At 50.9% G+C, this 57,671-nt stretch carries 43 protein-coding genes and 3 pseudogenes (2 of these 46 running past the window's edge); 31 read left to right on the forward strand and 15 right to left on the reverse strand.

Annotation, left to right across the window (positions count from 1 at the left end; genetic code table 11):
* The 11 genes and pseudogenes from AC06G8_RS07505 to AC06G8_RS07555 all read right to left on the reverse strand — a co-directional run.
* Positions 1-1,746, reverse strand: the 5' portion of a protein-coding gene (locus tag AC06G8_RS07505; RefSeq protein WP_480284895.1) for an AAA family ATPase. The gene continues 210 nt to the left of window position 1, outside the view; the window shows 1,746 of its 1,956 coding nt (coding positions 1-1,746); the start codon lies at positions 1,744-1,746; its stop codon lies off the left edge, out of view.
* Between the two features lie 509 nt (positions 1,747-2,255).
* Positions 2,256-3,113: an HNH endonuclease gene (locus tag AC06G8_RS07510; protein ID WP_480284896.1), complete on the reverse strand. Its 858-nt coding sequence runs from the start codon at positions 3,111-3,113 to the stop codon at positions 2,256-2,258.
* Positions 3,114-3,892: 779 nt separating this feature from the next.
* On the reverse strand, positions 3,893-4,414 hold the full coding sequence (locus AC06G8_RS07515) for a GNAT family N-acetyltransferase (protein WP_480284897.1): 522 nt from the start codon (positions 4,412-4,414) through the stop codon (positions 3,893-3,895).
* A gap of 271 nt (positions 4,415-4,685) precedes the next feature.
* Positions 4,686-5,237 (reverse strand): DJ-1/PfpI family protein, encoded by a 552-nt coding sequence (locus AC06G8_RS07520; protein WP_447662262.1) that lies wholly within the window; start codon positions 5,235-5,237, stop codon positions 4,686-4,688.
* Between the two features lie 605 nt (positions 5,238-5,842).
* The gene (locus AC06G8_RS07525; protein WP_480284898.1) at positions 5,843-6,277 is read right to left on the reverse strand and encodes a GNAT family N-acetyltransferase; all 435 of its coding nucleotides are present in this window, start codon (positions 6,275-6,277) and stop codon (positions 5,843-5,845) included.
* Positions 6,278-7,452: 1,175 nt separating this feature from the next.
* Positions 7,453-7,911: a GNAT family N-acetyltransferase gene (locus tag AC06G8_RS07530; protein ID WP_480284899.1), complete on the reverse strand. Its 459-nt coding sequence runs from the start codon at positions 7,909-7,911 to the stop codon at positions 7,453-7,455.
* A gap of 353 nt (positions 7,912-8,264) precedes the next feature.
* A complete protein-coding gene (locus tag AC06G8_RS07535) occupies positions 8,265-8,882 on the reverse strand; it encodes a histidine phosphatase family protein (RefSeq protein WP_480284900.1) in 618 nt (205 codons plus the stop codon).
* Positions 8,883-9,582: 700 nt separating this feature from the next.
* Positions 9,583-11,118: an ATP-dependent nuclease gene (locus tag AC06G8_RS07540; protein WP_480284901.1), complete on the reverse strand. Its 1,536-nt coding sequence runs from the start codon at positions 11,116-11,118 to the stop codon at positions 9,583-9,585.
* 108 nt (positions 11,119-11,226) lie between these two features.
* Positions 11,227-12,096 (reverse strand): annotated as a pseudogene (locus AC06G8_RS07545) (tyrosine-type recombinase/integrase).
* A gap of 607 nt (positions 12,097-12,703) precedes the next feature.
* Positions 12,704-13,723: a beta-ketoacyl-ACP synthase 3 gene (locus tag AC06G8_RS07550; RefSeq protein WP_480284902.1), complete on the reverse strand. Its 1,020-nt coding sequence runs from the start codon at positions 13,721-13,723 to the stop codon at positions 12,704-12,706.
* A 642-nt stretch (positions 13,724-14,365) separates the two neighbouring features.
* Positions 14,366-14,929 carry an MOSC domain-containing protein gene (locus AC06G8_RS07555; RefSeq protein ID WP_480284903.1) on the reverse strand — a complete coding sequence of 188 codons (564 nt, stop codon included), beginning with the start codon at positions 14,927-14,929 and terminating at the stop codon, positions 14,366-14,368.
* Between the two features lie 92 nt (positions 14,930-15,021).
* Between AC06G8_RS07555 and AC06G8_RS07560 the strand changes: the two genes are divergently transcribed.
* Complete coding sequence (locus AC06G8_RS07560; RefSeq protein WP_480284904.1) at positions 15,022-16,845, forward strand: Bcr/CflA family multidrug efflux MFS transporter; 1,824 nt, start codon at positions 15,022-15,024, stop codon at positions 16,843-16,845.
* An 848-nt stretch (positions 16,846-17,693) separates the two neighbouring features.
* Here the strand turns inward: AC06G8_RS07560 and AC06G8_RS07565 are convergent.
* Positions 17,694-18,428, reverse strand: a complete 735-nt coding sequence (locus AC06G8_RS07565) for a hypothetical protein (protein WP_480284905.1) — start codon at positions 18,426-18,428, stop codon at positions 17,694-17,696.
* Positions 18,429-18,849: 421 nt separating this feature from the next.
* Here AC06G8_RS07565 and AC06G8_RS07570 point away from each other — a divergent pair, with 421 nt between their 5' ends.
* From AC06G8_RS07570 to AC06G8_RS07685, 24 genes and pseudogenes are all read left to right on the forward strand, one after another.
* A complete protein-coding gene (locus tag AC06G8_RS07570; protein WP_480284906.1) occupies positions 18,850-20,472 on the forward strand; it encodes a sensor domain-containing diguanylate cyclase in 1,623 nt (540 codons plus the stop codon).
* A gap of 161 nt (positions 20,473-20,633) precedes the next feature.
* Entirely contained in the window at positions 20,634-21,602 is a 969-nt protein-coding gene (locus AC06G8_RS07575; RefSeq protein WP_480284907.1) for a LacI family DNA-binding transcriptional regulator, read from the forward strand.
* A gap of 76 nt (positions 21,603-21,678) precedes the next feature.
* The gene (locus AC06G8_RS07580; RefSeq protein ID WP_447662137.1) at positions 21,679-22,626 is read left to right on the forward strand and encodes an ABC transporter permease; all 948 of its coding nucleotides are present in this window, start codon (positions 21,679-21,681) and stop codon (positions 22,624-22,626) included.
* Between the two features lie 15 nt (positions 22,627-22,641).
* A complete protein-coding gene (locus AC06G8_RS07585; RefSeq protein ID WP_480284908.1) occupies positions 22,642-23,535 on the forward strand; it encodes a carbohydrate ABC transporter permease in 894 nt (297 codons plus the stop codon).
* Positions 23,536-23,673: 138 nt separating this feature from the next.
* On the forward strand, positions 23,674-25,257 hold the full coding sequence (locus tag AC06G8_RS07590) for an ABC transporter substrate-binding protein (RefSeq protein WP_447662260.1): 1,584 nt from the start codon (positions 23,674-23,676) through the stop codon (positions 25,255-25,257).
* 100 nt (positions 25,258-25,357) lie between these two features.
* Positions 25,358-26,839, forward strand: a complete 1,482-nt coding sequence (locus AC06G8_RS07595; RefSeq protein WP_480284909.1) for a glycoside hydrolase family 32 protein — start codon at positions 25,358-25,360, stop codon at positions 26,837-26,839.
* A 77-nt stretch (positions 26,840-26,916) separates the two neighbouring features.
* Complete coding sequence (locus AC06G8_RS07600) at positions 26,917-29,175, forward strand: GH32 C-terminal domain-containing protein (RefSeq protein ID WP_480284910.1); 2,259 nt, start codon at positions 26,917-26,919, stop codon at positions 29,173-29,175.
* 17 nt (positions 29,176-29,192) lie between these two features.
* Positions 29,193-30,086 (forward strand): ROK family protein, encoded by an 894-nt coding sequence (locus tag AC06G8_RS07605; protein ID WP_480284911.1) that lies wholly within the window; start codon positions 29,193-29,195, stop codon positions 30,084-30,086.
* 427 nt (positions 30,087-30,513) lie between these two features.
* The gene (locus AC06G8_RS07610; protein ID WP_447662132.1) at positions 30,514-31,728 is read left to right on the forward strand and encodes a GTP-binding protein; all 1,215 of its coding nucleotides are present in this window, start codon (positions 30,514-30,516) and stop codon (positions 31,726-31,728) included.
* A gap of 25 nt (positions 31,729-31,753) precedes the next feature.
* Positions 31,754-32,611: an AAA family ATPase gene (locus AC06G8_RS07615; RefSeq protein ID WP_480284912.1), complete on the forward strand. Its 858-nt coding sequence runs from the start codon at positions 31,754-31,756 to the stop codon at positions 32,609-32,611.
* A 119-nt stretch (positions 32,612-32,730) separates the two neighbouring features.
* Positions 32,731-33,000, forward strand: a complete 270-nt coding sequence (gene rpsN / locus AC06G8_RS07620) for a 30S ribosomal protein S14 (RefSeq protein ID WP_447662130.1) — start codon at positions 32,731-32,733, stop codon at positions 32,998-33,000.
* A gap of 9 nt (positions 33,001-33,009) precedes the next feature.
* Positions 33,010-33,354 (forward strand): DUF3024 domain-containing protein, encoded by a 345-nt coding sequence (locus tag AC06G8_RS07625; protein ID WP_447662129.1) that lies wholly within the window; start codon positions 33,010-33,012, stop codon positions 33,352-33,354.
* A 104-nt stretch (positions 33,355-33,458) separates the two neighbouring features.
* A complete protein-coding gene (gene rpmG, locus AC06G8_RS07630) occupies positions 33,459-33,608 on the forward strand; it encodes a 50S ribosomal protein L33 (RefSeq protein ID WP_021879594.1) in 150 nt (49 codons plus the stop codon).
* A 197-nt stretch (positions 33,609-33,805) separates the two neighbouring features.
* Entirely contained in the window at positions 33,806-35,113 is a 1,308-nt protein-coding gene (locus AC06G8_RS07635) for a glycosyl hydrolase family 18 protein (protein ID WP_480284913.1), read from the forward strand.
* A 242-nt stretch (positions 35,114-35,355) separates the two neighbouring features.
* A pseudogene (locus tag AC06G8_RS07640) lies at positions 35,356-35,454 on the forward strand (TetR family transcriptional regulator); the annotation flags it as partial.
* A 183-nt stretch (positions 35,455-35,637) separates the two neighbouring features.
* Positions 35,638-36,783 carry a YhcN/YlaJ family sporulation lipoprotein gene (locus AC06G8_RS07645; protein ID WP_480284914.1) on the forward strand — a complete coding sequence of 382 codons (1,146 nt, stop codon included), beginning with the start codon at positions 35,638-35,640 and terminating at the stop codon, positions 36,781-36,783.
* Between the two features lie 153 nt (positions 36,784-36,936).
* The gene (locus tag AC06G8_RS07650; RefSeq protein ID WP_480284915.1) at positions 36,937-38,550 is read left to right on the forward strand and encodes a response regulator; all 1,614 of its coding nucleotides are present in this window, start codon (positions 36,937-36,939) and stop codon (positions 38,548-38,550) included.
* Positions 38,547-40,313: a cache domain-containing sensor histidine kinase gene (locus AC06G8_RS07655; protein WP_480284916.1), complete on the forward strand. Its 1,767-nt coding sequence runs from the start codon at positions 38,547-38,549 to the stop codon at positions 40,311-40,313. Before AC06G8_RS07650 ends, AC06G8_RS07655 begins: the two co-directional genes overlap by 4 nt.
* A gap of 13 nt (positions 40,314-40,326) precedes the next feature.
* Complete coding sequence (locus tag AC06G8_RS07660) at positions 40,327-41,292, forward strand: substrate-binding domain-containing protein (protein ID WP_480284917.1); 966 nt, start codon at positions 40,327-40,329, stop codon at positions 41,290-41,292.
* A gap of 27 nt (positions 41,293-41,319) precedes the next feature.
* Positions 41,320-42,609 (forward strand): extracellular solute-binding protein, encoded by a 1,290-nt coding sequence (locus tag AC06G8_RS07665; protein WP_480284918.1) that lies wholly within the window; start codon positions 41,320-41,322, stop codon positions 42,607-42,609.
* Between the two features lie 402 nt (positions 42,610-43,011).
* Complete coding sequence (locus tag AC06G8_RS07670; RefSeq protein ID WP_480284919.1) at positions 43,012-44,409, forward strand: ABC transporter substrate-binding protein; 1,398 nt, start codon at positions 43,012-43,014, stop codon at positions 44,407-44,409.
* A 290-nt stretch (positions 44,410-44,699) separates the two neighbouring features.
* Positions 44,700-45,602: a carbohydrate ABC transporter permease gene (locus AC06G8_RS07675; protein ID WP_480284920.1), complete on the forward strand. Its 903-nt coding sequence runs from the start codon at positions 44,700-44,702 to the stop codon at positions 45,600-45,602.
* Positions 45,603-45,632: 30 nt separating this feature from the next.
* Complete coding sequence (locus AC06G8_RS07680; RefSeq protein WP_480284921.1) at positions 45,633-46,478, forward strand: carbohydrate ABC transporter permease; 846 nt, start codon at positions 45,633-45,635, stop codon at positions 46,476-46,478.
* A gap of 232 nt (positions 46,479-46,710) precedes the next feature.
* Positions 46,711-46,905: a hypothetical protein gene (locus AC06G8_RS07685; protein WP_447662118.1), complete on the forward strand. Its 195-nt coding sequence runs from the start codon at positions 46,711-46,713 to the stop codon at positions 46,903-46,905.
* Positions 46,906-47,106: 201 nt separating this feature from the next.
* Here AC06G8_RS07685 and AC06G8_RS07690 read toward each other — a convergent pair.
* The 3 genes and pseudogenes from AC06G8_RS07690 to AC06G8_RS07700 form a co-directional block, all read right to left on the reverse strand.
* Positions 47,107-47,199 (reverse strand): annotated as a pseudogene (locus AC06G8_RS07690) (LuxR C-terminal-related transcriptional regulator); the annotation flags it as partial.
* A gap of 255 nt (positions 47,200-47,454) precedes the next feature.
* Positions 47,455-47,811: a hypothetical protein gene (locus AC06G8_RS07695; protein ID WP_480284922.1), complete on the reverse strand. Its 357-nt coding sequence runs from the start codon at positions 47,809-47,811 to the stop codon at positions 47,455-47,457.
* 1,606 nt (positions 47,812-49,417) lie between these two features.
* A complete protein-coding gene (locus AC06G8_RS07700; RefSeq protein WP_049869505.1) occupies positions 49,418-49,642 on the reverse strand; it encodes a helix-turn-helix domain-containing protein in 225 nt (74 codons plus the stop codon).
* Positions 49,643-49,893: 251 nt separating this feature from the next.
* On the opposite strand from AC06G8_RS07700, the gene AC06G8_RS07705 reads away from it, so the two are divergent.
* The 6 genes from AC06G8_RS07705 to AC06G8_RS07730 all read left to right on the forward strand — a co-directional run.
* A complete protein-coding gene (locus AC06G8_RS07705) occupies positions 49,894-50,574 on the forward strand; it encodes a tetratricopeptide repeat protein (RefSeq protein ID WP_480284923.1) in 681 nt (226 codons plus the stop codon).
* A 122-nt stretch (positions 50,575-50,696) separates the two neighbouring features.
* Entirely contained in the window at positions 50,697-52,370 is a 1,674-nt protein-coding gene (locus tag AC06G8_RS07710; protein ID WP_480284924.1) for an SWIM zinc finger family protein, read from the forward strand.
* Complete coding sequence (locus tag AC06G8_RS07715) at positions 52,367-55,252, forward strand: DEAD/DEAH box helicase (protein WP_480284925.1); 2,886 nt, start codon at positions 52,367-52,369, stop codon at positions 55,250-55,252. The genes AC06G8_RS07710 and AC06G8_RS07715 overlap by 4 nt, the downstream gene beginning before the upstream one ends.
* A gap of 47 nt (positions 55,253-55,299) precedes the next feature.
* Entirely contained in the window at positions 55,300-55,473 is a 174-nt protein-coding gene (locus AC06G8_RS07720; RefSeq protein WP_480284926.1) for a hypothetical protein, read from the forward strand.
* A 282-nt stretch (positions 55,474-55,755) separates the two neighbouring features.
* Complete coding sequence (locus tag AC06G8_RS07725; RefSeq protein WP_480284927.1) at positions 55,756-57,096, forward strand: ABC transporter substrate-binding protein; 1,341 nt, start codon at positions 55,756-55,758, stop codon at positions 57,094-57,096.
* A gap of 60 nt (positions 57,097-57,156) precedes the next feature.
* Positions 57,157-57,671 carry the start of a cache domain-containing sensor histidine kinase gene (locus tag AC06G8_RS07730; protein ID WP_447662110.1) on the forward strand. The gene runs 1,282 nt beyond the window's last position, so 515 of the gene's 1,797 nt are visible here — the first part of the coding sequence; its start codon is at positions 57,157-57,159; the stop codon falls past the right edge of the window.

The raw sequence follows: 57,671 nt of genomic DNA on the forward strand, positions 1-57,671 counted from the left end.
AGATTTAGCAATTCCAACACAATAGTCCTTAGTTCTTAAAATCCTCTTATTCCCAAGCGTATGAACTAAGTTTTCTTGCTGAGCTGCTTGGTCACCAGCTGTATCAGAATCTAGAAGAGCAGCAACTTTTAATTTATGCGCGTGCAAAATTGTTGCATAATAAACTACTTTTCCTGCTGAGTTTGCGAATACCAAAGCAATTTTATCACTGAGGTCGACAACATCACCTGAACGTAATAGTTCTGCCGTAGCTTCTATATACCAATAATCTGTAATTCCCTCTAATATTAGATTTCGTTGTTGAGAGAACAAGCTTTGAGCTAAATCATAGCCTAATGCCTCTTGTAAAGGTAAAAGACCTGCTGGATCACTTGAAGAAATAGTTGTATGTACCGTTGTCCCTTCTTTACGATTTTTTAATTCAACAACTCTTACAATATCTAATTCATCAGGACCTACAAGAAATGGTGAATGAGTTGTAAAGATTGTTTGGTTTGTCTCTGCAAGTCTTGAGATGGTTTCTCTCAAGTCTCGTTGCTTCAGTCCATGCAAACTCATTCCAGGCTCATCAAGCAAGAGAATTGCGTTTTCATGTTTATCTATAGCTTCAGAGAAAAAAACAACAAAAAATGAAACAAGCCATTGAAATCCTTCTGATCTTTGATCAAGTTCAATATCAACCCCAATATCATCTTCTACAACTACCTTTAAGTACTGGGCGTCAGCAGTAACCTTTAATTTATCTGCTTCTGGTCTATCTGGATTTGGCATCCATACTTTTCTAATCTCATCTGTAAGTCTTACACTGGCAGAGTTTAACTGATAGCTTCTCGAATCTAATTTATCTCTATATTCCCTTAATCCATCAGGATCATTTCGTGTAGGACTAGGTGTATTTCCAATATCAGCAAGTTGTCTTGGTGTAAATCCAAGTAGCTTTAATAAACAGAGATTTCCGTAATCATAATATTCGTCATCTAGAATGTTCTGTTCAACCCTTTGAGCCAGGTGTTCCAAATGTATTATAGGTTTAACTTTGAAATAATTATTAAACAAGATGAATATTGGTGTTTGTGTATCGAGAACCTTCAGCACTTCATCTATTTTAGAATTAAACTCTATTTTTTCAATTAAGTTTGTATATCGGTTTTCTTCTTTTTCATTATCCTCTTCAACGAACTGATAGTATTTCTCAAGCCATGATTTAAGTAATTTTGATGTTTCGCCTGAAATTAGTTTATCTTCCGACCATACATTCGTTAATTCCTTAAATGATTCACTTGGGTTTATACCTTCCACTTCGTTGTATTGTTTATCCATGTGAGAAGTCATTCTAATGAAGTCTTTCTTTATGTCCTTATAGTAGATCTTCTCTGGACTTCCTTCTAAATTACGATATACCTTATTATCCAATTTCTTATAAATTTTGTACTGACAATGATGAAATTCAGAAGGAATAAGTTTTTTATCCTCAATCTCTAATTCAAAATACCCAGTGACTACAGTAATTTCGCTAGGTTTAATTTTCCCCGTTTGGATATCATTCAAACGGGAACGAGGATAATCGCGCAAGTAATCAAACCCCGGAATTTCCTCAGGTTTGTTGAGTTGTTGAATAGCCTTTAACAATACAGTTTTACCTGCTTCATTAGGCCCGACCAATATTGTTTTTAGCTTTTCAACATCTATGTCCCCTGAATCTATTATGCTTCTGTAATTCTGAACTCTTGCTTTTACTAATCTCATATTTTATTTCTCCTTTTATTCTCATTTGTAATACGCAATGTTTTTTTAAAAATTTTATCCTGCGTTCAAATCTTCACACGAGTTATCTTGTGCTCATATTCAGGTGCTTAGTGGGCCATTTTTACGGGGATTTCTTACAACGTCTATTGTATTCACGAACCCTAGAGGCTTAAGTGACTGTAGGGAATGGGGCGTCAGCCTTAGCCTCGCAGGTGTTGTCTGGCTGAACCCTGCTTCCTAGTTTCTTCGCTTCGGACCAGACAAAGGGCGTCAGCCCGCGTGATTGCGGTGTTAGGCGAAGTACATCACTTCAATGAAAAGCTGCCGGTCAATTAAGCGTAGCGTTCGACAAGCCGGGTCCGTAGGAGTTAGCCTCGCAGATGTGTCTGGACTGGTGAGTCTGCCAGCTCCGGCCAGACCAAGGGCGAATGCCCACAGCATGAATACAGTGTTATAGAATGTCAGCGCCTTCTTCGAAGTATTATAAAATATATTTGGCGCAGTCTTTCTTACTTTTCGTACCAACCTTGATACCTACGGGCTGGAAGGCTTTGGTTGCCACTCTTTTCAGAGTTACATGCTCTACATAATAACTGTATATTTGAAACGTCATTGAATCCATATAGATTTAAAGGAACTATATGATCATAATTTTCTTTGTTATCCAAGGATAAGTATCCACTCAAATCTTTCCCGCACTGTACACACATTCCTCTATCTCTAAAATAAACAGCTCTTCGTACCCACTCAGGAATGTTGACTCTATTCAATTTATAATTATCTCTAACAATTTCTTGTAAACCACTTGAACTTAAAATTTGCTTCGCTTCTTCATCTCCATGACACATTTCTAAATACGATGCAAATAACTTATTTAAATCTTGAAGTAGTTCTCTATTTAAAAATATTATATAAAATACATCTTCGCTGAGTAATTCAATAATTTTATAATATTCATCTAACTCGAACAGATACTGGTAATATTCGTAAAAACGATCTTCCATTAAAATTTTATCATCAATGTCTTCTAACCAATCCATAAATGTTATATATTCCATTTTGTATTCAAGAAATACATACTCAAGTGGTGTAATATAAGAAGGAATATCAAGATTAAAGTTTGTTCTATCAAGACAATTTGACATTGTTAAATTATTAGACTCTTCATTAAATAATGCGTCTACTACAAACTCTATAAACCTATGGAGATTACTTTTTTTTCTGAATGGATATACGAAATCAAAAACTCCATTATTAGAAAATATTTCTTCAAAATTCCTTAAGTATTCAAAGGGATTTTGAAGAACGCCTTGTATAATGCTTGCATAATGATATGTACCAAGATATTTCATATCAATGTATGACATTTAACTTACGCACCTTTTACATTGCATATTTTTATATTTAAAACTTATGTCTGATTTATTCAATCTTCAGTTACAAAAAAACCGTGCATTATGTACTTCAATTATTTTTTGCGCTGATTTCTTATAACGTCTCTTGTATCCCTGAACCCGAGAGGCTTAAGCTGCATGTACGAGTAGAGCGAAGCGACTTGTACGCCGGGTCGAAGACTTAGCCTCACAGGGTTTTCTGGCTGGAACTACTTCCATGATTTTACTACGGCCAGACCGATGGCGAAAGCCCGAGGCAGGGATATAGTGTTATCCGTCGCCTTTAACTTCCTGAGTTCCTTACATCAAATCCTTATTGTGTTTGAAGTTTTAAAGTGTTTTAAATCTTCGTTCCATAAGGGCTTAATTTTGGTGTTGCATTCTAGAATCTTAGGTCTATAAGTGATTTCATATAGTCTTTATCTCCACGAATTTGTTATCGTGTCAAGAAGTTGAAGTGACAAAAAGGGGGAGGACCGCGATGGGGAAGAGGTGGGCTTGCTGGCTGGTTATCGCGGCTAATAGCTCTAGGTGTATAATCTTTATATTGTCTTTTAAGGTCTTATCAAAGGTGTCGGATAACGTTCCTCGTATTCACGAACCCGAGAACCTTAAGCCCCAACGGGGCGGCCGCGACGCGGTTAGGTTCGCAGGGTTGTCCGCCTGATCCCACTTCTTCGAAATGTCTGGGGCGGACCAAGGAGCCGTAAGGCTCCACCGTGTGAACATGTGAAGTTAATGCCTCCCTCGCGTTACTCAAAAAATGCCCTTGGATACTTAAGTTCGCCTTTAATATCGTTTAGCGCATTCTCCTTTACCTCACAAACCATAAACACTTCATCCGGAACATCAAATTGCTTTAATTCCAATCCGAATGCCCGAGCTGGTTTGAATCCAAACTTAGGATAGTAAGTTGGGTGCCCGATCAACATTACAATATAATAACCAAGCTCGTTACATCTCCTTAAGCCTTCTGCAATTAAGTGTTTACCAATTCCTTGTTTTTGATGATCTGGTTTAACAGCAATTGGTGCTAATACAATCACCGTTTGCTTTTTTTCTTCGTTTCTTACTTCTGCCTTGCTCATTAATAGATGTCCCACTATTTCTTTTTCAAGCTCTGCAACAATTGAGAGTTGTGGTACAAAATATTCGGACTTTCTGATTCGTCCTACTAAGCTTGCTTCATCTTCTCGATTTCCAAAAGCTTGAAAATTAACTTCTCTGACTTGATCGTAATCATCTTCGGTTTCGGTTCGAATGATAATTGACATGAATGACACCCCTGTTGTTGATGTTTTTTACAGCATTAATTTCACCTAACGTTCTTGTGTTCACGACGTCCAACTCCCTTAAGCCCAAAGGGCGGACGCGATGCGGTTAGGGAGTTGGATGTGTCCGGCTGAATCTACTTCCCTGCTAATGCCAATTATTTCTCCGAATCCTCATCTAACTCCTGCCGGATCGAGGGTCGAATGGCCCGAAGCGTGAGCATGGTGTTATGCGTAGTTTACTGTCTTCTCTGAAATACAAATTTTAAATTATTTATTGATTTCCTTTATACCAATTGGGATCAAAATCTAAATTTAATAATTTCCCAAGTCTATTTCCAAATTCAATAAATCCTCTTCCTCGTGCAGTCAATATATTCCCATCCTGTACTACTAAATCAGTAGAATAATTCTCTTCATTGAATATTCCTGTTTGTTTCCGATCTTCTTCATACATTCCAATGGTATACTTTCGATTCTTTAACAGCCCTGCCCTTGCCAATAAATATGGAGAACTTGAAATTGCTGCAATTATGAGCTCTTTATTACTATCTGCACATCTTCTAATAAAATCTATTAAATCATTATTATCGTACAGAGTTGTTATATCCATACAACCAGGTAACAAAATGCTATCCAATGCTTCAATATCTACATCATAGATTGTGCTATCAGTAATACACTTCAAATCAGATTCACCGATAATGGGATCAGAAGTTATTCCTATTGTAATTATCGGGTGGTTTCCTTGCTTTAAAATGGATAATGCAACTGTTAATTCATACTCACTAAATAAAGGGAATATAATTACTCCTGTTTTTTTCATATTCTTCACTGAATAATCATCCTTAATGATATTAATATTTATAGTAATTTCACCTAACGTCTCTTGTATCCCTGAACCCGAGAGGCTTAAGTTGCATGTACGAGTAGAGCGAAGCGACTTGTACGCCGGGTCGAAGACTTAGCCTCACAGGGTTTTCTGGCTGGAACTACTTCCATGATTTTACTACGGCCAGACCGAGGGCGAAAGCCCGAAGCCGGGATATAGTGTTATCCATCGCCTTTAACTTCCTGAGTTTCTTACATCAAATCCTTATGTCTTATCGCGTTTGAAGTTTCATAGTGTTTTAATTTTTCGTTCAATAAGGGCTTAATTCGGGTGTTGCATTCTAGAATCATAGGTCTATAAGTGATTTCGTTGTTATCGTGTCAAGAAGTTGAAGTGACAGAAGGGGAAGGACCGAGATAGTGATAGGGAAGAGGGGGCTTACTGGCTGGTTATCGTGGCTAATCTCTAAGTGTATAGTCTTTATATGGTCTTATACGCTCTCATCAAGGTGTCGGGTAACGTCATCACATTCACGAACCCCCACCGACTTAGATAGTTCTTATCTTAGTCGTAGAATGATTTCATCCCTCTTTTGTCTATTAATACTCCAGTTTATAAACGACTTCCCCATCTATCACTCTGCCCTCTACTTCAAATCCTAATTTTTCATATAATTGTTTTGCCCAAACATTCTCTGGTTCAAAGCTTATGTATATGACCCGATGTTGTGTATCTTCTTTAATCCTTTCAATGAGCATCTCCATAGCAACCTTCCCATAGCCTCTTGACTGATGCTTAGTATCTATCATTAACCGATAAATCCAATATTCATGATCCTCTTCATCTATACAATACATCGTAAATCCCACTAGAACATCATCGTGATAAATTGCCAAGCAAACACACTCTGGGAATGCCTTAGCCTGTGCCAACGAAAATAAATTTGTTGCTACAAACTCACTTTGTTCGTGAGCTACTCTCAGCTTAATGACATCAAAAAAATTGTTTCTATCTATTTCCTTAAGTTCGATCATAAATACTCCCCCTATCTTCATATACCAATCTTGGCTAATGAACTCTCCTTCGGCTTCTAGAAGGTACTCCCCTTATTTCTAAGTTACCTCTATCTCTCAGCAATTTCCGATAACGTCTTGTGTGTTCACGGCGTCCAATTTCCGAACCGTCCGATAGGGGAGAGGTAGAGGAGGGGCTGCAGCTCACACTTCTCCGAATTGCCTCTGCGTTGTATTCACGAACCCGAGAAGGCTTAACTGACCGAAGGGAACGGGTCGCAGAATTAGCCTCGCAGGTGTTATCCGGCTGAGTTTACCCTCGGCACTTTTACATCGATCCGGACCAAGGGAGTGAGCCCGCAGCGTGAATACGGTGTTATGCGTTACTTCCGGCTTCCTGATTTACCCTCGCTTTTCTATATAGCTCTTTAGTCTGTTTGGCTCTTTAATCTATATAGCTCATTAATATTATAGTTCTTCGGTTTATAGTGCTTATAGAGTCGTTGGAGTTAAACATAACGTGGAGCATATGCTCTATACATGAATTAGTAAAATGTGCTTTTCCTGCCTTTCTGAAATACTATCCGATCTTTCTATATTTCTTTTTCATATTTTATTTCTCAATTATTACTAAAGATAACGAGGCGTTATGTCCATTGCTCATTGGGTTTTGACTTACGACTTTCCATCCTTCTGTTAGCAGCTGATTTAGTTCATCAAGATTGTTTTTCTTTTCAGTAAAAAAATATATGATGATTGCCTTTTGCATTTATTCCATCTCCATTTCATTATTTTACGGTGTTATGCGTTTATTCTGGCCTCCTGATTTATCCTCACTCTTGTATCTGTATAACCCTTTGATCTGTATAGCTCTTCGGATTTTATATAGTCTCATAGATCCTTGGAAGTTACGCATAACGTTCATGTGTTCACGACGTTCCACCGACTTAAGGCGACGAAGTCGCCGGGCGCGATGCGCTTTGTGGGTGCGGATGTGTCCGGCTGACTCTGTTTCCCTGCTACTGCCAATTGCTTCCTCGAATCCTCAGCTACCTCTTGCCGGACCGAGAGGCGAATGCCCCGAAGCGTGAACATAGTGTTAGCTGATGTCCTGGCTTCGATGAGTTGTTTACACAATATTATCTCTTCTTGTGTCTTATGAGATCTTCTATTGAATACGCCATAATGTACATCTATTAAATATTTTTAGACATATAGCCCTTTCCAACTTCAAATCCAAGATTTTCATACAATGGTTTTCCCATATCAGAAGAATTAAGTATAATCTTGCCGATTCCTTTTGTTCTTAAATCATTTAATGCCCTGCTAATTAGCGTTGATGCAATTCCACGTCTGCGATAATCTGGAGCTGTATAGACATTAGTCATGTATGCCATGGTCCCAGAGGGGTTATCAAATCGTGGAATTAACTTACTTAAGCAAAAGCAAACGCAAGAGACTATTTTTCCGGTGTCATCCGCAACCCATGTAACGAGAGACCCATTTGAAATTGAAGTATTAAAATATTCTTCAAAGACAGTATCCATGCTTCTATCAGTTTCTCGTTTTAATAATATTCGGCGAAATTCTATTAACGTTGGTATATCCTCAGATGTGGCTCTACGAAATAGTATAAAGACTCCTCCCAATAACACGCAGTATATAGATTTTCTACATTTATAATTTTTGTTTTTTAAGTTCCAGAACGTAAATAAACGTTACAAAAAAGTAAGAGAATTTTAGTTTTCTGCTCTTCCAGGATTTCAGCTAACGTCTCTCGCATTCAAGAACCCGAGAACCTTAAGCCCCAACGGGGCGGCCGCGACGCGGTTAGGTTCGCAGGGTTGTCCGCCTGATTCTGCTTCCTCGAAATGCCTCGGGCGAACCAAGGAGCCGTAAGGCTCCTAAGCGTGAATACGGTTTTAACTGAAGTCTCCGACTTCTTCGGCAATACTTACAATTCAGTTCCTCTTCTCTAATCTGATCTTCAAATCCAATTTTTCTATACTTAACATTTTGAAATTAAGTGTTCTACTGATGCAAAGTCTTCAATTTTGAAATTCCCGCTTTCTCTTTCATAAATAAGCTTTGTAATGGAACACTCAGAAACGAGTTCACTTTGTGCTGCCACAAAATTTGAATGCCAAATATTTAGTTGGCTCTCGGGAAATGTGCTTACCAAAAAGTCAGTTATTAATCCTCCATGGGTAACAACTACAATATTGCTTTCAGGTGGATTTTTCTTTCCTAATTCTGATAACAAAGAGTATAAGCGTTCACCTGCTTGCTTCGCTGAATCACCTACTGGTGGTATATATTCAGGTTCACGTGTACATCGCTCCCACATTGCAACGAATTCATCAAATGTTTGTTCAGGTAAATCTCCCCAGTTTGCACGTTCCCGTAAACGACTGTCCTCAGTAATTATTGATTGCATTGTTAATGCAATATATTCAGCGGTTTCTTTCGCTCTTCGGAGAGGGCTTGTAATTATCATCGTTATCGGTAGGCTGCTAAAATATCGTGCAGTCAACTGTGCTTGTAATATGCCTTTAGGAGTAATTGAGATATCCCCAATTGCTTTTTCCTTTATCGCATGTCTTACAAGAAAGAATGTTGTAACCATATGTTCCAATCTCCTAATTAAATATCTTGAAATACGTTCAACTAGTACTAATATATTTCCTCTTATTGTTTATAAAATTTTTATAGTAATTCTAATCTGTTTAATCCCTTTCAGTTCCCCACGACATTGAAAACTCTGGTTTTGTCTTTATAACAAGTCTTTTCAGTGCAGTTTCTTTATAAAATAGAAGGTGTATAAATTCTTTTCCATCTCTTTTTTCTATTTATATACCTTGAATCTGATTTAATTTTAAGTCTATAATGTCTAGTTCACTTTGTTTTAATGTCACTCTTGCCCAATGACTTCCTGGTTCAACTTCAAACTGCAAGGTCCCGTTCATTCGTACTAATTTATAGAGCAGTTTATTGTAGAAAAAGGGGACTTCTGGGTCGAAATTAATGGGCTCTGATTCAAAAAGATCTATAAGCTCAAATTCCTGGGGAAATGGATTCACGATTGTCACCACACTTAGTATGTATTTTCGGATATTCGGTAATTACAGATAACGTTGTCGCATTCACGAGCACTCACTTGCTTAAGCTGCATGACTGATTTTGCGGAGCAATCAGCCGGGCGGATTGGAGACTTAGCCTGTGCAGGGTTGTCGCCTGAGTTTACTCCTCTGCTTTCCCCTCGGGCGACCGAGGGACACGGCAGCGGCCCGATGTGTAAATACTGTGTTATAGGTTACCAACGCGATCTATGAACCACTTTCAGGTCTCTTTCTCTCTAACTCACATATTCTCCTTACTTCTTTTAATATCAATTCCATGTCAGAGTCGTTGAAATCCTTAATACTCATGTATTTAACGATCTCCGAATTCAACGCCTTAATTGACCCTTTTTTTACCTTCCCATTTTTTTCAAAACCCAATTGTTCATCTAGTTTAATGTTGGGAGAAACTTCATCCAAATTCTTCGGAAAGTCATCTTTTAATACACTTTTAAGTGCATTAATAGAAAAGTAGTTCTCGATAGCATATCGTTTTAAGCGGATGCATTTAACGCCCTTTTCTTTACAATTTTTCATAAACCTTGTTCGTACAATACTGCTCTTGGGGTCAGAATCGACTATAGCTAAAACGTTGCTTCGTTCAGCAAAAACATCAAGATTTAATTGGGCCATTATGTCTCCACCTAATGGCCAAAACCTTATATTATACTTTTCAAGAATTCCATTTAGTTGAAGCAATCTTGTAAAGACGGGAATGTCTGTCGGTCCTTCTGTTAATATGACAATATCAGATACTATATTTTCTGTGACCGAATACCCCAAGCTATGTAATATTTCTGATTTGTGGGTTTCATCTGATAGTACTACTTGATCAATTATTTGGGAGTAAAAAATTTTATCAACTATAAAAGGATTTAGAAAAATACTTGAGTGTGTCGATACGATAAATTGCTTACTCTTTATTTTTTTAATGAATGATAGTAGTTTCTTTTGCATTTCGGGATGTAAATGACTTTCAGCTTCTTCTATCAACAAAAAATTACTACTGTTATCTATTGAATGATATATTATTACTAGTACATCTGATAATCCCATTCCACAATTATCTGATCTTGCCCAATCGGAGTGTTGATTTCTAAATGAGAGGACAATTTGGTTCGAATCTTGTGTAGTAATCCTAAAAGTATGGCCTGTTATTTCATTAAAGTCAGTCAAAATCTTCTTATATGTTTTGTACTCTGCAGAATCTACATCTTGGTTTTTTAAGTTAAAGAGCTTATTCAGTATACCCAATCCGTCTGGTTGTACTTTTTCCTCCGTTTGAATAGTTGCTACACTTTGCATTGCTCTTTTCGCTGGAATCAGTAATGGTTTATAGTTTTTTTTAGATTTTTCGAATATTCTCGCGAAAACATTATTTAATATCCTCCATGCATCATTCGAAGTTTGCCTAAGCATATTCTCAAATTCCGGAATTTTGTCCTCATAAAGTACGTAATTATTCTTTGCCGCTTCATCAATAAATCTATTAAAAGACGGTATTGTTTCATGGGGGGTTGGAGATGAATAACCTTGGGCAACTTCTTTGAAAATTTCCTTAAGCCAATTTAAGTCGGTAGCTATATTCTTTCCAATATAATATGAACCTTCTTTCATAAGAGCTTCTAAAACAGAAGTTTTTCCACTATTATTCTTGCCACATAATATATTTAACTGACCCAAATTATTTAGTGATGCCTCAATTATTGCCTTATGTTTTTCCACCTTAATGTACTGAAACATATTATCACTCACCTTTTATTGATTTTGCGTTTCCAGCACTCGCGTATTTGCCCAGGCATTGTACTCGTAATCGGATTGTTTTGAGCTTTCAAGCCAACCTTTACTCATTCAACCCGATTCAGTCCAATGGACTTCGAATTCGCGCACGTCCCGAATGCTCACATGCGTGTACCTCTCCGTAGTTGGGCTGCTCTGATGGCCGAGCAGCTCCTGGATGTAGCGGAGGTCGGTCCCGTTCTCGAGCAGATGAGTGGCGAACGAGTGGCGGTGGGAGTGGTCGCTGACCGGCTTGCGTATGCCTGAGCGGTCCCGGGTCTGCTCGAACACTTTCTGTACGCTCCGCTAGGTAAGGTGCTGGCGCCCGTTTTGCCCGGGAAACAGTCATTCGTCGGGCCGATCGGAGGCGACGTACCGCTCTACCGCCCTTTGGGCGATATCGGAGAGGACGGTGACGCGATCCTAGCGTCCTTTGCCCTGGCGGATCGTGATGGTCCTGCGCTCGAGGTCGAGGTCGCGCAGTCGGAGCCGGACGACTGCGCCCACGCGCAGGCCCGCCGAGTAAAGCAGGTAGAGGATGGCGCGATGCTTCTCGTTCGTAACAGCGCGGAGCAACTTTGCGATTTCTCCCGTAGAGAGGACGTTCGGGAGCTTCGTTTCCTTCTTGGGCCGTACGTAGCTGCCGACGTTCTCGTCCCCAGTGAGCTTCATGTAAAACTTGAGGGCGCTGATGGCCTGATTGACGAAGGAGTGGGACTGTCCTTTCTCAAGCAGGTGGAGAGAGTAGGCTTGAACGGTGCGATGCGGATCGGACGACTGATGATCGAGAAAGCGCCGCACATGTCCCGTATAAGACCGGATGGTCTTGGAGCTGTAGCCGCAGAGCTTCAGCTCCTGGACGATTCGGGTCTGCTCGACGGAAAGCGGATGGGGTTTAGGAAGGCTGGCTAGAAGCGACTCGCCTGCTGGCTGCGTTTGCAACCGGCTGCCTGAGGGAGGGGGCAGCTTGTCCGAAGGGTGGCTTTAAAGGAGAGCGCATGTCCGCATATCGAGCTGTTCCTTCAGATAAGGACAGTCCCCCAACAGATCGGGAGCGATGTCGAGCCGTCCGGTACGCGATTGCAGCATCTCCCACATCCGCTCCAGGCTGGAGAGGGAGTAGGGAATCAGCCATACCTTCCCCTCGGGCTGCCATTTGCGGCCCTCGAACTGCTTGATGGCCTCGATGTCGGTTTTGTTGAAAGCAGTCGTGCTCAGCGATATCCAGCGGTCGTCTTCTTTGCCATCTGTACGTCCATAGCGCCAACATCTCCTCCAGTATACTTGTGTCTCCTAAATATGGAAATAAAAAAGGAGACTCAAGTCGGCCCTCTTGAGAGAAGGCCGTCTGAATCTCCGATGCTTTCGGATGCCGGATTACGCTTCCTGCGTCGAAGGCAATCCGTCTCTTCCCGTATACAAATGGACTCTCCTATTGGAAATACAAAAGGTCCTCCATGGAAATTACCATGAGTATAAAATGTAACCTGATCATCCTAGAATAAGGCCATCCCTTGCGGGATGGCCTTATTCTAGGACCGGCTCCGGCTCAAGCCATCCAGCGGATGAGCAGGCCGGACTGGGACAAGCCGCCGCCGAAGCCGTACAGAAGCAGCAGCTGACCGTCGAGGATGCGGCCGCTGCGGACTCCTTCGCTCAGAGCTAGCGGGATGGATGCCGCCGAAGTATTGCCGGTATGCTCCAGTGTCGTGATCGTTCTATCGAGAGGAATGCCCGTCTTCTCGCTCACGACATCGAGAATCCGCATGTTGGGATTATGCGGCACGAACCAGTCGACATCTTCCGGAGCCGTTCCGGCTTCATCCAGCATTTCGAGAATGCTTTCCGGGACGCGGCTGATTGCCCAGCGGAACACGGCACGTCCGTTCTGGACGATTTTGCCGGACTGCTGGAGCGGATGCTCGCCGATCGAGGGGGACAAGCTGGAGCGGTAGAGATGATGGCCGACCTCTCCATCCGTGCGGGCATAGGAGTGCAGCCAGGAGGGCTTGCTGTCCGAGGCTCCGGCCTCGACAAGCACGGCTCCCGCGCCGTCTCCGAACAGGATGCAGGTCGTGCGGTCGGTGTAATCGGTAATCCGAGACAAGGTTTCCGCGCCGATGACCAGAATCTTGCGATGCATCCCGGATGCGATGAGCCCTCCGGCGAGCTGTAGGGCGGAGACGAAGCCGGCGCAAGCGGCAGCAACGTCGGCTGCTCCCGCCGCCTGGATGCCGAACTCGGCTTGAACGCGCGCCGCCGTCTGGGGAAAGAAGGTGTCGGGCGTTGCCGTTGCGACAAGAATGTAGTCGACATCCTCGAGGTTCTTATCCGGGTAACGATCGACCAAGTCGCGCACGGCATGGAAGCACAGGTCGCTGGTATATTCATCATCAGCCGCGATCCGGCGTTCCCGGATTCCCGTCCTCTGAACGATCCATTCATCGTTGGTGTCGACCATGCGCTCCAGGTCGTCATTGCTCAACACCCGCTCCGGCAAATAGGAGCCTACTGCGGTAATGCGGGCGGATGTGCGGTAGCCGGTCGTAATAGGAGCTTTTTTAGCCATGACAATCAACCTCCCCATATGATATCAGGTATTAGTATCAGGTACTAATATTGATTATACCATACTTATGGATTAACAGCTCGTGTGATTTCAGCTATAGCTGTAAAGTGTTTCAAATTAAGCTGTAGGTTTTGTTTCATTTAATGATTACATTCACATTGTGTATTTTTATGCATCGAAAAAGACAAGGAGTAATTAGGGAGCTGAGCGTGATAAGGAGAGTTGCATCCGACATATCGAACAACGTCATTCTGGAATTGAATTACTCAGAAGAAGGAGGCTGAGCGGAAAGGGTTTGAATAAGGTAGACGAAGCGTAATCTTCACCCAGCTGGTGGTGATTAGTGGTGCAGCTCAGCTGCGTGATAAATTGCGAGACGTATGAAAAGAAGGCCTTTGTAACAACCTCCCAATATCATGGTAGTCACACCGACAACTCGTCAATTAGGGGCTGCCGCGTATACCCAAGTAATGGGAATCGACCCATAACACCTTAGACCATTGCATTGATGAGGTTTTTATTAAAAGGCTATGTTAAATTTTAATGTTGATTTCTGACCTAAATAATACCGCCTTCTTAATGGGCGGTTGAATTCAACTATCTACTCCTTAGCTGAAGAGTAATTCCGCAGTACGGGCGATGTCAGACTCGTTCGAGAGGATGAAATGGTTTCGCTGGTAGGCTAACGCAGACTGGATCCCCAACTCGGACTACCCCCCCAGTTAACACTATACCCATTACTCCAGCCTTTCCGACGAGGTTTCCGTTTTCATCGTGGTCCAAAACTGCACTCAATAGCCCTGACTGGAAATTATCTATTTGTGCACAAGGATTGCGCAGTCCCGTAATTTCAATTACTGCTATCTCGCCGATATAAAGCTTTGTTCCTGTTGGCAGTCCGAGCAAATATATCCCACGGGTAGTAATGTTTTCACCTAACTGCCCAGGCTCGACGGGAAAACCATTATCTCGTAGTTCATCGAATAATTCTGAGTGAATCAAGTGAACCTGGCGAAGATTCGGCTGATTTGGATTTCGTGCTACGCGTGAACGATGCTTTACGGTCTTTCCCATGTGTGCATCGCCTTCCACTCCCAAACCAGTTAGGAGCCTAATAGTCTCGAAAGTCTGTTTACTAAAGGTATGCGTTGCATTGCGGCTAACTGACAAAACTTCTCCGATTTGGGATTCAAGGTGGTTTGTCATTCATAACTCATCCTCTCTGAATTGAAAAACTCATCACAAACTCCTCCACTCATTTTAGTGTACTTCGAGTGCACGAGAGTGTCCAAAGGGATTTGGTTAGTTCCAGCGCTGTAGAGACGGAAGCTACGGCATTTGCTCCTTCCCTGACACCTAGAGCACTGTCACACGATGAAATTTCGGATGTGATTCATGCGTTTGGCGAAACAACAAGACGAGCCATTGAGGCAGGGTTTGATGGCGTTGAAATTCATGGTGCGCATGGATTTTTACTTCAAAACTTCTCTTCTCCTTTCTTCAATAGAAATAAGGATCAATGGGGAGGCGATCTAGAAAATCGCATGCGTTTCCCATTGGCTGTTATTCAGGAAATGAACAAGGTGATTAAGAAACATGCAACAACACCGTTTATTTTGGGCTGCAGGATCTCTCCAGGCGAATCACAAGAAGGTGGTCTAAGAATGAAGGATGCCTATGCCTTGATTGATTGCTTGATCGATGAGGGTGTGGATTATGTACATGCTTCATTGGTGAACGCCCTTTCGTCAAAGCCAGTCGATAGTCAAGGTGAAGAATCATATGTTGAATTGATTGCGGAACATGTAAACGGTAGAATACCTATTATAGGGCTGCTTGTTCATAACCTTGCCTTTGTGGTTAGTAGACGACGATTTTCAATAGGATATAGAATAAAGAATAGGGGATTAATGCGAATTATGACCAAAAAGAACAAGCAGCATGTGTTTGGACTAGCTTTGCTACTCGGTTTATTTTCAACACTCGGGCCTTTTACGATTGATATGTATTTACCTGCATTCCCAGAGATTGTGAAGCAATTCGAAACGACGCCTTCGCTGGTACAGCTCAGCCTAACTGCTTGTTTACTTGGGCTGGGTATTGGACAGCTCGTCATGGGTTCGTTGAGCGACGTTCACGGAAGACGCATTCCACTACTTATATCCATGACCGTTTATGTTATTGCCTCAATTGCTTGTGCAATGTCACCAAATATCGGTATATTGATCGCATTCCGGTTCGTTCAGGGGTTTGCCGCTTCAGCGGGCATTGTCATTTCACGTGCGATCGCACGTGACCTGTACAGTGGTCATCAGCTCACTAAATTCTTTTCGCTGCTCTTGCTTGTAGGGAATTTGGGTCCGCTCGTGGCACCGGTTTCGGGTAGTGGGGTTCTTAATTTCACGAATTGGAAGGGCGTATTTATAGCGCTTGCGATACTTGGAATCTACTTATTAGCGATGACAAAATGGGGACTGCAGGAGACACTGCCTTCTGATCGCCGAAGGCCAAGTAATATCGTGCAGCAGCTGCAGAATTACAGATCGCTATTGCGAGATCGTCAGTTTGTTGGATACATGCTGGCACAGGGCATTATGATTGCTGGTGTCTTCGCATATGTTTCGGGAACGCCTTTTATTTATCAAGATATTTATGGAGTCTCGCCGACCGTATTCGCTTTCTTATTCGGATCGAACGGCATTAGCTTGATTATCGGCTCCCAACTGGTCGGGCGAATGTCGCATCGCGTATCCGAACACGCCTTTCTGTTATTCGGCCTATGGCTTGCCCTCTTGGCAAGCGTCGCTGTTTTAGTGACGGCCACCTTACATGGACCACTTTTCGCACTGGTGATTCCGCTATTTATCTTCGTAGCGGCAATCGGCGTTACATCCACGGCAGCATTTCCACTTGCAATGGAGAGCCAGAGTCATATGGCTGGCAGCGCTGCTGCACTGCTTGGTGTCATTCCATTCTTGCTCGGAGCGGTCGTTTCACCGTTAGTTGGCATCGCGGGTGAAGACACAGCTGTTCCACTAGGCGTAATTATTTTATTTACAAGTATTGCAGCGATGCTGTCTTACTTTTTTCTGGGTAAGAAGACATCCACGTTGAGTAGCTAAAGTTATTCGTGTTTAGTATGGTTTCCGCTTGTCCTAAAGAACGACTGGCGGATGGCTTACAGCGCTTGAAAAAAGGGACCGAGGCATTTTAAAGACTAAGTGGTTGATTCAAACTGACGAGGGTAACGATATAAGTACTTGTCATTTGACGATATATGTTTTTGTCAACAACAGTCCTTTCCGACTTGGATGACAAAAAATTGATAGCCGCTTTTAAAGCGTACTCCGTCAGATCATCATCACTTAACGGACCTATTTCCACGGCAGGAAGCCTTCCGATGAATCACTGGCGGAATGTGAGCGAAGTGCCAGATGTTTCACTCCGTGTTGCGGGGGCTCGGTTCGAATAGCCGTATAAGTTTAAAAGGACTCGATCAATGATGATCGGGTCCATTTTTTTGGATTACTTTTTTGGTGATTACCCGTTGCATAAATATTCATTTTCAGTGTATGAGTATTCTCCGTGTGTTATAAATTTATATGAAACGTCCATGCTGCTAAGACACTCTTCAGTAATAATTATGAAAAAAATAAACGGAGTCACGCAGGTTTTTGGGACTCCATTTTATAACTATTGATGAAAGATAACAGTTGCTTGTTATCGTGCTCGCCCTTTTTTTACCGCTCGTTCATCATGGTGCGGGCTCGTTCGCCATTTGGGACGTCGTTCTCGATGCGGATCGCGTTGTCCGGTAGCTGAAAGCTGGGCTGGCTGGGCAGCGAGCTGTCAGCCGCCAAGGCCAGCAAATATTGATTCCGGCTTCCCCGGAATCCGCCGTCTGCCAAAACGGCTCCTTGCTTCTACGGTAATAGGCCCTTATCGCCGATGGCAAGGGCCTCAAGCTCGGTCAATCCCAATTGAAGACTAAACCCGTGTGGAGCTTGTGCTTGCCCAAGCTGGACTGGGCATCGATGCCAATGCCCTGCGAATCGACATGGGCGCCGCCGCCGAGTCCAGCCTGCAGGTTGCCGATATGGCCGCCGGCGTTCACGTTCATGCCGTAGCCGTGCTGGCCGTGTCCGCCTACGGAGGCTCCGGCTTGCAGGCCTGCCTCATAGGGACCGACATGCCCGGTCGTATGAGCGTTCAAGCCATTCTTCTGCCAGTCCAGGCCGGTGTTTAGACCAGCTTCATAGGAGCCGATATGGCCGCCCGCCTGATGGTAGGCGCCGTGCGGTCCCCATTGGAGGCCAGTCTGCAGGCCGGACTTGTAAGAGCCCAGATGACCGTACGTCTGCACGCCTGCGCCGTGCCCGCCCAGATGGCCGCCTAAATTGAGTCCGGCAGCGGGACCGCCGGCATCAACCCCTGTCTTGATGCCGAAGTGCTCGGGTCCGCCGAAAAAGCCGCCCGCATGGCCGCCGATGCCGTAGCCTCCTGTATAGGCGCCTAGATGGCCTTGGTAGCTGTGCGGTCCCTGTTCGTTGTAGCTTTGGGCTAACTGGCTCTCGTAATGGTGCGCACCTTGACCTTGATAATAGCCGTCGCGGCCATAGACGTGCCTGTGCGCATACGGCTGATGATGAAGATATCGCTGTCCCCAGTAGGGATCATACATTGGATAGGGATAGTTCGGATGCATAGTTGCCATAACCTCCTCGCATTTGCTCTAGCCTATTCCGCATCGTAGCCTTGTGTGCGCGCCTTCACGATCAAGGGATGGAGGCAATCAGAGTGACATCGCAAGAGGAGATTAAAAAAGGCATTCCGTTTCTCCGAACTGGAATGGAGAAATTGTCAACGAATACGGACCGTTTCAACTGCCCCCGCTATAACACAATGAAGCATCAAGGTAAGGAGGTGCTGCATGGGAATATGCATGAATCTCTTGTATAAATAAAATTTTCCCGTTCCAATACTTTTGCTATTGTTATTCATATTGTTGTTCCGGCTTCCGATAATAGGCTTTAGCAAGAAACACACTAGGTTTAGTTTCATTGAGTTGACCTATCCGTAGAACTTGTCCCATCTAAATAGACAACAAAGAGGTTTATATTGAAGTCATGCGATCCTACAAAAAACTAAAGCTTCGTCACATACTCAGCCTTCTGGTTATCAGCGCCATGTTTCTTACGGCATCCGTCGGCGTCTTTGCGGCTGTGCGCGCAAGCAGCGCATCTCTTTCCTCAAGCTACTTGCAAAACAACGCTCAATACGCTAAAAAACTTGCGACCAATACCGAGGAATTACTTGATCTGATGAATTACAACTTGGTGTCCATCGCAGCTGTTTCCTGGCAGCATGGGATCGCTCAAGATGAGCTGGATTTTTGGTTTCAAGCCAATCAACGCTACTTCAACTCCATTTTTTTTGCTGATGCCAATCAAACGATCAAAGCCATCAGCCCCCGGAAGGCTGGAATCGGGGTCGGCACGAAGCTGACATCGATAGCTTCCGGACAAGCTGTTGCGGAACGGAAATCGCTTATCTCCAATCCTTACGTGAGCGCATCCGGCCGTCTTATAGTTCTGGTCTCGACGCCTGTATTCAACAAAGATGGAAGGTACGAGGGATTCATTGGCGGAACCATCTATCTTCAACAGGATAATGTGCTCAGCAGGCAGCTGAGCGAGCACTACTACGGCAACGGCTCCTACGTATATGTAGTGGACCAGCACGGAAGGTTGATTTTTCACCCGGATCCCATTCGAATAAATGAGCTCGTGAAAGGCAATGAAGTCGTTGAAAGAGTGAAGTCAGGAAAGAGCGGTTATCAAACGATCGAAAATTCAGAAGGCGAGAGCTATTTAGTCGGCTATGCGTATGAGCCGGATAGCGGTTGGGGAATTGTAACCCAAACTCCAAGGACCATATTGGACAAACCTATTCGATCGCTTGAAAAGTCCATGATTCTCCAAGCCTTGCCGTTGTTCATTCTTATCTTGATCGCGGCGTTATGGGTTTCCCGGCAAATTTCATTCCCGCTCTATAAGCTTGCCAGAATATCAGAGGAAGCGGCTGGCTCCTCGCAGCATATCTCTTCAGTCAAGACAAAACCAAGCGGGACGTACATTTACGAAGTTCAGCAACTTGCACAAAACTTTGAAAATTATGTAAAGATATTATCCGATGAAGCCCACCTGGACGGCCTTACTCGGCTCTGGAACCGCAGAATGTTCGATCTTACGATCGCAGAGTGGATGGAAGAGAGGACTCGATTCTCGCTGATCCTGCTTGATGTCGATCATTTCAAGCGAATCAACGATACCTACGGACATGTCATGGGCGACCGTGTGCTTATCGAGCTGGCATCCCAGATCCGTGCGCTTGCCGGAGTTCGGGATGTGGCATTCCGATATGGCGGAGAAGAATTCGGCGTGCTTGTCCGAACTTCGGATGTCCAACTGGCTGAGCTGCTGGCCGAGCGAATCCGCGAAGTAATTGCCGGGACAGAAGTAGAGGCTGTAGGCCGTCTGACGGTTTCTGTCGGAGTTGCTCATTGCAGTCCGGAATGGGGCTCGGCAAAGGATATCGTTCAGAGGGCAGACAAGGCGCTATATCAATCTAAAGCAAACGGGAGAAACCGTACGACTGTCTTAAAGCTTCAGCGTGAGCTGGATGATGCGAAACGTGAGGAAAAGGTTTCATGCATCGTTGCTGGAAACAAGAACATCGATCAGATTTGAAAATTAAACCTCAGATATAAGCAATAGGACGGAGACGGAAGCCGCGAGGCGTCATCGTTTCCGTTCTATTTGCAAAAAAAATGAAACGTTTCAAAAAAAGATTGAAACGTTTCCAAGAAGCTGTTATCATTACCTCTAGAATGTAGTGGATGGTGGTATTTATGTCGAGCATCAAAGATGTTGCCCAATTGGCAGGAGTGGCGGTGGGAACGGTCTCACGCGTAATCAATAACGTCGGAGCCGTAAAGCCTGAAACGCGGAATAAAGTGAAGGCTGCGATCGAGCAATTGAACTATGTGCCTAATGAAGTGGCGCGAAACTTTAAAATGCAGAAGTCGAAGATGATTGCGCTCATGCTTCCCAGCATATGGCATCCTTTTTTCTCGGAATTGGCCTACTACATCGAGGATGAGCTCGACCGCGAAGGGTATAAGCTGATGCTGTGCAACAGCGGAGGCAAGCCGGAGAAAGAGCTCTACTATCTGGATATGCTTCAGCAAAACAAGGTCGCAGGCATACTAGGGATTACGTACAATGACATCGAGAACAACGTTACGACCGAGATTCCGATCATCAGCATCGATCGTCATTTCAGCAAATCGATCACTTGCGTAACCTCGGACAATTTCGAAGGCGGCCGGCTCGCTTTGAGAGAGCTTGTCAAGGCGGGTTCGAAAAAGCCGGCCTTTATTGGAAACATCCCTGCTGTATACAGTGAAACGATGAACCGTAGAGAGGGATTCGTGCACGAGGCCAAGTCTCTCGGAATTCCGTATGTCGTGTACGAAGCTCCGGACCCGGTCCTGGACCAGGATGACTATTACAACCGCTTTTTCGATCTTCATGGCGATGTGGACGGCGTGTTTGCCATCACGGACATGTTTGCGGCGATCTATATAGACAGAGCCAGCCAACGCGGCATTCGTGTTCCGGAGGATGTCAAGGTCATCGGCTACGACGGCATCCAGGATCATCCGTACTTTCATCCGGTATTATCGACCATCAGGCAGCCGGTGGAAGAGATGGCCAGATTAGCGGTCAAGCTATTGTTCAGAAAGATTGAGGGAGAAACGTTGGAAAGAGAAACCTACCTGCTTCCGGTTGCTTTTAGGGCGGGTGAAACCACCTAGATTTTTTTATGTGAAATTGGAAACGTTTCATTTATTTTTGGAAACGTTTCAAAATGAAAGCCCGGAGGGGAAACGAATGGCGACAAAAGAAATTCGATCTGGAAAAATCGTATCAAAGGCCAGCCACAATTGGCATTTGATCAAGCGGAATTATGAATTATATTTGTTCTTGCTGCCCGTCATCGTGCTGTACCTCGTTTTCAGATACTACCCGATGTACGGCGTGCAGATTGCGTTCAAGGACTTTTCAGCAAGCAGAGGCATTTGGGGAAGCGAATGGGTCGGATTCAAGCATTTCATCCATTTCTTTGAGGCCTATAATTTCTGGCCGATCATCAAGAACACCTTATCGCTAAGCGTGCTGTCGCTCGTCGTAGGCTTTCCGATCCCGATCATCGTGGCGCTGATGCTTAATCAGCTCCTTGCCAAGCGGTATAAAAAGTTCGTTCAAACCGTCATTTACGCCCCTCATTTCATTTCGACGGTGGTGCTCGTCGGAATGCTTCATGTCTTCTTGTCGCCGAACAGCGGCATCGTCAACCACATCATATCATTCTTCGGCGGCGAGCCCATTCTGTTCATGGCGGATGCGGGATGGTTCCGACCTCTATACACTCTCTCGGGCGTATGGCAGGAAACGGGATTTGCGACCATCATTTATCTGGCGGCGCTGGCCGGCGTCAGTCCCGAGCTTCACGAGGCTGCCATCATGGATGGTGCGAGCAAGTGGAAACGGGTGCTGAACGTGGATATACCAGGAATCATGCCAACGATCGTCATTCTCCTCGTGCTGGCGATGGGAAATATCATGAGCATCGGCTTCGAGAAGGCTTATCTCATGCAGAGCGATCTGAACTACGAAACCTCGAACATCCTGCCTACATATGTGTACGAGCAAGGGATTAAAAAAGCCCAATACAGCTTTTCCGCCGCTATCGGCTTGTTCAATTCCGTGCTGAATATTATCTTGCTGTTCATCGTGAATCGGATTGCCAAGAAAATGACGGAAACCAGCTTGTGGTAAAAGGAGGCTGCGAAAATGGGATGGCTTAAACGCAAAAGCAAAGGCGACGTTCTGTTCGACCTTGTCAATTACACGCTTCTCACCATCGGCATGCTGCTCATTCTCTATCCGCTTTACTTTGTTCTGATCGCTTCTGTCAGCGATCCGAACCACATCTACTCCGGGGATGTATGGCTGTATCCCGTCGGATTTACTCTGGACGGCTACGGCCGGATTTTCAATGATTCCACCATTTGGATCGGTTATGCCAATTCCCTGTTATACGCGTCGGTTGGGACGGCCATCAGCGTCTCGCTTATCCTTCTGGCGGCGTATCCGCTATCGCGCAAGGATTTTGTCGGAAGAAATGTAATCATGTGGTTTTTCATGCTGACGATGTTTTTTGGCGGTGGCCTGATTCCGACCTATTTGCTGATCAAAGACCTTGGAATGATCAACACGATATGGGCGCTCGTCGTACCAGGCGCCGCCGGCGTCTTCAACATCATTATCGTCCGCACCTTTTTCCAGAGCACTATCCCGGATGAAATGAGGGAGGCCGCTTTTATCGACGGCTGCTCCAATACGAAGTTTTTCCTGCAAATGGTGCTGCCTTTATCCAAGCCGATTATTGCCGTCATGGTTCTTTATCATGTCGTCGGCTTCTGGAACGGATTTTTTGACGCCTTGATCTACCTGAACGACGAAACCAAATATCCGCTGCAGCTCGTGCTGCGGAATATCCTCGTGCAGAATCAGGTCAACTCGAACATGATGATCGACGTTGAATCCTATGCCGCCAAGCTCCGGGTTACCGAGCTGATCAAATATGGCGTGATTATTGTCGCGAGCCTGCCGCTGCTAGTGCTGTATCCTTTCCTTCAAAGGTATTTCGTGAAGGGCGTCATGATCGGCTCGATCAAAGGTTAGTTCTTTCCATTCGGTAATTCCCCGGGCAAGGCCTCTCGGGTGAGTTATATAGATGAAAACTTGCTTGGCAAAAAGAGGAGGGTGCAGCAGTTGAAAAAGGGATTCTCTTGGACTCTCAGCCTGGTGCTGGCGGCCAGCATGGCGCTGACCGGATGTTCAAAGACAAATGACAGCTCCAACTCAGGAACGAATGCCGGTTCGGGAAGCGAATCTGCTTCCAAGGTAAATAAGGACGGTCTTCCGATTGTAAGCGAGATGGTGACCCTGAAGATGGTTGCTCCAAAAGCGCAGCTGTCTCCCAAGTTTGAAGAGATGGAGATTTTCAAGCGTCTTGAAAAATCGACTAACGTAGCTGTCAAATGGGACAACATTCCAGACACCGACTACGCCGAGAAGAAAAGCTTGCTTCTGGCAAGCGGCGATTTGCCCGATGCGTTTTATGCCGCTGGTTTTTCCGACTATGAGCTGATCACGTACGGCAAGGACGGAACGATCATTCCGCTGGAAAACCTGATCGCCGAGTATGCGCCGAATTTAAGCAAGCTATTAGAGAAGCGGCCGGACATCAAGGCTTCCATTACCGCTCCGGACGGACATATTTACGGTCTGCCTACTTTTGAGGAGAATGAACTCGGCACGAACCCGTTCTTCCACAATATCAATAAAGCCTGGCTGGATAAGCTTGGCCTTAAAATGCCGGAAACGCTGGATGAATACACCAATGCGCTGATTGCATTCAAAACGAAGGATCCGAACGGCAACGGCAAAGCCGATGAAATTCCGCTCAGCTTCATGCATATGGGCTGGTGCATGGACATCGCCGGTTTGTTCGGCGCATTCGGATTGCCTGACAACCTCGAGCACCGGATCGTCCGGGACGGCAAAGTCATTTTCACCGCTGTACAACCGGAGTATAAGGAAGCCTTGAAGTATTTCAATGAAAAGTGGTACAAGCAAGGACTTATCGATCCGGAATCGTTCGTGCAGCAGGCGCCTCAATATCTCGCCAAAGGCAAAACGCCGGATGAAACGCTGGGCTCGTTCGTCTGGTGGGAGACGGAGGAAGTCGTTGGACCGGACCGCGCCAAGGATTATGCCCTTGTACCGCCGCTTGCCGGACCGACCGGGAAAAAGACGATCGGCAGAGGCAACGGCGGCGGCCCTGGAAGGGGAGCGTTCGTCATTACGAAAGCCAACAAAAATCCGGAAGTCACGATGCGTTGGGTGGATCAGCAGTACGATCCGTACATGGCAGCGCAAATCCATTGGGGTCCTCTCGACATCATCTACAAGAAGGACGCGAACGGCAAGCTGGTCAACCTGCCGCTGCCGGCAGGCACATCGGCGGGCGAATACCGTCAGAAGGTCGCCCCGGGTTCCGGCGCTCCAGGCATGATCACCAAAGAGGATTTCCAGACGATCGTGGATATGGAGCCCCGCGCGCAGCAGAGGAAGAAGGATCTCGAGAATTATTATGAGCCTTATATGGAAAAGGAGAACTATCCGAGCATCTTCTTCACGCCGGAGGAGCTCGATACGATCAACCGTATTGAACCGGACTTGATGAAGTTCGTCAATACCCAAAGAGCGAAGTTCCTCGTTGACGGCAACATCGATCAAGGCTGGGACAGTTATGTGAAGCAAGTGAACGAGATGGGACTCGAGGAATTGATGTCGCTGTATCAGAAGGGCCTGGACCGTTACAAAGAATCGCAGAAATAAGAGGGATTGCTGCCGGAGCGGAACGATTCGTTCCGGCTTCAACTGCTTTTATAGAGAAAAAGAGCCTATGGATGGGCTGGAGAAAGGTGTTGCATGAACGGTGACAAATGCAAGATATGAAGAGAAGTTTCGTCCGCAGTTTCATTTTACACCGGAAGCCAACTGGATGAACGATCCGAACGGAATGGTGTACTTCGAAGGGGAGTACCACTTGTTCTATCAATACTACCCGGGCGGCACTACCTGGGGGCCGATGCATTGGGGGCATGCCGTAAGCCCGGATATGGTGCATTGGGAGCATCTTCCGATCGCTCTGGAACCGGATGAGAACGGGTTCATTTTCTCCGGGAGCGCGGTCGTGGACTGGCAGGACAGCAGCGGCTTGTTCTCCGGAGGAGCGGGCCTGGTAGCCGTCTTTACGCATCATGATACGGATCCGCGGACGAATGCAGCCCGTCAGCGCCAAAGCATTGCCTACAGCCTGGACAAGGGGCGGACCTGGATCAAATATGCGGGAAATCCTGTCCTGACAGAAGAAGGGATTCTGGATTTCCGCGATCCAAAAGTATTTTGGCATGCCGACTCGGAGCGATGGGTGATGGTTCTTGCTGCCGGGGACCACATCCGCTTCTATGCTTCTCCCGATTTGAAAGCATGGTCCTTCACCAGTGAATTCGGTCTGCGGGAAGGCTCGCATGAAGGCGTATGGGAATGTCCCGATCTATTCGAGCTCCCTATCGACGGGGATCCAGGAAAGAAGAAATGGGTCCTGATCGTCAGCATCGGCGATCACCCGGATTCGCCGGAAGGGTCGCGAACGCAGTATTTTGTCGGCGAATTCGACGGACGCTTCTTTGCGAACGACCATTGTCCCGAAACGGTGCTCTGGGTTGATCGTGGGCGTGACAACTATGCGGGCGTAACCTGGTCCGATATCCCTGATGAGGACGGCAGAAGAATCTATATAGGCTGGATGAGCAACTGGAAATATGCCAACGTCACGCCGACCGCTTCCTGGAGAAGCGCCATGACGATTCCCCGCGTGCTGTCGCTGGCCCGCGATGCGGAGGGTGTGAGACTTCGGCAGAACGCTGTGCAAGAGCTGCAGAAGCTCCGCTTGGATCCGCATCGATGGGAAGAGCTGCCGATTACTCCTGCCGAGCCTTTCGATGTTGGAATCGGCGGGGATCAGCTCGAGATTTCCATGGAAATCGAGCTCGGCGAGGCTAGTCTTGTCGGATTGAAGCTGAGGACCTCAGCCGGCGAAGAGACGATCATAGGATATGATTCGCAGAATGCCTGCTTGTTTGTGGATCGTTCGGCATCGGGAATCATCGATTTCCATCCACAGTTTGCATGCAGGCATGAAGCCGGTCTGCAACTGGATAAGGGAGTGATCCGGCTTCATTTGTATCTGGATCGATCCTCGGTGGAGGTATTCGCTGACGGAGGCAAAGTCGCGATGACGGATTTGATCTTCCCGGACCCGGGAAGCAAAGGATTTCAAGTGTTCTCCGAGGGAGGAGCGGCGAAGATCGTTTCCCTGGACTTATACTCGCTGAATTCCATTTATTCGGCGTGAAGCAGTTGAACCGAAAAGCAAAGGCTGCAGGGCTGGTTGTTCTATTCATAGTACTCGGACTGGGAGGCTTGCTGATCATGAATACATTTCCTGCAAGCGACGATCAAGGATTGATTGCCTACTGGCCGCTGGATGAAAGCGCCGGGAAAACGGCCAAAGACCACATCGCCATGTCGGATGATCGGGTTGACTACGTTTTCAATGAGGCTAAGTTCACTATGCCGCATGACCCTCAGTGGAGAAGAGGGATAAAGGGAGGAGCGCTGCTGTTCGACGGTTACTCCACATGGGTGACGGGCCAAGCCGATCGTATCGCGCAGCCGGCCGACGCCCTGACCATTACGGCATGGGTTGCCCCGCGCTCCTATGAGTGGGGGGACGAGCAGAGGCTCTCGGCAATCGTGAACCGTCACGACAGGGAGAAAAAGGAAGGATTCATTCTGGGCATGTACCGGCATGGATCGTGGTCGCTGCAGCTTGGCGCGGGCGGCGTATGGGAAGAGGTCTGGGCCCATGATGCTCCTCTGGCGAAGGATCAGTGGTCCTTCATCTCGGCCACCTATGATAAAAGCCAGGGCCTCATGAAGCTTTATTTGAACGGGAAGGAAGCGGCGTCCAGGACAACAGAGAACAAGGCGGCCATTACTCCCGCCGATGCTGAGCTGCTCATAGGCAAAAACAATCAGGCCGCCTTGCTGGCGGGCGTGTTTTCTCTGAATATGTTCAACGGCTTGATGGACGAGGTCAGGCTGTACGATCGGGCGTTAGAGGCGGACGAAATTGCCCAGGCGTATAAAGATGATCTGGAGCCTTACGGAGGGAAGGCGCCAGCCATCTCCTACGATGATATCAAGCTGGACAGAAGCCTGCTTGCAGCCGACAGGCATCGCCCGCAGTACCATGTCAGTCCTCCCGCTCATTGGATGAACGAGCCTCATGCACCAATTTATTTCAACAACCAGTATCATTTGTTCTATCAGCACAATCCCCAAGGTCCCTATTGGCATCAAATTCATTGGGGCCATTGGGTCAGCGACGATATGGTTCATTGGAGAGATCTGCCGGTAGCGCTGGCTCCGGAGAAAAACGCCGTCGATCCCGACGGCGTATGGTCTGGAAGCGCGGCTTACGATGAGAACGGCATTCCGGCCTTGTTCTTCACGGCAGGAGACGACCGCGCGAATCCGAATCAAAGAGTAGGACTGGCGCGAAGCACCTTTGCGCAGGATGGCGTCAATGATCTTGTTCGCTGGATCAAGAATCCGGAGCCTCTGATCACGCAGAAGGAAGGCATAGGCAAATTCGGAGATTTCCGAGATCCGTTCGTGTGGAAGGACGGGGACATGTGGTATTTGCTGATCGGCTCCGGCATCGATGGCGGGGGCGGTACAGCGCTCGCCTATCAATCCAAGGATATGATGGATTGGGAGTACAAAGGGTCTTTGTTTTCCGCGGATATCAGAACATACCCTTATCTAGGCCCTGTATGGGAGCTTCCTGTCCTCTTGCCGCTTGGCCAGGACAAGAATGGCAAGGAGAAGCATCTGTTTCTCATCAGTCCTGTCGGACCTGGCGCGGATGTGGAAGTATTCTACTGGATCGGTTCCTATGACAAGAGCAGGATGACCTTTGTTCCCGATCAAGAAGAGCCGCAGCTGATCGACGTGGGCGACTTCCATTTTACCGGACCGAGCGGCATGGTGGATCCGAAGACAGGCAGGAAGATCATCTTTACGATTGCACAAGGCGAGAGGACGCCTCAGCTGGACTACAACGCGGGCTGGGCGCATAATGGCGGGCTGCCGCTGAGCGTATATCTGCGGGAAGACGGGCGTCTGGGAATCGAGCCGATCAAGGAGCTTCAATCTCTCCGCGGGAACAAGCTGGCGTCCTTGCAGAACAAATCGCTGGATGAAGCGAATGCTCTGCTGCAGGACGTAAAGGGCGACATGCTGGAAATCCAGGTTGAACTTCAAGCGGAGGAAGCTGATCAAGTCGGCATTAAAGTGCGCCGTTCCCCGAACGGGGAGGAAGAGACGCTTCTTTACTACGACATGGAAGATTCGATGCTGAAGGTGAACCGGATGAAAACGACGCTCGATCGTTTCGAAAGAAGCAAGGGGATTCAGGGCGGCAGGCTGGAGCTTGACGGAGATTCTTTAAAGCTGCACATTTACTTGGACCGCTCCATGATCGAAGCCTATGCGAACGGATTGAAAAGCTTGACCACCAGAGCTTATCCCAGCAGCGAGGATGCTTTAGGACTGCAGGTTTGGGGAAATGGAACGCTGAGCGTCAAGTCTATGGAAGTATGGGAAATGAAATCAGCTTGGTGATGGTCGGAGGGATGAACATGTTGATTGGAGCTATCGAGGCAGGCGGCACCAAGTTTGTTTGCGGCATAGGGAATGAATCGGGCGTCATCGAGGAGCGGGTGAGCTTTCCGACGGAGCGCCCGGAGACGACAATAGGGAACGCGATCGATTATTTCAAGGACAAAAACGTGGATGCCATCGGGGTCGGCTCCTTCGGACCTCTCAACATCGATCCGGGCAGCCCGCTGTATGGCCATGTAACGACTACGCCGAAGCCGGGATGGGAAAACTATCCCTTTCTAGGGTCGCTTGAGAAGCATTTTGATCTTCCCTTCGGCTGGGATACGGATGTGAATGCCGCCGCTTACGGCGAGGCCATGTGGGGCGCTGCCCAAGGGCTCGCCAGCTGCGTCTACTTTACGGTAGGGACCGGAATCGGGGTCGGCGTATACTCCGAAAAAAAGCTCATTCATGGACTTGTCCATCCCGAAGGAGGACATGTGCTTACAAGACGCCACCCCGCAGACGAGTTTGCTGGAACTTGTCCTTATCATGGAGACTGTCTGGAAGGCATGGCGGCAGGACCGGCGATTGAACGAAGATGGAAGGCCAAGGGCAGCGAGCTGTCGTCCGGCCACCCGGCCTGGGAAATCGAAGCATTCTATTTAGGCCAGGCTATAAGCAACACCATTTTGATGCTGTCGCCCCAAAAGGTGATTTTAGGCGGAGGCGTGATGCATCAAAAGCAATTGTTCCCGCTCATACGCCGCGAGGTCCAAAAAAATCTTGGTCAGTATGTGAACGCCGATGAGATTGCAGGACGGATCGACCAATACATCGTGCCTCCGGGGCTGGGGGATAACGCGGGCTTGGCAGGAGCGCTCGCTTTAGGGCGAGATGCGTTTCAACAGAAGAAGCAACGCGTCTTCTAACTAATATCGGTTAGAAAGGCGCATGGCAGTTCAGGAGGATAGAATAAATACTCCCGCCCTTCCGCCATTCGAGATACGCAGCCGATCGGCCGCGTCGAAATGGCATCGAAGAAAGGTTACTCAATCGAGTAGCCTTTTTTTTCTCAGGTATACAGGTAAATATAGCCAATCTATAATCTGTTACTCTGTTTTGGCATGTGGAGAAATAATTGGTATCTTAGGAGTTCAGTCAATTCCTTCATCGAGGCGCGCTGTCTCTCGCAGTCCGCAAGCGTGTTGGAGGATGTTCGCCGCGCTGGAACTTGACAGGTCGATGGAGCGGAAGGTAAGATGATATTAATCGTAATAATTACTATTACAATTCGAGGGTGGAATCAGGCTCGCAGAAAGTCGAATGAAACCCATGAGCCATTAAGGAGTTGAAGGAATGCTGGATGAGATGGCGGAGAAAATTCCGGTGACCGTGCTCAGCGGTTATTTGGGCGCAGGAAAAACGACCGTGTTGAATCACGTGCTCAACAACCGGGAGGGCCTTAGGGTCGCCGTGATCGTCAACGATTTGAGCGAGGTGAACATCGACGCTGAGCTGGTCCGCGACGGCGCAGGGCTGAGCCGCACGGAAGAGAAGCTCGTGGAGATGTCCAACGGCTGCATCTGCTGCACCCTGCGCGACGATCTGCTGCAGGAAGTCGAGCGCCTTGCCAGGGAGCAGAGGTTCGATTACATCTTGATTGAATCGACGGGGATCGGGGAGCCCCTTCCGGTCGCCCAAACCTTTACTTATGTCGATGAGGACCAGAATATCGACTTGTCCAAGCTCACCCGTCTGGACTGCATGGTGACGGTCGTGGATGCCTATCATTTCTGGCAGGATTTCAATACCCGGGAATCGCTGAAGGACCGCAGCCAGGAAGCGGGCGACGACGATACTCGGGGAGTGGTCCACCTGCTGACCGACCAGATCGAATTTTGCGATGTCCTGATTCTGAACAAATGCGAAATGGTCGGCGCGGAGGAGCTCGACAAGCTGGAAACGGCTCTGCGGGGCTTGCAGCCTGCAGCCAAAATCATTCGGACGAGTTATGGAAACGTAGATCCGAAGGCCATCCTGAACACGCATCTATTCGACTTCGACAAAGCCAGCCAATCGGCGGGCTGGATCCAGGAGCTGCTGAAGGAGGAGCATACGCCGGAGACGGAGGAGTATGGAATCGGCTCGTTCGTCTACACCCGGAAAATCCCCTTCCATCCGGAGCGGCTGCTTCAGCAGCTTGCCAGCTGGCCTCAGGAAGTGATCCGCTCCAAAGGCGTCATGTGGATCGCCACCCGCAACCATACCGCTGTATCCTTCAGCCAAGCCGGCGTATCCCGGCAGCTGTCCCCTGCGGGGCTGTGGGTAGCCGCGTTGTCGGAGGAAGAGAGGTTCGCCTATTTCGGCAGCGATTTCCCCAAATCGCCGGATTGGGATGAGCAATGGGGAGACCGGGTAACCAAGCTCGTGTTCATCGGCATTGGCCTCGACAAAGAGAAGATCTGCGGCTCCTTGGACCGGGCGCTTCTCACGGAAGAAGAAATGCAAAGCGTCTGGCGTCATTTCAAGGACCCTTTGCCGTCATTCCAAGCCGAATCAAGCAGAGCCTAATCTTTCAGTCAGAGGAGTTCATTTCATGAGCAAGTCAGCCGCAGCGAGCAGGCTTCCCCGTTCCAAGGGGACAGACATCGCTTCCTATTATTCACCGAAGGATTGCGCCCGCAAAGTCAGGCGCATCGTGCTACAGTCCGAAAACAACCGCATTGTGGAGGAATTCATCCGGATCCTGGACATGAAGGAGAAATTCGAGGAGCATGACGTGCCTATTCCCAACAAGATCGTCATGTTCGGCCCGCCGGGAACAGGCAAGACGCTGACCGCCTTCTACATGGCGCAAAGGTTGAACGTCCCCCTGCTTCTAGTCCGGCTGGATTCCGTCATCCACAGCCATCTGGGCGAGACGGCGACGAATATCCGGAAAATATTCGATCATGCGCGATCCAGCCCATGCGTGCTGTTTCTCGATGAGTTCGATGCCATGGCCCGGACCCGCGAAAACAATGATGAAGTGAAAGAGATGACCCGTGTCGTCAACACTCTCCTCCAGTGCCTGGACGAGTTCGACGGAAGCAGCGTCTTCATGGCGGCCACCAATCTGGAGAAGGATCTGGACCACGCCATCTGGCGCCGTTTCGATACGAAGATGAGGTACGACAACCCGAACCGAGCTTCGCGGGAGGCGTATTTGACCCAACTGATGGGCATGTTCGACGGCGGCGAAGAGCTGCTGGAGCCAGCTTCGCGCTTGCTGGAAGGATGCAGCTTTGCCGATATGGAACAAATCGTGCTCAAAGCCAAGCGCAAGGCGATCATTGAGGAGGCATCGATCTCCCTGCCGATGCTTGAGGATTCCTATGCGGAATATAAGCCGAGGCTGCTTGAGCAGCAAGAAGCAGGACAGGAGCATTCGCTTCGGGCAGGGGGATGGAAATGAAGGGTTCGATTGCTGGATGGGAGAACATGCCGCCTTCGTTGGGAACATGATCGTCTTTTCTTCGAGAGGACCGTCTGGTATGCTTAATAAGTAAAATTTACGATTAAAGGAGAATGATCATGGCAAAGAAATCCAAGGTCGTAAAAGAGCTCAAGCGACAGGCTTTGGTTGCAAAATATGCCGATCTTCGAAAAAAGCTGAAAGAAGAGGGCAATTACGAAGCTTTGGCGAAGCTGCCGCGCGATTCTTCTCCTACCCGGCTGCATAACCGCTGCGCCATGACCGGCAGGCCGCATGCCTACCTAAGGAAGTTCAAAGTATCCCGAATCGCCTTCAGGGAGCTGGCTTACAAGGGACATATTCCGGGCGTCAAAAAGGCCAGCTGGTAAGTTTGCGCCATGGCGGCCATTGAACGGGATGAATTCAGCCGATATCGGATCGGCAAGCTGCTGGACGGATACATCCAGCTCAAAGTTCCCGGCAGCATGCGCCGCGACATCCGGCTGGCCTATTGCTGGGAAGAGAACGGGCTTACACTCAGCGAACTGAGGCCGGCCCTCCCTGAATCGGGATGGCATAGCAAGGACATCGTGCATTTTCGGCTGAAGAACGGCAAATGGGCGGTTTGCATGAAAAGAAAAGGAGCATGGAGCGAAGTCCCGATGATTCCTCTTCATGGCGATTTTGAACATCAGCTGGAACAAGTGGAGCTCGATCGGCATGGCTTGTTTTGGGGAGAATGATGGCGGTCGGTCCATTTTGAATGACTTCTAGTAGAAAAAATTACTTATATTCAAGCAAGCATTGAACACATTCAGAATCGTAAAACTCAAGGAGGAAGAAGGATATGAGAGTCACGGTTACGCTTGCCTGCACGGAATCCGGGGACCGCAATTACACGACGACCAAAAACAAAAGGAACAACCCGGAACGGATCGAGCTCCGCAAATATTGTCCTCGTCTGAAGAAGGTGACGCTTCATCGGGAGACCCGGTAAGGAATCAGACGAACGAGCTGGCCGGCTGCAGTGGCCTGTCAGGGCATGCTGGTGAACGCAAAGACTTTCCCTTTCTTGAATCGAGAGGGGAAGTCTTTTTGTATGATAGGGTTCCTTCTTGTACCTCTAGCGTCATGAGAGCCCAGACATGTTCATAGAATGGAAGAAAGGATCAGAGAGTAAGAGAGGGATGCAGGATGGACCATCGCCAAGTGGCGAAGCGCAGGCTGAGCCGTCTAGTTCTCGTGTATTTCATCCTTTCTTCCACATGCACCATCAACTTGTTCCACCTTTTTGCCCTGCCGGTCATATCGTTCCACCAAATGCCGGCCTTGCATGGGAAGAGCCAGGCGGCCGAACGGGCGCTTGCCGGCAGTCGGACAAGCCTTGCGGCAGCTGGCGGCGGAGGAGAGCTTTCATCCCAGATGCCTGTGCCCGCTTCCCTTGCGAACGGCGATGATATCTTTCCTGTCGGCCCGCTTGCCGAAAGCGCGGGTGGTCTTGCGGATGACACGGTCCCCAACATTCAAGCGTTCAGCTCAGGGAACGTCAAAGTCAATATGACTTGGGAAGCCGTCTACGGCAAATCTCCCGATCCGGAGCAGCTTCCGGAATTGGACGGGGTCAATGTGGTGAGTCCGACCTGGTTCGAGCTCGTCAACGGAACCGGAGATATAAGCAGCAAAGGAGATCTCGACTACGTCAAATGGGCCGAGGAGCGCAACCTCCAGATCTGGGCGATGTTCAGCAACGGATTCGAGCCGAATCGGACGTCGATAGCGTTGTCGACGAAAAAGTCGCGGGAACATATGATCGAGCAGCTGCTTCAATACGCGGAAACGTACCGCCTGCAAGGAATCAACTTCGACTTTGAAAACGTGAAAACGGAAGATGGAGGAAACTACGTCCAGTTCATCAAGGAAGCGGCGCCGCTTCTTCACGAACGCAACCTCATCGTCTCTGTCGATGTCACCCCGAAGTCGGACAGCGAATACTGGTCCTTGTTCCTCGACCGGCCGGCTTTGATTCCTCATGTCGATTTCATGATGCTGATGGCCTATGACGAGCACTGGGCTTCCAGCCCGAAATCCGGTTCGGTCGCCTCCCTGCCCTGGGTGAGGCGATCGGTCGAACGGCTGCTGGACGAAGATGGCATTCCGCCGTCTAAAATCGTTCTCAGCATGCCTCTATATACTCGAATCTGGACGGAGACGCCGAAGAGCTCGGGAGGGAGCAAGGTCACATCCAAAGCGCTCGGCATGAAAAAGGCAGCCGAGCTGCTGGCCTCTCGCAAGCTGAATCCATCGTATGACCGAAAAACCGGACAGAATTACGTGGAGTATCGGGAAGACGGGCAATTGAAACGGATCTGGCTGGAAGACAGCACTTCCATCAAAGCAAGAGTAGCGATAGCAAAAGAATACGGGCTGGCAGGCGTTGCTACCTGGAGCCGCTCGTTCATGGACAGCGGAATATGGAATGTGATCAAGAAGGAACTGGAATGATTTTCAAAAAAGATGCGGAAACGGTTGAAGGAGCTTGAATAGGGACATGTTGCCCGGTCGTCTAAATGAATCCACCGCACGCGGATATTTCAAAGCAAGCCTCCTGTCCGAGGATGGACGGGAGGCTTGTTTTGATTATAGCGATTCTATTCGGCGGCATGCTGAGCGGGGCTGACCGTTGTCTAGATCCTAACGCGAAAAAAAGCGATTCGCAGGCCAGCAACGAGCGGCGCAGGCGCTTCATGGAAATCGCCCTGAGACGGTTCGCCAAGGACGGTTACCATGTCACGAAAATCTCGGATATCGTTGCCGAAGCCGGCGTGGCGCAAGACACCTTCTATTCGCCGGGAGCTTGAGGCTTTTTTGCATGCCTGAGCTCGGCCTGAGCGGGCCAGGATGCGAAGCCCGCATCCGCCAGGGATGGGAACCATTGAGCGGGATAGCCTCGCCTTGTCGGGAGAAGCTGATCTAGCCGCACCTGAACAAGGCTGCGGACACCATTGGACTATACTGGAGGAAACCGAATGAAAAAGCCCTGGAAAGTGCTTGCTGCCGGTATCGTGATCAGTACGGCTTTGGCGGGATGCGGAACGCACCATGGTGAACTCGGCAACAAAAACATCCGCAACAATGCGGCCGGCAACTACAATCTGCTCAGCAAGCGCTTTGCCGATGACGGCATGAACGAAATGAACCGCGTGAAGGGCAATCAGCAAAACGGAAACAACATCGTCGGCAATCATCAAAATTATCATTTATCCACAGACAAGAAGCTGTCGGATGAGCTGAACAAAATGCCGGGCGTGCGGACGGCCCATGTATTCACGACGGACAAAAATGCTTATGTCGCCGTCGGGCTTGACGGGCACAGCGTGACCGGCTTGACCTCGACGGGCCGTACGGCCCAAGGCTACAGCGACGGCAAAGGCTACAGCGACGGCAAAGGCATGGCCGGCGGGATGGAACGGATGGGAACCGATATCGGAAAAGGCGTCGGCAGCCTCGCGAACGACGTCGGCATGGGAGCCCGTACGCTGACGAACGACGTCGGCATGGGAGCCCGTACGCTGACGAACGACGTCGGCATGGGAGCCCGTACGCTGGCGAACGACGTCGGCATGGGAGTCCGTACGCTGACGAACGACGTCGGCATGGGAGTTCGTACGCTGACGAACGACGTCAAGCGCGGCGCCAGGGATTTGACCGGCGGCGTCATCGGCCAGTCCAATTACGGCACGTTCATGGACCGCCCCGGATCCAACGGGTACAGCTCGTATACAAACGGCTACAACGCCTACGGCACAGGAGCTTCCACGAACAACTGCGGCCATATGATGAATGGCCTGGCCGACAACAACAACCGGTACATGGATCGGGAGCTGACGAGCGAATTCAAGGCGAAGGTAGCCGATATCGTTCATAAGAACCATCCTGGAATCCAGAACGTATACGTATCTGCGAATCCGGATTTCTTCAGCCGAATGCAAGGTTACGCCAACGATGTGAAGCAAGGCCATCCGATCAAGGGCTTCGTGGCTGAGTTCAATGCCATGGTGGAGCGGATCTTCCCGGCTGGATCGGCCAGCAATTCCTCCTACAAGGGCATGAGCACGAACACGAACATGAATAATGGAACGCGCGGAAGCAAAAACGAGCATCTGTTCCAGTAAAGGTTCCGAGGCCGCCGCAAGGCGGCCTTTTTAATGGGCCTCGCACGAGCCGATCGGACCGGCTGCATTCCTTATAATTGACAAATTCTGCTGCGGTCATCACTATGAAGGTACATACTACCCATTTTTCAGGCAGTGCTGCAGGAGGCGTCCATGTACAAGGTCATGCTGGTGGATGACGAAGCCGTCGTCCGGGAAGGCTTAAGGAACATCATTGATTGGCCCCGCCACGGGTTCGAGCTGGCGGGCGATTTCACCAACGGCCGCGACGCGCTTGAAGCGATCGAGTCGCTGAGGCCGGATCTGGTGCTGACGGATATCAACATGCCGTTCATGAACGGCCTTGAGCTGAGCGAGCAGATCCTGCAGCGTTATCCCTATATCAAGATCATTATCCTTACCGGATACGACCAGTTCGAATACGCGCAGCAGGCTCTGCGCCTCAAGGTCCACGACTTCATCCTCAAGCCTATCACGGCCAGCGAGACGAGGGCGCTGCTGGACAAGGTCCATGCGGAGATGGAAGAGGAGAAGCGCAGAGGCGAGGATGTCGGCAGGCTGTACAGCCAGCTCAACCAGAGCCTGCCGCTGCTGCGCGAGCGGTTCCTGGAGCGGCTTGCCGCGACGGGGGCGGGAGCGCGGAACATGGCCGAGCGCCTGGCCTACTTCGGCATACCGGATCTCAAGCCTCCCTATCTGGTCACCTTGTACGACTACGATGGAGCTCCGAGGCATTCCGATGCTTCCGAGCAGGATGTGGAGCTGCTTCATTTCGCCGGCTTCAACATCATCGAAGAAATCATCTGCAGGGAGGGCGGCGTCGTCTTCCGGACTCGCGAGGACCGCATCGCCGCCCTGATCGGAGGCCAGCCGGAAAGCCTGCTGCATGAGCTGGCGCTGCGGACTGCCGAGGAGGCGCGCCATCATATCGAGCGGTATTTGGGCTATACGGTCACGGCTGCCATCGGGCGAGCCGCCGCAGAGCCGCATGATCTTCCCGATTCGTACAAAAGCGCCTCGGCCGCGCTCGATTACCGTTTTCAATACGGCAAAAACCGAGTGCTCAGCATTCTTGACCTGGAAGGCAAGGAGACGGCGCCGGCTTCGGTCAGCCTCGAATGGAGCCGCTTGCTTGCCGGGACGATCCGCACCGGCTCCGCGGCCGAAATCCGCAGCCTCATCGGGCCGTTCATCGCGGGACTGAAAGAATCCCATGCGCCGCTTGACGTATGCTACCTGCAGATCCAGAAGGTCATCGTGCTGCTCATGAACACGATGCAGGAGATGGGCATCGACGAGACGCGCATCGTCAGCAGGCATCGGATGCTGTTCTCGGAGCTGTACAGGCTCGGCACCTTGGACGAGGTCGGACAATGGCTCGAGGAAATCGCGGTCGGAGCGATCGAGACCGTGTCCGACAACCGGAGCCAGACGATGCGCAATCAGATCGGACAGGCTATCGCCTATATCGAGGAGCATTACGCGGACGAGCGCATCACGCTCCAGGATATATGCCGGCATGTTCTGATGAGCACGAGCTATTTCAGCACGGTGTTCAAGCAGCAGACGGGCGAAACGTTCGTGGAATACCTGACCCGGATCCGCATCGGCAAGGCCAAGGAGCTTGTATGCAACACGCCTCTCAAGCTGTATGAAATCGCTGCCAAGGTCGGATACGCCGATCCGAACTACTTCAGCATTTCCTTCAAGAAGCACACCGGGCTCACGCCGCGCGAATACCGGGAGAAATCCAGGGAGCAGCCATGAGAGGCAGGGGCTTGCTGGACTATTATCCCAAGACGATCCATGCCGCCATCTCGACGGCATTCTCCCTGCTTATCCTGGCCGCCATCGCCGTCACCAGCCTGATCAGCTACAACGTCTCGGAGGATGCGGTCATCAGCAATTCGGAAGCCTACATGGGAGAGATCATTACCCAGGTCAACAACAATATCCAGTCCTACATCGACAATATGGAGAACATCTCCCTCATTATCTTCACCAACAAGGACGTCAAGTATTATATTTCGAGCAATCCGTTCATCAGCCGCGAAGAGGTGCGCTCCTATCAGAAGAACATCTCGGACCTGTTCCAGTCCCTGCTGTACACCCGCAAGGATATCGCATCGATCATGGTATTCGGGTACAACGGCAGAGTGGTGTCCGACCGGAGGCTGACCCAGCTCAATCCGAACGTGCCGCCCCAAGACCAGGACTGGTACAAGCAGGCGGTAAAAGAAGGCGGGAGGTCCGTCATTTCTCCGCCCCATGTCCAAAATGTCCTGCAAGGAGAGTACAGCTGGGTCGTCTCCTTGAGCCGGGAGCTCAAAAGCATCAACGGCATGACAGGCCAGGGCGTCGCCCTGGTCGATCTCAAGCTGAACGTCATCAACGACATCTGCCGCAACGTCAAGCTTGGCCAGCGCGGCTACGTCTTCATCGTCGACAACAGCGGGAACATCGTCTATCATCCGCAGCAGCAGCTCATCTACAGCAAGCTTCGCACGGAGCAGATCGGCCGCGTCATGGCATCACAGCAAGGAAGCTTCGTGGACGAGGACAGCGGCCGCATCTATACGATTCACGATACGAGCTTCGGCTGGAAGATCGTAGGCGTCGCCTACCAGGACGAGCTGATCTCGAATCCGTCCGCGATGCGGAATTCATTCCTGCTGTGGGCGGCCGCCGGCCTTGCCGTCACCCTCATCATTTCCTTCATCATCTCCCATCGGATCACCCGCCCGATCCGTCGGCTGCAAGCCGTCATGAGGCAGGTGGAGCGGGGAGACTTCGACGTGCGGGCGGAGGTGGGGCAAGCGGGCGAGGTCGGCCAGCTCGGGCGCGCCTTCAACATGATGGTCGGACAGACCCGCAGGCTGCTCGACGAGAGGATCCAGACCGAGAAAATCAAGCGGCGGACGGAGCTCAGGCTTCTTCAGTCCCAGATCAATCCCCATTTTCTGTACAACACGCTGGACTCGATCATCTGGATGGCCGAGCAGCGGAAGAACGAGGAAGTGGTCTTGATGACATCGGCTCTGGCCAAGCTGTTCCGGGCAAGCATCGCCAAGGACGACGAGCTGGTCCCGATCCGGGTGGAGGTGGAGCATATCGACAGCTATCTCCAGATCCAGAAGATGCGCTACCGCGACAAGCTCGATTATGTCATCGACGTCCCGAGAGAGCTATATGCCTTCAAAACGCCGAGAATCCTGCTGCAGCCGTTCGTGGAGAACGCGATCTATCATGGGATCAAGAATTTGCCGGAGGGAGGCATGATCTCCATCTCTGCCCGGCTAGCGGACAACGGCATCGAATTCCGGGTGGCCGACAACGGCCAGGGCATGTCCGAGGAGACGATCAAGCTGATCATGGGAGCTGTCCGCAGGGATTCGGACCGCGATCACATCGGGGTGAGCAACGTCAACGAACGGATCGAGCTTGCCTTCGGCTCCGCCTATGGCGTTGCCATCGAGAGCGAGCCGGGCGAAGGCACGACCGTCGCAATCAAGATTCCGCAAGTACGCTGAGGAGGGCACCATCATGAGAACGAAACGGCTGTGGCTGCCGCTTCTGCTGCTCGGATTCGTCGTTCTGGTCGTCTGGACTGGACTCGGCCGGGGCGAGGCGTCTCCGCAGGACAACGTGATCGCATTCATCATGAAAACGACCGACGCCAACTCCCATTATTGGCAGACAGTGCGCTCGGGAGCTCTGGCTGCAGCCAAGGAGCTGGAGGTTACGCTGGAGCTGTCCGGACCTCTGCGCAGCATCGGCTCCGACGAGCAGGCTCAGCTGCTGGAGAAAGCGATCGCGCAGCGGCCGCGGGCTATCGTGCTCGCTCCGATCGACGAGGATGTGCTGGCGCCGCAGCTGGAGGAGATCTCCCGTCTGGGCATCAGGCTCATCATCATGGATACGCCTCTCCTGCGGCACAAAGCGGACAGCTATGTATCCAGCGACCATGTCGAGGAGGGCCGGGAAGCGGCGGGCATCCTCGCTCCCGGACGCAAAACAAGGCCGGTCTACGCTTTTTTGACCAGCGACGAGAAGTCTCCGGTCGCCATGCAGCGCAGAAACGGGGTTCTGGAAGCTCTTCCGGCCGGCTCGGCCTACAACCTCGGCATGATCAATGTCGGCAAATCCGAGGAACAGGCGTACCGGACCGTGAAGTCGCTGACGGCCGCCTATCCGGGGATGAACGGCATCATCGCGCTGACCGACATCGGCGTGACCGGCGCGGCCAAGGCATTGAAGGAAACCGGTCTCAGCGGAAACGTCAAGCTCATCGGGTTCGACAGCTCCGTTCCCGAGATCCAGCTGCTCGAGCAGGGGGCCATGCATGCCTTGATCGTACAAAATCCATTCAACATGGGATTTCTCAGCGTGCAGGCGGCTCTTGATTCTTCCAGCGGAAGCGCGGCGGTCGACATCCCTTCCGCCACGATTACCCGAGCCAACATGTATGCGCCGGAGAACCAGAAGCTGTTGTTTCCCTTCGTCTATTAAGAATAGTCCGAAACGAGTTGAACCGAGATGAAGAAGCTCCATTGGCGCCGCAGCTGCTTCCGGGCAGCCGCGGCCTGCGTGGCCTCCGCGCTGCTTGTGACTTCCGGCTGCTCCGGAAAGCAGAATGCGTCCGAGGTGAAGGAGCCTGAAGAGAAGAGGGCTCTGATCAAATTCGTCACCTCCGAATACAGCACGACGACCAAGCCGATTCTCGACGGCATCGTCAGCCGCTTCGAATCGGAGCATCCGGATATCGACGTCGAGCTCCAGGTTGTCAATTGGGACATCCTGGACGGGGTCTACACGAATATGCTTGCCCAGAACGAGCCTCCGGATCTGCTGAATACGAATTTTTACTCGCACTTCGCCAAGCGGGGATTGCTGAACGACATGGCCGATATTCTGCCGGAATCCTTCCGGTCGAATCTGTATCCCTTCCTGCTGGAAAAGGACCGCTACAACGGCGTTCAATATGCGATTCCTTATGTCGCTTCCGTGAGGAGCCTTTACTACAACAAGGCTTTGTTCTCGCAGGCCGGCATAGCGGGGCCGCCGCATACCTGGGAGCAGCTTGCGGATGACGCCCGGAAGATCCGCCAATTTACTCCCGCAAGAGGATTCGGCATCGATATGACCGACAACGAGATTCATGCCAACCTGTCCTATTTCTTCATAGGCGCAGGAGGCGGCTGGCTGAAGGACGGCAAGTGGGCGATCAATCAGCCGGCCAACGTGGAAGGGCTGGAATTCCTGAAGAAGATTTACGACGAAGGATTGACGGACGAGGAGCCGACGGTGACGACCCGGGACGAGAAGCAGCGCATTCTCGGGGACGACGGACTTGCCATGATGATATCGGGCAACTACTTCAGCTCCGTCGTGCCCAAGGAATTCCCCGGATTCAAGTGGGGATCGGGTCCGATTCCGGTCAAGGAGGGACAGCCTCCGATGACCTTCGGCGTCCATGACGTTCTTATCTCCTTCAAGACCGCCCATACGGACAAGCAGGCGCTCTCACAATTCATCCAATTCCTCTACAGCGACGAGCAGTACGTCAGCATGGTGGAGCAGGAAGGCTTCGTGCCGGTCACCCGTTCGGCCGGCAATGCGATGTCGGCAGCCGATGCCGCCATGGGAGCGGATCTGCATGCTCTGGCCAGCGCGCAGTTCATTCCGATCGAAAAGCCGGCATGGGCGAGGGTGATGGATACGGCGCGCAAGCTCGGCAGCGCCGTCCTGTCGGGCCGTTATACGCCCAAAGCCGCTCTCGACGAGCTGCAGAGAGTCGCGCTGGAAGCGGATCAAGAAACCGGGTAGCGATTCGGCCAAGAATCAATCAAGCTCCAATCAAGCGTGGAATCAAGCCCCGATCAAGCTCCAACGAAGCGTGGAATTAAGCCCCGATCAAGCTCCAACGAAGCGTGGAATCAAGCCCCGATCAAGCTCCAACGAAGCGTGGAATCAAGCCCCGATCAAGCTCCAATCAAGCGTGGAATCAAGCCCTTTAAAAGGGGCTTTTTTTCGTTTTCAGAATCAATATTCATTTTTCCATCAAAATTTTGAATGAAAAAATCATAGAATACTAATGGATTTACGGAAGATATTCAATGGAGAGGAAGCCCTGTTCCCGTTAGTATACAGATAAGCATCTGATGCAATGGAAGGAAGCGGCAAGGTCCGGGTGCGGGGAACGTTCCAATTTGGGAGGGGTTATGCTAGATGACTATCACGGTAAAGAAAACAGCAGCAACCGCAATGGCAGTCGCGATGTCCCTGGCCGTACTGGCCGGCTGCGGCAGCAACAGCAACAACGGCAACACGGCGTCAAGCGCTTCTCCTGAGCCGACGGCAAGCGCGCCGGCCGACAATTCGGCCACGAATGCAGCGGGCAACACGGGCGGCGATGCCCCCGCGACGACCGGTCTGAAGGGCACGTTCGAGATCCAGTACTTCGTCGGCGGTTACGGCGACAAGTGGTGGAAGCAAGTCATCGCCGATTTCCAGAAAGCGAATCCGGACCTGAAAATCGTCGAAGACGCAGGCCCGCAAATCAATACGCAGAACAAGCCGAAATGGATTGCGGGCACGCCTCCGGACTTCGTCTACATCGACGGACCCGAGCTCAACGACCGCCAGCTGGCGGAAGACGGGCAGCTCGAGGATCTCACCGACTGGATCAAGGACGCCACAAACGTCGACGGCGTCAAAATCCTCGACCTGCTGGCGCAGCAGCCTCCTGCCTACGGCGGCAAGACGTACAACATTCCGCTCGTCCTGAACTCGTGGGGCGTGTTCTACAACAAAGCCCTGTTCGAGAAGAACAGCTGGACGGAGCCTACGGACTGGGATTCCTTCATCGCCACCTCCGAGAAGATCAAGGCTGCCGGCACGACGCCGTTCATCCATACGGGCAAATACCCGTACTATATCAACGGCGCCATCCTGTACCCGGCCATCGTATCGGCGAACAACGACGACTACAAGCTGCTCCAGGACATGGGCGACAGCAATGTCGAAGCGTTCAAGAGCCCGGCCGTCCTGGAAGCCCTGAACAAAATCGTCGAGCTGCGCGACAAGGGCTTCATCGACAAGACGTCCATCTCCATCAACCATACGGATTCGCAAATGCTGTTCCTGCAGAACAAGGACGCCTTCATTCCGAACGGCCTCTGGCTGCCCAACGAAATGTCCAAGGACGTTCCGGCCGACTTCAAATTCGGCTTCATTCCTTCCGTAACGCAAAAAGCCGGCGGAAAAGTCGTGGCCAACACGTCCACATCCACCGTCGCCATCTCGAAAAACGGCAAAAACAAGGAAGCGGCGAAAGCGTTCCTGCAGTTCATCTTCTCGCAATCCCAAGCTTCCAAGTTCGCCGAGCTGAGCGGCGCTCCTTCCAACATCAAGGGCGACATCAGCGCCTCCAACGCTCCTGACTTCGTCAAGCAAGCGGCTGCCTACCTGACGAGCGACAAAACGGTCGTCGTGCCGACGGTCACGTTCAACGCCGACGTCGACAAGGCGATGCAGGATGCGACCGACGCCCTCACGATCGGCAAGATCGATCCTCAAGGCTGGGTAGACCGCGTTGTGAAAGTCGTGGAAAAAGTAAAAAAATAAACCGAGCATAGCAAGGACGAATTTGCCCGAGCTTGCGGAATGATCGTGAAGAAACGATAGTGTTCGCCTTTGAAGACGGGTTTCCTTCCAATGAATCTAATTCAGGGAAACCCGGCTTCAACAGCGATCGGAACGATTATCCGCCGGCAGAGGCGACATTCCTTCGTCCATCATCCGCCTGCGGCGACATTCGGCTTCAACGAATTCGGTTACAAGGCAAGTCAGATTGAGGACCATCCTCGGGACAGCTGTCTCGGGGATGCTCCGATTTAAGGGGCGGTGAGTTCGAGATGAATATCGGAAAAGCCAAGCTGCAGAGAAACCTCTTTATCGCGGCGTTCATCATCCCGACATTTCTGTTTTTCTGCGTGTTTACGATTTATCCGCTGATCCAGGCGCTCTACAATTCTTTCTTTGACTGGTCCGGAATGTCGCAGCACAAGGATTACGTCGGGCTGCAAAATTTCAAAGACATTTTCGACGATCCCATCATGCTGACGGCGATCGGCAACGACTATTTCCTTGTCATCGGCAAAATAATCGGCATCATGGCGATCGCAACCTTCTTCGCCGTGGTGCTGACCCGCCTGCGCCTGAAGGGAAGCGCCTTTTTCCGCTCCATCTTCTTCATTCCGAACGTGTTGTCCGCCGTCGTCGTCGGCATTCTGTGGAACTTCATCTACAATCCTCAAATCGGCTTTTTGAACGGCTTCCTGTCCCTGTTCACCAGCAGCAAGGTGGAGATCAACTGGCTCGGCTTCGAAAGCCACACGATCTGGATGCTGCTGCCGCCTGCCGTCTGGGCGGGCATCGGGTTCTACATGATCCTGCTGATTGCCGCGATCACGAGCATTCCGGCTTCTCTGTACGAGGCTGCTGATATAGAAGGTGCCGGGCAGTGGCATCAGTTCCGGCATATTACGCTCCCCCTCATCTGGGAGCAGATGAAAATCTCGGTCATCAACATCATGATGACGACGCTCAACGGCTCCTTCGTCATCGTGACGATCATGACGGCCGGCGGTCCCGACAACTCGACCCAGGTCATGGGCTCCTACTTGTATCAGCAGGCATTCAAGCAGGCCCATTTCGGATACGGCGCCGCGATCGGCACGGTCATCCTCATCACGTCGCTCATCACGACCCTTCTCCTGCAATGGCTTCTGCGCAAGGAACAGGTGGAAGTCAGCTAGCATCAGATCATATGGAAGGAGAGGGACTACATGCTGCAAAGAACCGTTCATCCGGTGTTCAAATCAATCTTCTATGCTTTCCTCGTCCTGTGGGGAATATCGGTCATCTATCCGCTGTTCTGGACCTTCACCGACTCCCTGAAGAACAACCAGCAGTTCTACTTCAACATGCCTTGGTCTCTGCCGAAGTTCCCGCTGCTGTGGTCGAACTTCGAATATGTATGGACCAACTACAGCTTCGGCAAGTACTTCATCAACTCCATCGCCGTCACGGCGGGATCGACCGTGCTCGGACTCGTTCTTGCGGCCATGACGGCGTACACACTGGCCCGCTACAAGTTCTTCGGAAGCAAAGTGCTGTATACCGTCTATATCTCTTCCATGATGGTGCCGTTCGCGCTTGCGTTGATTCCGCTGTTCTTCCTCGTGAACGATCTCGGCCTCGCCAACAACCGTCTCGGGCTGATTCTCGTCTACGCGTCCAATACGCTCGCCTTCGGCATCTTCGTCCTGATCGGCTTCTTCCGGACGCTCCCCAAGGAGCTGGAGGAGGCAGGCGCCATCGACGGAGCCGGCTATTTCGGTACGTTCTTCCGCATCATGCTGCCGTTGTCGCGATCGGGCATCATCAGTGTCGGCATCATCAATGTGCTTGAGATTTGGAACGAGTATATCGTCGGCACGATTCTCGTCATCGATCCGACGAAGTACACGCTGCCGATCGGCCTCGCCGCCATGCAGGTCGAAATGCAGTACAAAACCGAATGGGGTCCATTGTTCGCGGGGCTGCTGTTCACGATTGTGCCCGTCCTAGCCGTGTATATAATGGCGCAGCGCCATATCGTCTCAGGACTGGTAGCGGGCGCGGTGAAATAAAGCTTCATTAAAGAAGGGGAAGTCGTTGAAGGACGGAAAGGCTTCAAAGAACGGAAAGACCTTGAATCATGCCGCATTCGGCCTAAGCGCCGGGGCGGATGGTTCAAGGTCGTTTTCTTTGTTTCTCTCTGCCGGTTTTTATATGGTAGATTAATTGACATAGACGGAAGGGTGGACTATAATGAACTATATCGTGTAAGGTAAATTCACATAACCGATGGGAGGGTTCCTTATGCTGGATCTGCTGATTCGCCGATTCAACCATCCCGATTTTCCTACACCGATGGACATGGGACTGTTGAATGGAAAAATCGTTTATTTGCATCCTTCGGACGGAAGTCCGCCGGAAGCAGCCAAGACGATCATGAAGGACGCCAGCTTCATTCCTCCCGCCCGGTTTCATTCCGGCATCGCCGCCACATCCTAGTTGCCCCCGACCGAAAGGTCTTCTTGCGGCAGTTCCGCATTCCTGCGGAGCTGCCGCCTTTTTTTGATTTCCCAAGAGCTCGCTGCTTGCCGTTCGAGCCATAAAGGCTATGCGCGCTTAACTCAAAAAACCTTCCCGCAAATGCGAAAACGCATTCGGCATGGGAAGGTTCGTCAAGAGAACTCTCCGGCCTGACGAAGGTCAGATCGTAAGTTCCCCAAGCTTGATCAATTCGACAACCGCTTGCGAACGGCCTTTCACGTTCAACTTCTGCATCACGTTGGAGATATGGTTTCAATATCTGCTCTTCTGTAAAAACAATGCGTTTTAACTCTCCCATTCCCGACTCGCTCCTCATCTCTTCCTTCGATTAAAACACAAATGACCCACAAGAGGTCACTTTTTTCAAAGTGTCCTTCTTGTGGGTAACAGTTCACCGGTACGGTACTGGGGCGCTTTTTACAGAAACTGTATTCGTATTGCAGGGTTCTCTGATTAGGGGGGCTTTTGGTTTATTCACTCTTCTGTTTAATCTACATAAGATATTTATTATATTAATGATTCAGCAATTGCTTCCAAATCTTTTTGGCTATAGTGTGGTTTATCTAGCCCAGGAGATGCTGCGAGAGTATAGGAAAGTCCATCTTGTTTCCAATAATGAAACTGTAATTTTCCGTTATCCATGAATTGAGAGTCTTTATCCTTAATCTTAGACCTCTTCAATTCAAACTTTGTTGATTGAGGTATAATATCTGCTTCTGTGCTGGTTAGAGTGATATAGCTGTCAGGATCTTTACCGAGATAAGTAATTTCCATTTTATCAAAGTCAGCAATCTTTGTAACAGTTGCATAAGATCCATTTACTTCAAAAGGGAATTTTTGTGGTTTCTTAACTTTAAATTTCACCTTTTTTTCTCCTTCAGAAACTGTGCTTGAGATAAATTCATTGGCATTTGTGAAATTACTTTCAGCAGATGCCACATTAGCATTAGGGTGCATTTCACTATAAGCCCACGAGGAACTAAAACCGATAGTTGCAGTTAAAGTCCCAAAATAAAAGTTTTTTTTCTCATCTTCATGCCCCTCCTTTTTAATTTACCGAATGTTGGCTGGCTTGTGTATAAGTTCTGCAAAATATAGCTGTTGCTCCGGAGCATACAATAGAGGGAGAATTTGCCATATCCATTTGAGAAACTGGTTGTTGGTAAGATGCTGGGTAATAGCCTGTACTTTTATTGATTGAAATGCGAATAAGTGAATAATCAGCCATATGATAACCATTGTAATCGTTATAAGTGTAAAACTTTTGATTTTTGTTGTCTGAAAGCGTATAACTTTTGTAAATATCAACTCCATTCATTTTTTTGATATAATCATATCGGTATATTTTTTTATCGAAAGGTACTAAGGTCCCAAAACTGATATATTTTAAAATTTAAAGGAGGATTTATTTATGATTTTTATAGTATTGATTGTAGTTTTGACGCCTATTTTTTATTCTATTAACATGCGATTTAAGAAAATGGAAAAAGAAATAGAATTTTTAAAAAGCAAAATATAATTTATGTTATTTATTTTAGGTAATATTGACTATTAAATTATAATTACACAGTGATTTAAGCCTAGAATGAGGAGGTGAAAAATTCCGGGGAAGGATCAAATGGAGAATGAAATCCCAGCGCCCTTATTTGTTGCTTTGAAATTTCTTCTACACTCTAAACCTCATGGAAAAATTGCTAAAATATTACAATTGCACTGAAAACAATTTGCTCCTGACCATGGTTTATTGGTACTAGTTGAATATTGAGAGAGACACCGACGGAGCGTGAACGCTCTATCCTTTAGCCGGCCCAGTGGTCGGCTTTTTACATGCGGCGCAAAGCTCTCCTTGGTTTTAGCTGCTTCAAGCACTTGTTGGTCTGACCATTAGGCGTGATGTTATCTGAGACGCTTAAAATGAAAATAGATTTGCAGAATTCGTCCCATTCCTTGGAAGCGTACGGGGTAAGAACGTCTGTTAGAGGTTTTTCTCGGGGTCTTCTTTTTATCAAAGGAACCATGAACATGGAGGGTGGCTTCGGAAGGAAATTCAATTCAGGGATTGTGAGGACCAAGTCCAGATTGAGTTAGGCGGGGTTATTGTCGCCGGGGTAACGAGGGACGGCCTTCAAGTCATCGAAATCCAGTTCCGCTGACAACACCATTTGCCGCTTTCACTTGCTCAACCTGAGTAGGAAATTGTCGGGGCTATGGCAAAACTAATTTTAGAGCAATTTTATGAGGTAGCCGACGAATTAACCATAAATGTGGGGCGTATATTTGGTTGCAGTCATTGAACTGAAAAAACGCAGGTGAAAATGGTTCGGCGGAAGGTTTGGATTGTACTTACCTATACCAGTGGCGCCGGCGAGCGTACTCTATCCATGATTAACTCAAAAAACCTTCCCGCCGAATGCGAAAACGCATTCGGCATGGGAAGGTTCGTCAAGAGAACTCTCCGGCCTGACGAAGGTCAGATCGTAAGTTCCCCAAGCTTGATCAATTCGACAACCGCTTGCGAACGGCCTTTCACGTTCAACTTCTGCATCACGTTGGAAATATGGTTCCTCACAGTTTTTTCGCTGATAAACAGCAGCTGCGCGATATCCCTTGTCGTCTTGTCCTGGACCAGTAGTTCGAATACTTCGCGTTCCCGGTGAGTCAGCAGAAATTTGTTTTTGTGATCGGTGCCTTTCAAAATGCCACCCCTCCTTGCTCGGGTTTTTGTGGGATATAACAAGGTTAAGGGATACAGTCAACTTATCTTATGAACAACCGCCCTGCAGGGTGCGGCTTTTTACGGAAATGGGCGCGTCAGCCGGAATACATCCCGGAAGGAGGAGACGGGCTGTGATTTCTCGCCTACCCCCGATTTTCCAAACCGCGGGCGTATGCTATGATGTTGGCTGGTGGACAAATCGCATTCTTTGAAACGGGGCTGCCTTATCCATGAAAATCTTCTTGCTGTTCGGCTTGTTATGGACTCTTCTTGGCAATCCCTTCCTTGCCCTGATCGTCATGCTTGTCGTCCTTTATATTTTGGATCGCCGATTCATCGGCCTAACGCCGAGCCTGCTGAAGCCGATCCGCGCCCGCAGCCGGAGAGCCGCGCTCCGCAGGGAGATCGACGCCAATCCGAGCAACAGCGGCTCCCGACTGGAGCTCGCCAAGCTGCTCCTGGACCGTCGCAAGTACGGAGAAGCGCGCAGGACGCTGGAGCCGCTCAAGGAAACGCTCGTCATGGAGGAGTCGGCCGAGTTCTGGGACGATTTCGGTACGAGCCTGCTGCATACGGGGCAGCCGCAAGAGGGTGAAGCCAGCATCCGCAAGGCGTTGGAGCTGAACCCGAGAGTGAAGTACGGGCAGCCGCATTTGCGTCTGGCGGCATACTTTGCTGCTTCGGACAAGGAGAAGGCGCTCCGGGAGCTGGAGGCGTTCAGCCGCATCCAGTCCTCTTCCTGCGAAGGCTACTACAGGATGGGCCGGCTGCAGAGCGGGCTGGGCCGTCCGGAGCAGGCGAAAGAAGCCTACGAGGAAGGACTTCGCCTGTACCGCATGCTGCCGCAATACAAAAAGCGCCAGGAAAGGCGCTGGGCGCTTCTGTGCTTCCTGCGCAAAAACGCTGGCTGAAATGAAGCCCCAAAAAGAAAAAGAAGAGCATTGCGGCATGTGTATAAGCCGTCCTTGCTCTTTTTTTGCTCTTTTTTTGGTATAATGATAAGAATGCCAAACAGAAGCGGAGGGGGAAGGGAATGGGCACGGACAGCAGGGTGAATCCCTTCTTCATGGATATGGAGGAAATGATATCCAAATATATGCGGTCGGATGCCATCCGTCGAGGCTGGGATTATTCCAGCAGGGGCAAGGTCGCCGCGGTTCGTATGGTCGGCTCCAAGCTGGCTGCCGTCGTCAGCGGCAGCCATGATTACATGGTGTTGCTGGGAAGCAAGCATGACGATTGCAGCTGCGATTGTCCGGTCAGCGGATGGTGCAAGCATATGGCGGCCGTATACTTCAAAGGCTTGCAGGAGAGCGGCGGCGACGCGGAGCGGGCGCTCGAGCGGCTGACCGGCGGCGGACCGGTGACGATCAGCCGCATCGGGCCGAATGCGGAGCCTGCGAGCTCCAGCCGTCCGTCCGGCCAGACGTCTTCTCCCGGGGAGGAGGCCGGTCCGGAGGAATGGCTGGAATGGATGGACAGATCGTACGGAGAGACCTGGCATGGCTGCAAGCATACTCTTCATCCGCTGCAGCCGGTGCTGTCGGCGCTCAAAGGCTCGGCCCGGGACTGGCCGAAGCCGCTGCAGAAGCTTCACTGGATGGCTTCGATCCTGTTCGTCCTCGACCAGGCGGAGCGGGCCTTGCGGCTTGCGGATGCTTTCAGCCGTTATTATCAGGAGATGAGCTTCACCCGAATGGCGGAGCCGTGGGTGGATCATTTCTATGCGCTGGCCGGAGAGCTGGAGCCGTCCCTGATGGAGGGCAAGCAGCTGGAGTGGCTCGACTTCCTGACCGGGCTTCTTCGCGAGCGGGGAGCCGATACGGCCGGCAAGCTGTTCCGTTGGGACCGGCTCTACTATGCCTTGGCGGAAAAGCTTCATGCAAGGGGCGACTGGATGGAGAGGGAGACCGATCAGCTCCGCTCCATCCTGCGCCAGGCCAGGCAGACGGCATCCGATGAGCTCCTGCCGGAGCCGGGGATGAACGACGTCCGCCGGCCTCTGGACGAAAGGGGCGGAGCGGACGGAGAATCCAGGATTTATTTCCCCATCATTGCCTTGGCGCATCTGGAGGCGTTCCGCGGCCATGACCGGCAAGCCGTGGATCTGCTGCTGCAGGGTCCATCCGAACCGGCTGCCGGATTGGCACTCGATACGGCCAGGAAGCGGCTGGAGAGCAAGGATTGGGGCGGACTCGCCATCTGGATGGATTATCTGTCCAAGACGACGGACGGCAAGCGGGGCGGCTCGGCGATCCAGCCGTTCCTGCTTTTATGCAGGAGCGCGGACACGGAGCAAAGCGATAACCCGATCTGGATGGAATACTTGGTGCAAAAGCTGCCTTTTTCCTATATGGCGCTGTCCGACCAGCTTCTGGATAAAGGCGATTTCGAGCAATGGGCGGATCTGCAGCTCGCGATGGGCTTGAGGCCAGACGAGCTCGATCCGGCGGATGTCCGATCCGTCGCCAAGCTTGCGCCTGCGATGCTGATCCCGCTCTATCACCAGTCTGTGGAGAGCTGGATCGGCATCCGCAACCGCCAGAGCTACCGGATGGCTGTGAAACAGCTCAAAAAGCTTGAGAAGCTGTACCAGTCCGAACGGAATACAGAAGCCTGGAGCCGCTATATGTCCCGCATCGCGCTGAAATACCAGCGGATGCGGGCGCTCCAGGAGGAACTGAGGAAAGGAGGCCTGCTGAAATGATGAGAGGACTGTCTACGGCCAAGCCGATCAGGCTGAGCGGCCGCTGGACCGGCAGCGGCATCCAGCTGCATGCTTCCGAGCCCGGCGAGTTCGACGCAAGGCTGCGCGATCTGCTGTTCGCCTGGCACGCTCCTTCCTGGTATGGAGCCGAGGTGGAGCAATTGGACGCGGACCCCAACAGCGGCGCGGGCAGGTCCTTGCTCATTGCGCCGCTGCTCGCAAGCGATTATCTGGCCATGCCGCAGCCCGTGCGCTTGCTGGCGATCGAGTATGACGACGAGCTGGCAAGGCTTGCCCGTCATGCCGGACTGATTCGCCAAGCGCTGCTGGAAGGGGCGTTCGAGCCGGATTGGCAGGGCTGGTCGGAGCAGCGCAGAAGCTGGCGGCTGCGCGAAGGCTGGGAGCCGGCCATAGGCGCCGTCGAGCCCCATCAGGAGGCGGTCGTCCATGAATGGCTGAGCGCGGCTGTGGAAGAGCTTATCGAGGGCAGCCGCGCCGTCCGCACCGCATGGCATGATCTGGAGAGGGCGACCGGCCAGGTGCTGGAGCGCAAGTCGCCATCCGAAGAAGACTGGTATATCGGAATCGGGCTGCGCAAGGATACGTTTCCTTTCCGCGTCGCCTTGCAGCTGACGGAGCCGGAGCAGGGCGGGGAATGGCGGCTGCGGGCAGCCATTCGCGATCGCGAGGGAAGCGGCCCCTGGATTCCGCTGGAGCGCGGAGAGGAGCCGGGCAGCTGGCGTCCGGTCAGCGGATCGGAGCTTCGCATTCCCGAGGAATGGCTTGACCTCCTTCACGACCGGCTGGCGAGAGAAGAGGGCAAGTGGCTGCTTGCCCTGCCTGAGTGGAGTTCCGATGCCGGGAGCGTCGTCAAGCATGCTCTTCAGGATGACGAGGCGTGGGATTTCCTGGAGAATGCCAGCTTGCGCCTGCTTGACGCCGGTTGTTCCGTTCTGCTTCCAGGATGGTGGGAAACGGTCCGCAAGCGCCGTATCCGGGTGAAGGCGAAGCTGAAGTCTGCTGCGGGATCTGCCGACCAGCCGATGTTCGGGCTGTCCCAGATTGTCCAGTTCGACTGGAAGCTCGCGCTCGGAGGGCTGGATCTGACCGAGGAGCAGTTCATGAGCCTGGCCGCCGAGAACAAGCGCCTGATCCGGATCGGAGACGAGTGGGTGCATCTGGATCCCGAGGATGTATCGAAGATCCGGAAATGGATGAAGAAGGCCGGAGGACGCAAAGGACTAAGCTTCCGCGACGTCATGCAAATGCATCTGCAGGGAGGCATCGTCCTTTCGGAAGAGGAAGAGGGCGGCGAGGACGATCTTGTCGCCGAAGTGGAGCTGAACGAGCATCTGCATCGCCTGATCGGACAGCTGCAGGATACGAGCGAGCTGCCGCTCGTCAGCGTCCCCGCTACTTTCCTTGGCGAGCTGCGGCCCTACCAGCTGCAAGGAGTGTCCTGGCTTGCATTTCTGCGGCGCTTCGGCTTGGGTGCTACTTTGGCCGATGACATGGGTCTGGGCAAGACGATCCAATATACGGTCTATCTGCTCTCGATCCGGGAGCTCGAAGGGCGCCAGCCGGCTCCGTCCCTGCTGATCTGCCCGACATCGGTCATCGGCAACTGGGAGAAGGAGCTGCAGCGGTTCGCCCCTTCGCTGGACGTAAGGCTTCATTACGGCCCCAAGCGCGCCAGAGGCCGGGAAGCATTCATGGCATTCGCTGAAGGCGCGGATCTGGTCATCACTTCCTACGCGCTGGCTCCGCTCGATGAGGAAGAGCTGTCGGGACTGCAATGGGAAAGCCTGTGCCTGGACGAAGCCCAGAACATCAAAAATGTGAATACGAAGCAATCGTCGGCCATTCGGAATCTTACGGCGCAGCATCGGATCGCCCTTACGGGCACTCCGATGGAGAACCGTCTGAGCGAGCTCTGGTCGATCTACGATTTTACGAATCCGGGATATCTCGGCACGCTGCCGGAATTCCGGCGCAACGTCATCCTGCCGATCGAGAAGGAGCGGGACGAGCGGACGATATCCGCCCTGCAGCGCTGGGTGAAGCCGTTCATGCTGCGGCGGGTCAAGAAGGATCCCGCCATCCAGCTGTCGTTGCCCGAGAAGAACGAGAGCCAAGTCTACGTCACGCTCACGGCCGAGCAGGGCGCGATGTACGAGTCCATCGTCTCCGACCTGCTGGAGAAGCTCGACACGCTCGGTCCGATGCAGCGCCGCGGTCTCATCCTTGCCTCCATCACCAAGCTGAAGCAGGTATGCGATCATCCCGCGCTGCTCCTGCGCGAGGCGGAAAGCGATTCGGCTGCCTGGAATCCGGAACGCTCGGCCAAGACGATGAGGCTGCTGGAGATGTGCGAGGAAGCGGCTGCAGAAGGGGAACGGGCGCTTATCTTCACGCAGTTCGTCGATATGGGAGCGGCCTTGCAGAGGCTGCTCAAGGAAAGGCTCGGCCTCCCTGTCCCTTATTTGCACGGCGGGGTGCCGAAGGCCAAGCGGGATGACATGATCACCGACTTCCAAAATCCGGATCTGCCGCATGGAGCGTTCGTGCTTTCGCTTAAGGCGGGCGGAACCGGGCTGAATCTGACGGCGGCGAACCATGTGTTCCACTATGACCGCTGGTGGAATCCGGCTGTCGAGAACCAGGCGACGGACCGCGCTTTCCGCATCGGGCAAACCCGGCAGGTGCAGGTCCACAAGTTCGTCGTTCTCGGGACGCTGGAAGAGCGGATCCATGAGATGATCGAGCGCAAGCAGTCGCTGAACGACCAGGTGGTCGGCCAGTCGGAGCAGTGGATCACGGAGCTGTCGACCGACGAGCTGCGAGAGCTGTTCACGCTGCGCCGCCAATGGATCCAGGGCTGAGCTGCAGAGGATTCAATGCCATCAAGAGCGGGAAAGGGAGCGATGGAATGAAAGATTTGAGCCATTCCGGACTTCCGGAGACAGAAGCTGGCCGTCCGTTGTCCGCAGAGGAAGCTGCGGCCGGGCAGACGCGGCCCGAGGCCGAGGAAGCTGGCCCCGAGAAAGCCTGGGCTGCATTTTACGAAGCGGTCCGCAGCTCTGTGCAAGACATGAGGGATTGATGACAGCAAAGGAAAAGCCCGCCCCCGGCGGGCTTTTTTTTGTGCGCCTCGATGTTCCTGAATGCCGCAGGGTCGTGCATTCCCGGCACGGGCAATGCCGAACATCGTGAGCTCTTTCTCGGTCCGCTTCCTCCATGGTTCGGACCTCCGGAAAAACTGAAAGCCCGGCTGGCTGCAGTCTGAATGGAATAGAATTGTATCCCTTGACAGTTTATTTTTCATCCTCCAACGTTGCAGGCCTTCCGTCTATAATAGAGTCATAGAGATCCGGGAGGTCATTCCATGATCAAACGCTTTGCCTGCGCGGCGCTGGCGGCCGTCATTCTGGTTCCTTCGGCAGGCTGCTTCAATGAATCGGGCGAAAACAAACCGGTTGCCGATCCTTCCGTCCCCCAGAGCAGCCCTTCCGAGCCGGTGACGCTGACTCTGAGGCATACCCAGATCAAGGAGTCCGCCAAAGCCAGGCTGAGAATCCTTCAGGATGTCGTGAGCGAGACGGAGAGGCAGAATCCGGGCTTGAAATTCCAGCTTGAAGGCATCGACGAGATCATCAACCGGGACCAGAAGCTCAAGGCCGAGATGGCCACCGGGACAACTCCCGATATTTTTGAAATCTTCGGCGGCTCGGACGTCAGGCTGTACGTGAAAGCCGGGCGTCTGCTGGATCTGACTCCGATCATCCGCGAGCTGGGCATCGAGAACCAATTCCAGAGCCTGGAGGAGTTCACCGTCGACGGCAAGGTGTACGGCCTTCCTTTCGGCGGGTACAGCGAAGCGCTTTATTACAACAAAAGCATCTTCAAGGAGCTCGGACTGGGCATTCCGGCCACCTGGGACGAGCTCATGCAGGCTGCGGATAAAATCAAAAAGGGCGGTTATACGCCGTTCGCGCTGTCCGCCAAGGATCCCTGGATCGCGGGCATGATGTGGAACACGATCATGGACCGATACGCCGGCACGGACAAGCTGGCGCGGATCGCGGCCGGCACGGACAAATGGACGGATTCGGACATGGTGGCGAGCTTCCGCGCCTATTCCGAAATCGTCAAGGCAGGCTATTTTCCGGCCGACGCGCTGAGCCAGTCCGACAAGCAGCAGGCCAAGGATCTGCTCTACGGCAAAGCGGCCATGCTGTTCACCGGCACCTGGGATCTGGCGGCTCTGACCGGCGACAACGCGGGCCCGTACAAGAACGATCTCGGCTACTTCTCTTTTCCGTCGATTCCGGGAGGAGCGGGAGATTTGCATGCCCTCAATACCGGGTACTCCAACGGCTTCGGATTTTCGTCCACCCTATCCCAGGATCAGATCGCCATGGTGACCAGCTTCATCCGCAGCTATTTCAACGAAGCCAACCAGAAGCGGATCCTGCTGGAGGACAAGACGCTTCCTTCGATGAAGCTCAGCGATTTTTCCGGCGTGGATCCGCTGATCTCCGAAGTTCTTCAAGTCGTGGGCAATGCGCCGTCCACGTTCCGGGCGTTCGACTACTACATGCCGTACAAGATCAACACGAAGGTCGGCATCGGGCTGCAGGAGCTGATCGGGCAGATCCGTTCCCCCGAAGCCGTGGCTGCAGAAATTCAGGCGGTGCAGGACAGCGTCCTGCGCGACGAGAAATGAAGATGCGGCCTTCCCGACCGATCATGGACGCGAGCTGACAAGAGAGGGGGTCGACAGGCTGTGAATCTAAGACCGAAGCTGCTGCTGGCCTTCATCCTTCTGATCGTAGTGCCCGTCGCATCTTTAGGGGTCGTATCCTTCCTCTATTACGAGCATCTCCTGGAGAAAAAGTACAACGAGCAGACCGAGATGACGATGCATGCGGTCGGCAGCAACATCCGCAATTTTTTCGACGAGATGAACCGTCTTACCGATGCGAGCCTGACGAGCTCCGTCGTGCAGGAAACGCTCAAGCTCAACGCCGATCCGAACGGCGGCGCCAGCTCCCTGATCGCCAAAGGGCAGGCTGAAAAGGAAATGGGCGAGCTGCTGTTCCAGAATCCGGCGATGAGCTACATCATCCTGTATGCGAACAACGGGGCGCTGTTCCGCTCCACCCGCAACGATCCCACGACATTCAAGCCCGTCACGTACGAGCGGCTGAAGTCCCATCCGTCCTATGCCAAGGCGGAGCGCCTCAATGCCAAGCCGCTGTGGATCGGACCTTATGAGCAGGAAGAGCTGACCGGCAAGGA

The organism is Paenibacillus sp. SJS-P3 (assembly GCF_056711585.1).

Bases quoted from the DNA above. Each gene is read 5' to 3' on its own strand.
- AC06G8_RS07510 (WP_480284896.1), bottom strand. From the start codon at position 3,113: ATGTCATACATTGATATGAAATATCTTGGTACATATCATTATGCAAGC.
- AC06G8_RS07515 (WP_480284897.1), bottom strand. From the start codon at position 4,414: ATGTCAATTATCATTCGAACCGAAACCGAAGATGATTACGATCAAGTC.
- AC06G8_RS07520 (WP_447662262.1), bottom strand. From the start codon at position 5,237: ATGAAAAAAACAGGAGTAATTATATTCCCTTTATTTAGTGAGTATGAA.
- AC06G8_RS07525 (WP_480284898.1), bottom strand. From the start codon at position 6,277: ATGATCGAACTTAAGGAAATAGATAGAAACAATTTTTTTGATGTCATT.
- AC06G8_RS07535 (WP_480284900.1), bottom strand. From the start codon at position 8,882: ATGGTTACAACATTCTTTCTTGTAAGACATGCGATAAAGGAAAAAGCA.
- AC06G8_RS07540 (WP_480284901.1), bottom strand. From the start codon at position 11,118: ATGTTTCAGTACATTAAGGTGGAAAAACATAAGGCAATAATTGAGGCA.
- AC06G8_RS07550 (WP_480284902.1), bottom strand. From the start codon at position 13,723: ATGGCTAAAAAAGCTCCTATTACGACCGGCTACCGCACATCCGCCCGC.
- AC06G8_RS07555 (WP_480284903.1), bottom strand. From the start codon at position 14,929: ATGACAAACCACCTTGAATCCCAAATCGGAGAAGTTTTGTCAGTTAGC.
- AC06G8_RS07565 (WP_480284905.1), bottom strand. From the start codon at position 18,428: ATGCATCCGAACTATCCCTATCCAATGTATGATCCCTACTGGGGACAG.
- AC06G8_RS07570 (WP_480284906.1), top strand. From the start codon at position 18,850: ATGCGATCCTACAAAAAACTAAAGCTTCGTCACATACTCAGCCTTCTG.
- AC06G8_RS07575 (WP_480284907.1), top strand. From the start codon at position 20,634: ATGTCGAGCATCAAAGATGTTGCCCAATTGGCAGGAGTGGCGGTGGGA.
- AC06G8_RS07580 (WP_447662137.1), top strand. From the start codon at position 21,679: ATGGCGACAAAAGAAATTCGATCTGGAAAAATCGTATCAAAGGCCAGC.
- AC06G8_RS07585 (WP_480284908.1), top strand. From the start codon at position 22,642: ATGGGATGGCTTAAACGCAAAAGCAAAGGCGACGTTCTGTTCGACCTT.
- AC06G8_RS07590 (WP_447662260.1), top strand. From the start codon at position 23,674: ATGGCGCTGACCGGATGTTCAAAGACAAATGACAGCTCCAACTCAGGA.
- AC06G8_RS07600 (WP_480284910.1), top strand. From the start codon at position 26,917: ATGAATACATTTCCTGCAAGCGACGATCAAGGATTGATTGCCTACTGG.
- AC06G8_RS07605 (WP_480284911.1), top strand. From the start codon at position 29,193: ATGTTGATTGGAGCTATCGAGGCAGGCGGCACCAAGTTTGTTTGCGGC.
- AC06G8_RS07610 (WP_447662132.1), top strand. From the start codon at position 30,514: ATGCTGGATGAGATGGCGGAGAAAATTCCGGTGACCGTGCTCAGCGGT.
- AC06G8_RS07615 (WP_480284912.1), top strand. From the start codon at position 31,754: ATGAGCAAGTCAGCCGCAGCGAGCAGGCTTCCCCGTTCCAAGGGGACA.
- rpsN (WP_447662130.1), top strand. From the start codon at position 32,731: ATGGCAAAGAAATCCAAGGTCGTAAAAGAGCTCAAGCGACAGGCTTTG.
- AC06G8_RS07625 (WP_447662129.1), top strand. From the start codon at position 33,010: ATGGCGGCCATTGAACGGGATGAATTCAGCCGATATCGGATCGGCAAG.
- rpmG (WP_021879594.1), top strand. From the start codon at position 33,459: ATGAGAGTCACGGTTACGCTTGCCTGCACGGAATCCGGGGACCGCAAT.
- AC06G8_RS07635 (WP_480284913.1), top strand. From the start codon at position 33,806: ATGGACCATCGCCAAGTGGCGAAGCGCAGGCTGAGCCGTCTAGTTCTC.
- AC06G8_RS07645 (WP_480284914.1), top strand. From the start codon at position 35,638: ATGAAAAAGCCCTGGAAAGTGCTTGCTGCCGGTATCGTGATCAGTACG.
- AC06G8_RS07650 (WP_480284915.1), top strand. From the start codon at position 36,937: ATGTACAAGGTCATGCTGGTGGATGACGAAGCCGTCGTCCGGGAAGGC.
- AC06G8_RS07655 (WP_480284916.1), top strand. From the start codon at position 38,547: ATGAGAGGCAGGGGCTTGCTGGACTATTATCCCAAGACGATCCATGCC.
- AC06G8_RS07660 (WP_480284917.1), top strand. From the start codon at position 40,327: ATGAGAACGAAACGGCTGTGGCTGCCGCTTCTGCTGCTCGGATTCGTC.
- AC06G8_RS07665 (WP_480284918.1), top strand. From the start codon at position 41,320: ATGAAGAAGCTCCATTGGCGCCGCAGCTGCTTCCGGGCAGCCGCGGCC.
- AC06G8_RS07670 (WP_480284919.1), top strand. From the start codon at position 43,012: ATGACTATCACGGTAAAGAAAACAGCAGCAACCGCAATGGCAGTCGCG.
- AC06G8_RS07675 (WP_480284920.1), top strand. From the start codon at position 44,700: ATGAATATCGGAAAAGCCAAGCTGCAGAGAAACCTCTTTATCGCGGCG.
- AC06G8_RS07680 (WP_480284921.1), top strand. From the start codon at position 45,633: ATGCTGCAAAGAACCGTTCATCCGGTGTTCAAATCAATCTTCTATGCT.
- AC06G8_RS07685 (WP_447662118.1), top strand. From the start codon at position 46,711: ATGCTGGATCTGCTGATTCGCCGATTCAACCATCCCGATTTTCCTACA.
- AC06G8_RS07705 (WP_480284923.1), top strand. From the start codon at position 49,894: ATGAAAATCTTCTTGCTGTTCGGCTTGTTATGGACTCTTCTTGGCAAT.
- AC06G8_RS07710 (WP_480284924.1), top strand. From the start codon at position 50,697: ATGGGCACGGACAGCAGGGTGAATCCCTTCTTCATGGATATGGAGGAA.
- AC06G8_RS07715 (WP_480284925.1), top strand. From the start codon at position 52,367: ATGATGAGAGGACTGTCTACGGCCAAGCCGATCAGGCTGAGCGGCCGC.
- AC06G8_RS07720 (WP_480284926.1), top strand. From the start codon at position 55,300: ATGAAAGATTTGAGCCATTCCGGACTTCCGGAGACAGAAGCTGGCCGT.
- AC06G8_RS07725 (WP_480284927.1), top strand. From the start codon at position 55,756: ATGATCAAACGCTTTGCCTGCGCGGCGCTGGCGGCCGTCATTCTGGTT.